Origin of the sequence: Spirilliplanes yamanashiensis, from assembly GCF_016863475.1 — a bacterium.
In the GTDB taxonomy this organism is placed as follows: domain Bacteria; phylum Actinomycetota; class Actinomycetes; order Mycobacteriales; family Micromonosporaceae; genus Spirilliplanes; species Spirilliplanes yamanashiensis.
The window spans coordinates 225,310-282,980 of sequence record NZ_BOOY01000003.1 but is presented as its reverse complement, the minus strand read 5'-3'; the positions used below and the strand labels follow the sequence as shown (position 1 = coordinate 282,980).

The following is a 57,671-nucleotide window of genomic DNA, read 5'->3' as shown; positions in this document are numbered from 1 at the left end:
GCCGTGTCGACCGGGCCGGCCGCGCGCCGCCACTCCTCGCCGACCCGGGCCAGCACCGCCGTGATCAGGTCGCCGACGGGCAGCTCCCGCTCGCCGAGCAGCACGGTGCCGTCGTCGACGCGGCGCTTGGGGTTCGGCTCGAACCGGGCCGGGTCGCGCCGGGCGCTGTGGACCGCGTCGCGGCCGACGACGAGCTGGCCACTCGGCTCCGCGTAGACCGCCGACGGCAGCAGCGGCGAGCCGTCGACCAGCAGCGGGCGGGCGCGCCCGTCGGGCCAGCGGCCCACCGCCACGGTGTGCGAGGTGCCGAAGTCGATGCCCAGGGCGTAGCCGGGGACAGGGTTCGGCATGGCGGGCATGCCGGTGAGTCTAGAACTCGATCACGGCGCGGTCCGCCCTCCCATGGGGTCGGAAGCCCGTCAGCGGCCGGTGAAGTCCGGGCGCCGCTTGGCGAGGAAGGCGGCCATGCCCTCCTTCTGGTCGGCCGTGCCGAACAGGGCGGCGAACAGCTGCGCCTCGTACGCCAGCCCGGCGGGCAGGTCCATGCCGAGGCCGGTGTCGATCGCCTGCTTGGCGGCGCGCAGCGCCAGCGCCGGCCCGCCCACGTACGGGCGCACCAGCTCGACGGCGGTGCGGTACACGTCGGCGGCCGGCACGACCCGGTCGACGAGCCCGATCGCCAGCGCCTCGGCGGCGTCCACCGTGCGGCCGGAGAAGATCAGGTCCTTGGCGCGCGCCGGGCCGACGAGGCGGGCGAGGCGCTGGGTGCCGCCCGCGCCGGGGATGACGCCGATGCGGATCTCCGGCTGACCGAGCTTGGCGTCCTCGGCGGCCACCCGCCAGTCGCACGCCAGGGTCAGCTCGCAGCCGCCGCCGAGCGCGTAGCCGGTGATCGCCGCCACGACCGGCTTGGGGATGCGGGCGACCGCGTCGAAGGCGGCCTGCAGCGCCACCACCCGCTCCGCCATGTCGGCGTAGCCCACCCCGGACATCTCCGCGATGTCGGCGCCCGCGGCGAACGCCCGCTCGCCGCCCCACACCACCACCGCGCCGACCGAGCTGTCGGCCGACGCCAGCCGGGCCACCTCGTGGATCTCGTCCTGGACCTGCGCGTTCAGCGCGTTCACCGGCGGCCGGTCCAGCCGGATGGTGCCGATGCCGTCCTCGATCTGCCAGCGCACGTGTTCGCCCACGGGTGTGAGCCTAGCCAGCGACCGGGTACAACACTCAGATGACCGAGTTCTACCGCGACCCCGAGGTCACCGTCACCACCGAGGCGATCCGGGTGGGCGGGCGCGCGATCCCGCTGGGCCTGCTGGGCCGGGTGTGGCACCGGCGCGGCAGCCGCTCGTGGGGCGCGCTGGCGGGCCGCGGCGCGATCGGCATGACGATGCTGCTGCCGCTGGTGCTGGCCGCGCTCGGCATCGCCGTCGGCGTGTCGATCGACGCGTCGGCGAACACCACCGTGCTGCTGGTCGGCGGCGGCATCCTCCTCGGCCTGGCCACCGGGCCCGTGGCCGACCTGCTGTTCGAGCGGCTGGACCGGTCGTACACCCGGGGCAGCCGGCGCCTGGAGATCTGGGCCGACGTGCGGGGCACCCCGATGTGCCTGGTGGAGACCGACGACCGGCTGCGGTTCGGCCAGATCTACCGGGCGCTGCAGCGGGCCCTGGACGCCGGCGCGCCGGCCGGTCCCCGCGCCGCCGCGCCGGCCCGGTCCAAGGCCAGCCCGCGGGCGCCCCGGTGAGGCGCGACGCGGCGGCGCTGGCCGCGCTGCTCGCCACGACCGGCGTGCTGCACTTCGCGCGGCCCCGGCCGTTCGACGCGATCGTGCCCCGCGGCCTGCCGGGGCGGCCGCGCACCTGGACGCACCTCAGCGGGGCGGCGGAGCTGGCCGTGGCCGCCGCGGTCGCGCACCCGCGCACCAGGCGCGCGGGCGGCCTGGCCGCCGCCGGGCTGTTCGCCGCGGTGTTCCCGGCCAATGTGAAGATGGCGTACGACTGGCGGCGCCGGCCGCCCGTGTGGCGCGCCGTCGCGTACGGCCGGCTGCCCCTGCAGGTGCCCCTGGTGCTGTGGGCGCTGCGGGTGGCGCGAGTTACGTGATGCATTCGCTCAGGGGTGCGGTCCGGTTGCCGAACGGTGCGTCGTGCGGACAACCCGGGTACGGCCCACGGGCGTGGAGCGGACGTTCGGCGATGACGAGATCATCGTGTCGAAGACCGACCTGCGCGGCCTGTTCACCTACGCCAACGACGTCTTCCTGCGCACCTCGGCGCTGACGGAGGACGAGACCGTCGGGCAGCCGCACAACATCATCCGGCATCCCGACATGCCCCGGGCCGTGTTCAAGCTGCTGTGGGACACGCTCAAGCGGCGCGAGGAGCTGTTCGCGTACGTCGTGAACCTGGCCGCGGACGGCGCTCACTACTGGGTGCTGGCGCACGTCACCCCGTCGTTCGACGGCGCGGGCACGGTGGTCGGCTACCACTCCAGCCGCCGCCGGCCGGAGCGCCGGGCCGTCGACGCGGCCGCCGCCCTGTACGCCGAGCTGCGCGCCGCCGAGCAGCGCGGCCCCGGCGGCTCCGGTGGCCAGGCCGGGCTGGACGCGTCCTGGAAGCTGCTGCACGAGCGGCTGGGCGGGCGCAGCTACGACGAGTTCGTCTGGGACCTCACGAACGGGGGCGGCCGATGATCAGGCGTCGTGCCGAGACGCAGCAGCCCACCGAGGACACCGAGCTGCTGCGCACCCTCGCCGGGGTGTGCCGCCGCGCCGCCGCGGGCGACCTGGAGGCCCGGCTGCCCGCCATCGGCGACTCTCCCGCCGCGATCGAGGCCCGCAGCGCCGTGAACGCGCTGCTCGACGTGACCGACGCGTTCGTCCGCGAGTCCGGGGCGGCGCTCAGCGCGGCCGCCGAGGGCCGGTTCCACCGCAGGTTCCTGACCCGCGGCATGCTGGGCTCGTTCCGGCACGCGGCGAGCACGATCGGCGCCGCCAACGACGCCATGCAGGCCTCGGCGGTCCGGGTGGCCGAGTCGGACCGGGCGCGGCTGGCCCTGGCCGACCAGCTGGAGTCCGCGGTGCTGACGGTGTCGGAGCAGGTGGCGACGGCGGCGACGGAGATGGGCGCGTCGGCCAACGGCCTGAGCGACTTCGCCCGCGAGGCGGTGGCCGGCGCCGAGCGGGGCCTGACCACGGTGGGCTCGCTGCGCACGGCGTCCGACCAGATCCGCAACGCCGTCGACCTGATCAATCAGGTGGCGTCGCAGACCCGGCTGCTGGCGCTGAACGCCACCATCGAAGCGGCCCGCGCCGGCGAGGCGGGCCGCGGGTTCAGCGTGGTGGCGGGCGAGGTCAAGGTGCTGGCGAACGAGACCAGCGAGTCCAGCGACGAGATCATCGGGCAGGTGGCGACGGTGCAGTCCGCCGCCGCCGACGCGATCGAGGTGCTGGAGTCGGTGACCGAGAGCATCCGCGAGATGAGCCGGCTGGTCACCGGCATCGCGGCGGCCGTCGACGGCAGCCACGACTCGGGCAACGCCGGGCTTTCCCAGCTGGCGGAGGTGCTGCGCGGCGAGGTGTCCCGCTTCGTGACGACGGTGCGCGCGTCCTAGCCGGCGCCGTACAGCGCGTCGATGTCGGCGCGGGACGGCAGCGCCACCGACGAGCCCAGCCGGCGCACGCACACCGCGCCCGCGGCGCTCGCCCAGCGGACCGCGTCGATCAGCTCGCGGCCCTCGCCCCAGGCGACCGCGAGCGCGCCGACGAACGCGTCGCCGGCGGCGGTGGAGTCGACCGTCTCGACGGCGAACGCGGGCACGTGCACCGGGTCGCGCCCGCGCTCGGCGTACCAGGCGCCGTCGGAGCCGACGGTGAGCACGACGCGCGGCACGACGTCGAGCAGCCGGCCTGGCTCCTCGCGCCCGGCGCCGGCGATGTCCTGCTGCTCGACCTCGTTGACGACGAGCAGGTCGACGGCGGCGAGCAGCTCCGGGGGCAGCGGCATCGACGGCGCGGCGTTGAGCACCACCCGGGTGCCGGCGGCGCGGGCCGCCACGGCGGCGGCGGTGACGGTGGCCAGCGGGATCTCCAGCTGCAGCAGCAGCACGTCGGCGGCGGCGACCGCGGCCAGCTCGTCGGGCTGCAGGGCGGTGAACGAGCTGTTCGCGCCGGGCAGCACCATGATGCTGTTCTCGCCGGGCTCGTCGACCATGACGATGGCGACGCCGGACGCGCCGTAGCTGACCCGCGTCAGCGCGGTGTCCACGCCGGACGACTCCAGCCGCGCCTTGAGGGTGACGCCGAACGCGTCGGAGCCGAGCGCGCCGAGGAACGACACGTCGCCGCCGGCGCGGGCGGCGGCGATGGCCTGGTTGGCGCCCTTGCCGCCGGGAACCATGACGAACTCGTGGCCGAGGACGGTCTCGCCGGGCCGGGGCAGCCGGGCGCCGGTGCCGACGAGGTCCATGTTGGCGCTGCCGACCACGGCGATCCGCGGCCCGCTCATCACGCCGCCCGGGCGGTGTAGCGGTCGCCGTGGCGCTCGACGACCAGCGGCAGGCCGAACGTCTTCGACAGGTTGTCGGCGGTGAGCGTGCGGCCCAGCAGGCCCTGCGCGACGACGCCGCCCTCGCGCAGCAGCAGCGCGTGGGTGAAGCCGGGCGGGATCTCCTCGACGTGGTGGGTGACCAGCACCAGGGCCGGGGCGTCGGGGTCCATCGCCAGCTCGGCGAGCCGGGCCACCAGGTCCTCGCGGCCGCCCAGGTCGAGCCCGGCGGCGGGCTCGTCGAGCAGCATCAGCTCGGGGTCGGTCATCAGCGCCCGGGCGATCTGGGTGCGCTTGCGCTCGCCCTCGCTCAGGGTGCCGAACTCACGGTCGGCGAGCGCCGCCATGCCGAGCTGGCTGAGCAGGGCGTCGGCCCGGCGCACGTCCATCGGGTCGTACGCCTCGCGCCAGCGGCCCACCACGGACCAGGCGGCGGTGACGACGACGTCGCGCACCCGCTCGTGCGGCGGGATGGTGTCGGCGACCGCGGCGGTGCTCAGGCCGATGCGGGTGCGCAGCTCGGCGACGTCGGTGCGGCCGAGCTTCTCGCCGAGGACGTGCGCGGTGCCGCGCGACGGGTGCAGCCGGCCCGCCGCCAGGTTGAGCAGCGTGCTCTTGCCGGCGCCGTTGGGGCCGAGCACGACCCAGCGCTCGTCCAGCTCGACCTGCCAGGTGATGCCCCGGACGAGGTGGTTGCCGGAGCGGGTGACGCTGACCCGGTCGAGATCGATGACGGTGTCGGGGTCCACCCGACCATCCCACCACACGGCGGCGGGCGCGCCGCGTCACCCCACCGTCGAGCCGAACACCTCGTCGCGGACGGCGTCGAGGGCGGTGCGCAGGGCGCCGTGCAGGACGGGTTCCACGTCGATCTGGGTCATCATGACCCGCGGCGAGACCAGGGTGATGGCCGAGACCTCGCGCTCGACGCGCTCGGCCAGCGAGAAGCCGCCCGCCAGGCCGATCTCGCCGGCCAGCACCACCAGCGGCGGGTCGAGCACCAGGCAGGTGCTGGCGACGCCGAGGGCGAGCCGGCGGGCCAGCTCGTCGAGGACGGCGGCGCCCGCCTCGCCGGCCGCGGCGGCGGCGCGCACGACGTCGCCCGCCTCCTCGCCGGTGAAGCCGTGCTCCGCGCCGATGGCCTTGACGGCGTCGGCGCCGGCGAGCTGCTGGAACGCGCCCTTGACGCCCCGCCGCGACGCGTTGCGGGGCACCTCGACGCCCGCCACGGGCAGGTAGCCGATCTCACCGGCGGCGCCGGTGGTGCCGTGGTGCAGCCGTCCGCCGAGGACGGTGGCGAGGCCGACGCCGCGGCCGACCCAGACGAGCACGAAGTCGTCGACGCCCTTGGCGGCGCCGTTGGCGGCCTCGGCGACGGCGGCGAGGTTCACGTCGTTGCCGAAGTGGACCTCGGTGTTGAGGTCCTCGCGCAGCTTGCCGAGCAGGCCGCGGTGCCAGCGGGGCAGGTCGAACGCGAACGCGATGTCGCCGGTGCGCGGGTCGACGAGGCCGGGGGTGCCCAGCACGATGCGGCGCACGGTGGTCATGCTGGCGCCGGCCGAGTCGGCGGCCTCCAGCACGGCCTTGTGGACGACGCCGACCGGGTCGTCGGTGTCGCGCACGGACAGTTCGGAGCGGCCGATCACGGCGCCGGTGATGTCGGCGCACGCGGCGATGACCCGGTCGGGGCCGACGTCGACGCCGATGACGTGCGCGCTGCCGGGCGTGACGGCGTAGAGCTGGGCGTTGGGGCCGCGGCCGCCGGCCTGCTCGCCGACGCGGCGCACCAGGCCGCGCTCCTCGAGCCGCTCGACGAGCTGCGACGCGGTGACCTTGCTGAGCCCGGTGAGTTCGCCGAGCTGGGCACGGGTGAGCGGGCCGCGGGTGAGGAGCAGCTCCAGCGCCGCCCGGTCGTTGAGGGCGCGCAGCAGGCGGGGGGTGCCCGGGAGGCGGGTGGCGGCCATCGTCGTTCCTTCACTACCTATAAGGAAGGTTTCCTATTACATTATCCAGTCGTTCAGACAGCCCGTAGCGTAACCGTGCGCGGCGGGCTGACAACGACCAGTAGCCATTGATTTCTTACGATCATGCACGAGCTGGGCCGACACTAGGGCCAGTGGTGTCGTAAGGGGAAGGACACCATGGCGATCGATCCGGGCCTGCGCCGACTCGCGCTCGGCACCCTGCTCTCCGCGTTTCCGGGGCACACCGCCCCGGAATGGGCATTACGCCTGCTCACGGAGGGTCTGGCCGGCCACACGCTGTTCGGTTTCAACATCGCGGACGCCGCGCAGACCGCCGCCCTGTCGGCCCAGCTGCGGGAGGCGTCGCCGGCCGTCCTGGTCGCGACGGACGAGGAGGGCGGCGACGTCACCCGCCTCGCCCACCTGACCGGCAGCCCCTACCCGGGCAACGCCGCGCTGGGCGCCGTCGACGACCCGGACCTCACCCGCGAGGTGTACGCGTCGATCGGCGCTGATCTGGCCGCCGCGGGCGTCAACCTCGACCTGGCGCCGACCGTCGACGTCAACACGGCCGACGACAACCCGATCATCGGGACGCGCTCGTTCGGCAACGACCCGGCCCGGGTAGCCCGGCACGCGGCCGCGGCCGTGACCGGCCTGCAGGCGGCCGGGGTGGCGGCGTGCGCCAAGCACTTCCCCGGCCACGGCGCCACGGTCACCGACTCGCACCTGGAGCTGCCCACCATCGACGCGCCGCTGGAGGTGCTGCGCGCGCGTGACCTGCCGCCGTTCGCGGCCGTCGTCGAGGCCGGGGCGAAGTCGATCATGACCGCGCACATCCGCGTGCCGGCGCTGACCGACGGCATGCCGGCGACGTTCAGCCGGGCGGTACTCGTCGACCTGCTGCGCCGCGACCTGGGCTTCACCGGCGCGGTCGTCACCGACGCGCTGGAGATGCGCGGCGCCGCGGGGGCGGCGGGCGGCATCGGCAACGCCGCCGTGCTGGCGCTGGCCGGCGGCGCGGACCTGCTCTGCGTCGGCGCCGACGTCGACCTGGAGCTGACCGAGCACGTCGCCGCCGCGATCGTCGCGGGCGTGGGCGACGGCCGGCTGCCGGTGGCCCGGCTGGAGGAGGCGGTCGGGCGCTGCCGCGAGCTGGCCGCCTGGGCGACGCCGGCCGGGCGGGCGGGCGCCGCCGCGAGCGACCTGGGCTACGCCGCCGCGCGCCGCGCCGTCCGAGTCGAGGGCACCGTCGCCGGCCTGGCCGACCCGCTGATCGTGCACCTGGAGTCGGGCCACTCGATCGCCGAGGGCCCGGTGCCGTGGGGGCTGGGGCCGCACGTCAACGGCACCGAGCTGGTCCGCGTGGTGGCCGCCGACGCGTCGGCGGAGGAGCTGGTGGCGCGGGCCGGCGCGCGGCCGATCGTCGTGGTGGGCCGGCACAACCACCGGGCCCCCGCGACCCGGGACCTCATCGAGCGGCTGGCCGCCGCGCACGCCGTCGCCGTCGTCGAGATGGGCTGGCCGTCGGCGTGGCGGCCGGCGGGCGCGCGGGCGTACGTGACGACGTTCGGCGCCAGCCTGGCCAACGGCCGGGCGGCCGCGGAGGCGCTCGGCCTCGCGCTTTGACGACCCCGCCCGAGGGCCCCGGACCGCACGCCGGTCCGGGGCCCTCGGCGTGTGGTCACGCTCTCACTTGAACAAGTTCAACAGTTGCGCCTACGCTGGGGCCGTCATAGTTGAACACGTTCAGGAAGGCGGCCGGAGCCGTGGACTACAAGGTTTCGATGTACCTCGCGTACCTGGTCATCAGCGTCGGGCTGACGATCTGGGTGGCGACCACCCTGTCCCGCAACGGCCTGGTCTTCCTCGAGGAGGTGTTCTCCGACGGCAAGCTCGCCCGGGCCGTCAACCACCTGCTCGTGGTCGGCTTCTACCTGCTGAACCTCGGCTACGTCACCGTCTCGATGCGCTCGGCCGACAACCCCGTCACCGCCGCCGGGGCGCTGGAGACGCTGTCCTTCAAGATCGGCTTCGTGCTGCTGGTGCTCGGCGTGCTGCACGTCTTCAACGTGCTCGCGCTCAACCGCTACCGCAAGAGCCGGCTGCGCCAGCAGGCCACCCGCCCGCCCCTGCCGCCCGCCGGCATGCTGCCGCCGCCCGGCGTGGGACCGTTCCCCGGCCCGCACGGCCGCCCCGGGCCCGTCCCGCCGCCGGCGCAGGCATGACCGCGCCCCTGCCCACCGGCCCGGCCGCGCACCCCGGCGGCCGGATCGGCGGGTTCACCGTCCTCTACGACGCCGGCTGCCCCATCTGCCGGGCGGCGCACCACTGGCTCGCCGGGCGCCCGCAGCTCGTCCCGCTGACGTTCGTCCCCGCGGCGTCGCCCGCGGCCCGGCGGCTGTTCCCCGGCCTCGACCACGCGCGGACCCTGCGCGACATCACCGTCGTGGCCGACACCGGCGAGGTCTACGCCGGCGACGCCGCCTGGCTGGCGTGCCTGTGGGCGCTGGCCGACTACCGCGCCCTCGCCGACCGGCTCGCCCGCCCCGACCTGCTGCCCACGGCGCGGCGGGTGATCGGCCTCGCCGCGGCCGTCCGCGAGCGGACCCGCGCCGGGGGATACGGTGAGGTCTGTGCCGACGACGCCTGCCCCTGAGCCAGCCGAGCCCGCCGAGCCGGCGCCGGCCGCCGAGCCCCGCGTCCCCGGGCGGTCGCGGGCGCGCGGCGAGCAGACACGGCAGCTGATCCTCGACACCGCCCTGCGGCTGTTCCGCGAGCGTGGCTTCGCCGAGACCACGATGCGGGCCATCGCCAAGGAGGCCGGCGTCGCCGTCGGCAACGCGTACTACTACTTCGACTCCAAGGAACACCTGATCCAGGGGTTCTACGACCGCAACCAGGCCGCCCACGCGGCCGCCGCCGCGCCGCTGCTGGCGAGCGAGAAGGACTTCGCCGCCCGGCTGCGCGGCGTGCTGCACGCCGGCATCGACGTCAACGCGCCGTACCACGCGTTCGCGGCGACGTTCTTCAAGTCCGCCGCCGAGCCCACCTCGCCGCTGAGCCCGTTCTCGGCGGAGTCGTCGCCGGCCCGCGAGGCCGCCATCGCGATCTTCCGGGACGTGGTGGAGGGCTCCTCGGTCAAGGTCGACCCGGAGCTGCGCCGCGAGCTGCCCGAGCTGCTGTGGCTCGGCTGGATGGGCGTCGTGCTGTTCTGGGTGTACGACCGCTCCCCCGGCCAGCGCCGCACCCGGCGGCTCATCGACGGCGCCGTGCCGCTCGTCGACCGCCTGGTGCACCTGTCGCGGCTGCGGGTGCTGCGCCCGGCCCTGCGCCAGGTGCTGAGCCTGCTCGAGCTCGTCAAGGCCGACTGACTACCCACCGTTGCACGCGGGTCTTCACGCTGCGTGATCGTCTCGCCGGGTCTCGTCCCCGGCGTGCCGCGGTGTCCGGATCCGACGCACGGATCGCCCGGTCCGAACGGCCAGTTCGGTGTGCGGCGTCTTCCCCGGCCGCGCGGTGCTCACGTAGCGTTACTGCTACGCCCACCAACACGGGCCTGGGGAGCACGACGCGCGAGTTCGGGCTACGGGACCCGCCCGAAACCGCGCGGCACGACCGGTGCCCCGGGCGCCGTCACGAGGTAACGGGAGCACCTCGTGGCGACGCCCGGGGCACGCCCGTGTCCGGGGTCAGCCGCGCGCGAAGCGGCGCAGCCGCAGGCTGTTCGCCACCACGAAGACCGAGCTGAACGCCATCGCCGCGCCCGCGATCATCGGGCTGAGGAACCCGGCCGCGGCGAGCGGCAGGGCGGCCACGTTGTACGCGAACGCCCAGAACAGGTTGCCGCGGATGATCGTGAGTGTGCGCCGGGACAGCCGGATCGCGTCCACGGCGGCGGTCAGGTCGGCGCGCACCAGCGTCAGGTCGGCCGCCTGGATCGCGACGTCGGTGCCGGTGCCCATGGCCAGGCCCAGGTCGGCCTGCACCAGCGCGGCCGCGTCGTTGACGCCGTCGCCGACCATCGCCACGGCGGCGCCCGAGTCCTGCAGCCGCCGCACGGCGTCGACCTTGCCGGCGGGCAGCACCCCGGCGATCACCTCGTCGATGCCGACCTCGGCCGCGACGGCCTTCGCCACCGCCTCGCCGTCGCCGGTGAGCAGCACCGGCCGCAGCCCCAGGCGGCGCAGCGCGGCGACCGCGCCGGCGCTCTCCGGGCGCACCGCGTCGGCCAGGTAGAGGGTGCCGCGCGCGCGGCCGCCCCAGCGCACCTCGACGGCCGTGCGGGCGTCGCGGGCCTCGCCGCGGCCGACCTCGACCTCGACGCCGCCGACGACGCCGCGCACGCCGACGCCCGGCTCGGCGCGGAAGCCGGTCACCGGCGGCAGCCCGCCCAGCCGCTCGGCGGCGGCCCGGGCGATCGCGCGGCCGATCGGGTGCTCCGACGCGGCCTCCACCGCGCCGGCGTACCGGAGCAGCTCGTCGCTGTCGGGTTCCGCGGCGACCAGCTCCATCCGGCCCGTGGTGACGGTGCCGGTCTTGTCGAGGACGACCGTGTCGACGCGGCGCGCCGACTCCAGCGCCTCGACGCCGCGGATCAGCACGCCGAGCTGCGCGCCGCGGCCCGTGCCGACGAGCAGGGCGGTCGGCGTGGCCAGCCCGAGCGCGCACGGGCAGGCGATGATGAGCACCGCCACGGCGGCGGCGAACGCGGCCGCCCACCCCTCGCCCGCGCCGAGCCAGAAGCCCAGGGTGCCGAGCGCCAGGGTGATGACGACCGGCACGAACACGCCGGAGATGCGGTCGGCCAGGCGCTGCACGGCCGCCTTGCCGCCCTGGGCCTGCTCCACCAGCCGGGCCATCTGGGCGAGCTGGGTGTCGGCGCCGACCCGGGTGGCGCGCACGACGAGCCGGCCGCCCGCGTTGACGGTGGCGCCCACGACCGCGTCGCCGGGGCCGACCTCGACGGGCACCGACTCGCCGGTGAGCAGGCTCCGGTCGACGGCGGACAGCCCGTCGACGACGACGCCGTCGGTGGCGACCTTCTCCCCCGGCCGGACCACGAACTCGTCGCCGGCCGCGAGCTGCTCGACGGGGACCAGCACCTCGCGGCCGTCGCGCAGGACGGTCACGTCCTTGGCGCCCAGCTCCAGCAGCGCCCGCAGGGCGGCGCCGGCGCGCTTGCGGGCCCGCGCCTCGAACCAGCGCCCCAGCAGGATGAGCGTGGTGACCCCGGCCGCCGCCTCCAGGTAGATCTGGCCGGCGCCGTCGGTGCGCTCGATGCGCCACGAGAACGGGTGCTCCATGCCGGGCACGCCCGCCGTGCCGAGGAACAGCGCCCACAGCGACCAGCCGAACGCGGCCAGCGTGCCCACCGACACGAGCGTGTCCATCGTCGTGGCGCCGTGCCGCAGGTTGACCCAGGCGGCGCGGTGGAACGGCCAGCCGCCCCAGACGACGACGGGCGCGGCGAGCACCAGCGACAGCCACTGCCAGTACGTGAACTGCAGCGGCGGCACCATGGCCAGCGCCACGACGGGCACGCTCAGCGCGGCCGAGATCAGCACCCGGGTGCGCAGCGGGTCGCCCGGCTCGGCCGCCGGCGCCTCGGCCGCGGGCAGGGCCGCCGTGTAGCCGGTCTTCTCCACCACCGCGATGAGGTCCTCGGCGGTGACGCCCGGCGGCACGGTGGCGCGGGCCTTCTCGGTGGCGTAGTTGACGGTGGCGGTGACGCCGTCGAGCCGGTTCAGCTTCTTCTCGATGCGGTTGGCGCAGGCGGCGCAGGTCATGCCGCCGATCGACAGCTCGATCTGCTGCGCGGCCGCCGCGAGCGGCCGGGTCACGCCTGTCATGGATGCCTCCCGGGTCGTCCTGGACCCGAGCATACCCCCTAGGGGTACGAAAGCGGCGCGGCGTACACCACGACGTTGCGCTCGTAGGCGCCGTCGCGGAAGGCGCCGCCGCAGGTGACCAGCGCGAGCTGCGGCGCGGTGTCGCGCCGGAACAGCGCGTCCGGCAGCCGGCTCTTGGCGTAGCTGCGCCGGGCGACCACCCGGTACCCGACCGTGCGGTCCCCGGCGGCGACGTCGATCCGGGCCCCGACCGGCAGGTCCGCCAGCCGGTACAGGGCGCCCCGGCCGTCGCGGGCGGTGTCGACGTGGCCGGCGATGAGCACCGTCCCGCGCCGGTCGCCGGGCAGCGCCGACCCGATCCACCAGCCCAGGCGGTCCGGGTCGGCGGGCACGCCGAGCTCCCCGCCGCCGGTGACACCCGCCGGGTCGACGGGCGCCGCGACGCGCAGCCGGGCGATGGACACGGTCCGCGGCGTCCACCGCGCGGCCGCGGTCGACGCGGCGGTCGGCGCCGCGCTCCTGGTCGTCGCGGCCGGTGGGGCGGGCGGCGGTGGGAGGGTCCCGGCGTCGGCCGGGGCGCGCGCCGGCAGCAGGCTCAGGACGAGCGCCGCGGCCAGCGCGCCCAGGCCGGCCGCCAGGGCGGTCCAGCCTGCGGCGCGCCGGCCGGGGCGGCTCATCGCGAGGCGGCCGGGGTGCGGCGGCGCAGCAGGAACACCGCGGCGCCGACCAGGAACAGGCCCAGCGCCCCGAACCCGATCACGGCCGGGGTGGTGGACGCGGCGGCGGCCTGCCCGCCGGTGCCCGTGCCGATGCGGCTGGGCACGCCGATCTCGCCGGCCGCCTCCTCCAGCAGGTCGTGGTGCGAGGCGACCACCGGGGCGGCGTCCTGGGCCACCTTCTTCGCCTGGGCGTCGCTGCCCTGGGCGATCTCGGTCTCGCCGAGCCGCATGGCCTTCATGTGGGCGTCCATCTGGGTGGGGATCCACAGCGCGTCGAACTCGGCGCCCGACGCCGCCTCGTAGCGGCGGGCCAGCGCCTGCTGCTCGGCGTTCGGCTCGCCGGGCAGCTCCACGCCGAGCGCCTCGGCGGTGTCGCGCAGGGCGGTGTCGAGCCTGGTGTGGTCCGCGACCCACCGGGCGCCGAGGTCCTTGACCTGCCGGCTCTCGGCCTTCTGCTGGGCCAGTTCGCCGGTGGCGATCTCGGCCAGGTTGGACTGGTGCGCCGCCCGCAGGTATGTGGCGTCCTGCTCGGACGGCGCCGCGGCGGCCGGCGTGGCCGGCAGGAGCAGCACGGTGACCACACCGGCCACGGCTGCCGCAGTTCGGAGAAGCATGACGGTCGATCCCTTCGTCGAGGTGACCGCCCGCCTACCCGGCCGCTGCGCCTCCACCCTGCGAACCGACGCAGCGACCGTGCCGAATCCGGATCGGCGTCACGCCGCCGCCGACGTGCGCACCAGCGTGCGGATCTGGCGCAGCACCACCGACAGCGCCGCCAGGTCCGACCGGGAGTCCTCGAACTCGCCGATGGCGTTGCGGGTGCGGGCGATCGACGCCGCGTTCACCTGCTCCCATTCGTCCACCCGGTCGGCCGCCGACGCCGACGCCGGTGTGGACGCCAGCACCTCCGCCGTCAGCCCGGCCAGCGCCGCGTACAGGTCGTAGCGCAGCGCCATGCGGGCCAGCGTCTGCCAGCGGTCGTTGCGCGGCAGCGACGAGATGCGCGACAGCAGGTCGTCCACGCGGAAGCGCTCCGACAGCACGTAGTACACGTCGGCGACCGCGTTGATGTCCTGGTCGGCCTCCGTCGCCGTCTGCAGGATGTCCAGCACGCCGAAGCTGTAGACGATGCGCATCGCCCGGTCGGCGATGTCGTCCGGCACGCCCCGCTGGCACATGTTGGCGGTCAGCGCCGCCAGCGACTCGCGCTCCGCGCCGCGGAACAGCGACGGCAGCGCCCCGAGCAGCCGCGCGACGCCCGGCCGCAGCCGCTCGATCTCGCCCGCCACGTCCAGCGGCGAGCGGCGGTTCGACACCAGCCAGCGCACCGCCCGGTCGAGCAGCCGGCGCGTCGACAGGTAGACCAGGGTCTGCGCGGCCACCGGCATCCGGTTGTCCTGCGCCTCCACCGCGTCCCACAGCTCGCCGATGCCGAACACGTCGCGGACCACCACGTACGCCCGGATCACGTCCGCCGCCGAGGCGCCCGTCTCCTCCACCGCCCGGTAGACGAACGACGTGCCGCCCCGGTTGACGACCTCGTTGACCAGCGACGTGGAGACGATCTCGCGGCGCAGCCGGTGCCCGGCCATCCGGCCGGCGAAGCGCTCGCGCAGCGGCGTCGGGAAGTACCGGGCCAGCACGCCCGTGGCCCACGGCTCGTCGGCCAGCGACGACGCCAGCACCTCCCGGTCCATCGTGATCTTCACGTACGCGAGCAGCACCGCGAACTCCGGCGGCGTCAGGCCCGTGCCCGCCTCGCCGCGCACCGCCAGCTCCTCGTCCGTCGGCAGCGCCTCCAGCGCGCGGTCCAGCAGGCCCGCCCGCTCCAGGTCGGTGATCATGCGACGGTGCACCGGCAGCAGCGACAGGGCCTGCTCGCGGGCGTTGCCGAGCGCGCGGGCCTGGTCGTAGTTGTCCCGCAGCGACAGCGCCGCCACCTCGTCGGTCATCGACTCCAGCAGCCGGTCGCGCTCGGGCACCGTCAGCTCGCCGTCGGCCACCGCACCGCCCAGCAGGATCTTGATGTTGACCTCGTGGTCGGAGCAGTCCACCCCGGCCGAGTTGTCGATGAAGTCGGTGTAGATCCGGCCCGAGGCCAGCGCGTACTCGATCCGGCCGCGCTGGGTCAGGCCCAGGTTGCCGCCCTCGCCGACCACCTTGACGCGCAGCTCCCGGCCGTCCACCCGGATCGCGTCGTTGGCCTTGTCGCCCACCTCCGCGTGCGTCTCGGTGGCCGCCTTGACGTACGTGCCGATGCCGCCGTTGAACAGCAGGTCGACCGGCGCCGTGAGGATGGCCCGCATCAGCTCCGCCGGGCTCAGCTCGGCCGCCTCGATGCCCAGCGCCGCCGCGACCTGCGGCGTCACCGCGATCTTCTTCAGCGTGCGCGGGTACACCCCGCCGCCCTCGCTGATGAGCGCGGCGTCGTAGTCCGCCCACGACGAGCGCGGCAGTTCGAACAGCCGGCGCCGCTCGGCGAACGACGTGGCCGCGTCCGGGTCCGGGTCGAGGAAGATGTGCCGGTGGTCGAACGCGGCCACCAGCCGGATGTGCTCGCTGAGCAGCATGCCGTTGCCGAACACGTCGCCCGACATGTCGCCGACGCCGACCACGGTGAAGTCCTCGGACTGGGTGTCGAAGCCGAGTTCGCGGAAGTGCCGCTTCACCGACTCCCACGCGCCGCGGGCCGTGATGCCCATCTTCTTGTGGTCGTAGCCGGCCGAGCCGCCCGACGCGAACGCGTCACCCAGCCAGAACTCCTTGCCGACGCTGATCTCGTTCGCGATGTCCGAGAACGTCGCCGTGCCCTTGTCGGCCGCCACCACGAGGTACGGGTCGTCGCCGTCGTGGCGCACCACGTCGTGCGGCGGCACGATCTTGCCGCCCGAGATGTTGTCGGTGACGTCCAGCAGGGCCGAGATGAACAGCTGGTAGCAGGCCACGGCCTCGTCCCGGTCGCCCGGCCGCTGCTTCAGCACGAAGCCGCCCTTGGCGCCCACCGGCACGATCACCGCGTTCTTCACCATCTGCGCCTTGACCAGGCCGAGGATCTCCGTGCGGAAGTCCTCGCGGCGGTCCGACCAGCGCAGCCCGCCGCGCGCCACCGCGCCGTAGCGCAGGTGCACGCCCTCGAACCGCGGCGAGTACACGAAGATCTCGAACTTCGGCCGCGGCGCCGGCAGGTCCGGCACCGCCTGCGGGTCCAGCTTGAACGCGATGTACGACTTCGGCCGCCCGTTGCGGTCGCGCTGGAAGAAGCTGGTGCGCAGCGTCGCCGTGATCAGCCGCAGGAACGAGCGCAGGATGCGGTCCTGGTCCAGGCTGTCCACCGCGTCGAGCCGCTCGGTCACCTGCTCGGCCAGCGCGGCCGCCCGCTTCGCGCGCACGTCCGCGCTCAGCTCCAGCCGCGGCGAGAAGCGCGTCTCGAACAGGTCCACCAGCAGCCGGGCCACGTCCGGGTGGGCGATGAACGTGTTCTCCACGTACCGCTGCGAGTAGATCGTGCCGGCCTGGCGCAGGTACTTCGCGTACGCGCGCAGCACCACCACCTGCCGCCACGTCAGGCCCGCCAGCAGCACCAGCTCGTTGAAGCCGTCCACCTCGGCCTCGCCGCGCCACGACGCCGCGAACGCGTTCTCCACGTGCGGGCGCACCTCGGCCAGCTCCCGGTGCTCCGCCGGCGGGTTCAGCCCGAAGTCGTACAGCCAGACGGCGGTGTCGGCGCGGCGGATCTCGTACGGCCGCTCGTCGACCACCTGCACGCCCAGCGAGTGCAGCACCGGCAGCACCGCCGACAGCATCATCGGCTCGCCCTGCCGGTACACCTTGAACCGCACGTTGCCGTCGTCCGGCTCGCCCTCGGTCACCCCGTGCGGCGCGCGCTTGCGGAACAGGTGCATCTCGATCTGGCCGGGCTCCTCCAGCAGCTCCAGCTTCGCCAGGTCCTGCGCCGCCTCGTACGGCGAGTGCCCGTCCTTGTAGCTGTCCGGCAGCGCGTCCACGTACCGGGAGAACAGGCCCTTGGCCTGCTGCTCGCCGAGCTTGCGCTCCAGCACCAGGCCGAAGTCGTCGTCCCACAGCCGGGTCGCGTCGGCGAGCTGCTCGGCCAGCGCGTCCGGGTCGACGGTGCGCGGCGGCGCCTGCGGGTCGGTGCGCACCACGAAGTGGACCCGGGCCAGCATGCCCTCGGTGACCCGGGTGGTGTGGTCGACGCCGACGCCGTTCAGCTCGCGCAGCAGGATCTCCTGCATGCGCAGCCGGTTCGTGGTCGTGAACCGGTCGCGCGGCAGATAGATCAGGCAGGAGATGAACCGGCCGTACGCGTCGCGGCGCAGGAACACCCGCAGCTGCCGCCGGCCCGCCATCCGCAGCACGCCGACGACCGCGTCGTACAGCTCGTCGGTCTTGATCTGGAACAGCTCGTCGCGCGGGTACGTCTCCAGGATCTGCAGCAGGTCGCGCCCCGAGTGGCTGCGCGGCGACAGGCCCGAGCGGTCCAGCACCTCGGCCACCTTGCGGCGCACCACCGGCAGGTCGCGCACGCTGGTGCGGTACGCCGAGCTGGAGAACAGGCCGAGGAACCGGCGCTCGCCGACCACCTCGCCGCGCTCGTCGAACACCTTCACGCCGATGTAGTCGAGGTAGGCGGAGCGGTGCACGGTGGCCCGCGAGTTCGCCTTGGTGAGGATCAGCAGCCGCTTCTCCAGCGACTGCGCGAACGCCTCCGGCGCCATCGACGACAGCACCCGCGGCGTGGAGTGCTCGCCGCGCAGGATGCCCAGCCCGGTGCCCGCGTCGGCGACCAGCACCTGCTCGCCGCCCTCGCCGGTCGTGAGGTGGTACTCGCGGTAGCCGAGGAACGTGAAGTTGTCGGCCGTCAGCCAGCGCATCAGCTCGATGGTGTCGGTGACGTCCTTGTCCGGCACCGGCGGCGCGTCCGCGGTGCCCCGGGCGGCGCCCAGCTCGTCGGCGACGGCCAGCGCGCGGCGGCGCATCTTCGGCCAGTCCTCGACGGCGGCGCGCACGTCGGTCAGCACCCGCTGCAGCTCGCGCGCCAGGCGGGCGCGGGCGTCCGGGTCGGCCACCGGGTCGATCTCGGCGAGGATCCAGCTCTCGACGATGTCGCCGTCGATGGCGTCGTCGGGCTCCACGTCGGCGGCCACGTCGGCCAGCGCGCCCAGCGGCTCGCGGCGCACCACGATGAGCGGGTGCACCAGCAGGTGCACCTCCAGCTGGTGGGCGGTGAGCAGCGAGACCGTCGAGTCGACGAGGAACGGCATGTCGTCGGTGACGATGCGCACCGTGCTGTGCCCGCCGTTGCCCTTCCCCGGGGCGGTGACCTCCAGCCGCAGCTGGCCGGGCACCCGCTGCCGGGCCAGCTCGCGGTGCGCGGTGGCCGCCGCGTGCAGCTGCTCCGGGGTGTGGTCGACCAGTTCCTCGTCCGGCGCGAACCGCCAGAACCGGCTCACCAGCCCGGCCGTGCCGTGGTCGGCGCCGGCCAGCTCGACCGCCTCGGCGATCAGCTGCGCGGCGTCCGGCAGCGGCTCCTCCAGCTCGCCCGCGTCCGGGTCGGCGCCCAGCCGGCCCGCCAGCGCCGCTCCCGAGCCTTCCGGCCTGTCCTGGTCGGTCTCGGCGTCGATCTCGCCGTGCCGGTCCGTGCCCGCGCTCATCTGCCCGCACTCCCCTTCCCCACCACGCTGTGGGTCCGTTCCGTGTCACCGCCAGCCTAGAGCGTGCCGGGCCGGCCGCAGCACGGCACGGCGCACCGGCTGTGCGGGCAGACCCGGGTGGCGCGCATGCCGGACAATCGGCCCGGCATGACGCATCGCACGCCACCGGGGACATCCCGCGCGGCCGATGCGTACTACCGTTCGGCGGAGATCGTTGGCTCACGGCAAACAGGTGGGTGACCGCATGACCCGTACGGCCCTCCGGCTGCGCGCCGGCGTGACCGTGTGCGCGCTGCTGGCCGGCGCGCTGACCGGCTGCTCGTCCGACGACGGCCCGGCGCCCACCCTGCAGGCGTTCCTCGACGGCTGGCGGTCGAGCAAGCTCGACCAGGTCGGGTTCGTGGGCGCGGACGGCACCCGGGTGCCCGCCGCCCAGGTCGTCACGGAACTGCGCGGGCTGTCCGGTGAGCTCGTCGACACCCCGCCCGAGCTGAAGCCGGCCGGTGAGCCGCAGATCGTCGGCGACGTCGCCACCAGCCCGGTGGACGTCACGTGGAACCTGCCCGGCGGCGGCCGGTGGGCGTACCGCACCGACGTGCGCCTGCAGGAGGCCGGCGACGACGGCTGGCGGGTCGTCTGGGAGCCGGCGGTCGTGCACGCCGACCTGGCCGCGGGCGACCGGCTCGGCGTGCGCCGGGTGACCGCCGACCGGGCCACCGTGCTCGACGCCGCCGGCGCGCCCATCGTCACCGGCCGCCCGGTCGTCGTGGTGGGGGTCGAACCGCAGCGCGTCACCGACCTGCCCCGGCTCACGAAGGACCTGCAGGCGGCGTTCGCGAGCATCCGGGTGAGCGTCGACCTGTCCACCCTCGCCCAGCGGGTGAAGGACGCCCAGCCGACGGCGTTCGTCGACCTGATCAGCCTGCGCCGCCCCGACTTCGAGCGCATCGAGGCCCGCATCCGCCCGCTCAAGGGCACGGTGTTCCGCGACGAGACCCGTCAGCTCGCGCCCACCCGGCCCTTCGCCCGCGCCCTGCTCGGCACCGTCGACCAGGCCACCAAGGAGGACCTGGAGACGTCGAACGGCGCGCTCGTCGCCGGCGACCTGGTCGGCCACGGCGGCCTGCAGCAGCGCTACGACCAGCGCCTGCGCGGCACCGTCGGCGAGAGCGTCGTGATCGTGCAGGAGGCGCCCGACGGCACCACCACCGACACCCCGCTCTACCAGGCCCCGCCGCAGCCCGGCCAGCCGCTGAAGACCACGCTCGACCCGGCCGTGCAGAACGCCGCCGACGCGGCCCTGGCCGGCGAGCGCCGCCGCAGCGCGCTGGTGGCGCTGCGGGTCACCGACGGCGCCGTGCTGGCCGCCGCCAACGGCCCCGACGGCGGCACCGAGAACCTCGCCTTCACCGCCCGGGTGTCGCCCGGCTCCACGTTCAAGGTGGTGTCCACGCTCGGCCTGCTCACCGCCGGCGCCGTCACCCCGGCCACCCCGGTGCCGTGCCCCAAGACGATCACCGTCGACGGGGCCGTCTTCAAGAACTCGGGCGACGCCTCGCTCGGCCGGGTGCCGTTCCGCACCGACTTCGCCGAGTCGTGCAACACGGCGTTCGCCGCGCTCGCCCCGAAGCTCGGCGCCGACGGGCTCGCCCGGGCCGGCGCCGGCCTCGGCATCGGCGGCCAGTGGGAACTCGGCATCGACGCGTTCAGCGGCAACGTCGCCACCGGCGGGTCCGCGGCTGAGCAGGCGGCGGCCGCGTTCGGCCAGGGCCAGACCGTCGTCAGCCCGCTCGCCATGGCCGGCGCGGTGGCCGCCGTCGCGGGCGGCGCCTGGCACCAGCCGAAGGTGCTGCTCGACCCGGCCCCCGCCGCGGCGCCCGCGCCCGGCCCGCTCGACGCCGGCCACCTCGAGTCGCTGCGCGCCATGATGCGCGAGGTCGTCACCACCGGCACCGCGACGGCGCTGGAGGACGTGCCGGGCGAGCCGGTGCACGGCAAGACCGGCACCGCCGAGTTCGAGACCGGCAACACCGAGACGCACGCCTGGTTCGTCGGCTGGCAGGGCGACGTCGCGTTCGCCGTGTTCGTCGAGAAGGGCGGCGCGGGCGCCGACGCGGCCGTGCCGATCACGGAGAAGTTCCTGCGGGGGCTCGCCTAGGAGTCGGTGGCGGTGCGCTGCGCCGGCATCGTCAGCGCGTCGAGCGCCGACGTGCGCCGGTGCGGCCGGGGCTCGGCATCCGGCGGGTCGAGGTCGAAGTGGACCGGCTCGGCCACCGGCAGCGCGAAGCTGCCCGGCTCGTCCGACGGCAGGTCGCCGTGGTGGGCGTGCGGCTGCGTCGGCTCCCACGGCTCGACCTCGGGCTCCGGCTCGGGCTCGGCCTCGACCTCAGCCTGCGGCTCGATCTCCGGCTCGGGCTCGGCGGCCTCCGCCGCCGCCGTCTCCGGCTCGTCGTCGGCCCGGCGGGTGCGGCGGTGGTCGTCCGGGTGCGGGTCGGCCACCGGGGCCAGCCCCGCCACCAGGGTGTCGGCGATCTCCGCCGCGTACGCGCCGTCGGGGTCGTAGTCCGGGTCGAACACGGTGATCTCGACGCCCAGGCAGTGCGGGGTGTCGACCAGCCCGGCCAGCAGCAGCTCCAGCTCGGGGAACGCGATGCCGCCCGGCTCCGGCGCGTCCACCGCCGGCATGACGGCCGGGTCGAGGACGTCCACGTCGACGTGCACCCAGTAGCCGGCGCAGTCGACGAGCTGCTCGCGCGCCCACTGCGCGCTGCGCGCCGCCCCCTCGGCCCGCAGCATCGGCACCGGCCGGGTCACGATGCCCGCCGCCTGCAGGTCGAGGCGGTACTCGTCGTGGTCGCGGATGCCCAGCACCACCACGTCGATGTCGCGGAAGTACGGCCGGCGGCCCTCGATCGCGGCCAGGTCGGCCTGCCCGCGGCCGGTCACCAGCGCCAGGTCCTCCCCCGCCGCCGCCCCGACGTACGACGCGTTGCCCGGGTGCCGGAAGTCGGAGTGGCCGTCCACGAACACCAGCCCGATCCGCCCGCCGACCGCCTCGCCGAGGCGGTGCATGGCCAGGCCGGAGCCCAGCACGACGGAGCAGTCCCCGCCGAGCACGACGGGGAACTCGCCCTCGTCGATGATCGCGGCGATCCGGTCGGCCAGCGTCCGCGAGTACGCGGCGATCTCCGGCGCGTGGCACACCCCGTCGCCGGGCCGCCAGCCGCCCGGGTCGTACCGCGGCGGGGTGACGCAGCCCGCGTCGCGGGCGCCGAGCCGGGCGATCAGCCCCCGGTCCCGCAGCGCGCCGGGCGCCTTCGCGCAGCCCGGCACCGACGTCCCGGTCGGCGGGCGCAGACCGAGATTGGACGGTGCGTCGAGGACGGCGATCCGGCGCACGGCGGGCGCTGCCTAGAACAGGGCGCTGGCGAGCGCGCGTCTCGCGCTCGCCACCGCGGGGTCGTCGGGACCGGCCACCGCGAACAGCGACAGCAGGTGCTTGCGGACCGTCTCGCGGTCGTCGCCGGCCGTGCGCCGCACCAGGCCCACGAGCCGCTTGTACGCGTCGTCCGCCTGCCCCGACAGCACCAGCACGTCCGCGGCCAGGAACTGCGCCGCCAGGTCGTCCGGGTCGGCGTCGGCCTTCGCGAGCGCGCCGGCCGCGTCGACCCCGGTGACCCGGCGGTACAGCGCCACCTGCGCCAGCCCCGACTCGGCCGCCGCGTCGTTCGGCGTGTCCGCGAGGATCTTCCGGTACGCCTCCTCGGCCGCGTCCAGGTCGCCGGTCATGAGCGCGTCGTCGGCGCTGTCGAGCCGCGGGTCCTCGGCCGGGGCGACGGCCACCCCGGCCGCCTTCAGCACCGCGTCGATGTACTGGCGGATCTGCGCCTCGGGCAGCACCCCGGTGAAGCCCTCGACGAGCCGGCCGCCGATGACCGCGACGACCATCGGGATGCTCTGCGCGCGCAGCGCCTGGGCGAGCCCCGGGTTGGCGTCCACGTCGACCTTGCCGAGGATCCAGGAGCCGCCGCCCTCGTCGGCGAGCCGCTCCAGCACCGGCGACAGCTGCTTGCACGGCTCGCACCACTCGGCCCACAGGTCGAGCAGCACCGGCGTGGTCAGGGACCGCTCCAGCACCTCGGTCTGGAACGTGGCCTCGTTGACGTCGATCACCGCGATGGTCGAGGCGCGCGGGGCGCCACCCGGCGCGCCGGGGCCGGCACCGGGGCCGGGGCCGGGGCCGCCCGGCCCGCCCGGTCCGCCTGCGGGACCGGCCGGCCGCGCGGGCGGCGCGCTGCGCAGCGCGCCGAGGTCGACCGCGCCGCGGGTGAAGATCGACGGAGTGGTCCGTGGGTCGCTCATGACTGCCAGTCTCGCACGCGCGATCCGCGATCCGCGGCGGCGACGTCCGCCTGATATTCGACGTCACACCCGCTCACCGGCCCGGGCCCCCGCCCCCGTCAGCGCAGGCCCAGCCGGGCCAGAAGCTCCGCGACGTCCGCGGCCACCTCCACCCACCGCGGCCGGTCACCTCTGACGTAGAGCACCCGCGGGTTCTCCGGCGACCGCCGGTAGTCGAGCACGACCGGCATGTCCGGCCCGAGCCCGGCGATGATCACCGACCGGACGGGGTCGACCCCGAGGTTCCCGCCGGGGCCCGGCGCGCACGCGAAGTCGTCCCGGGACACGTCCGCCCACCCGTCGTTCTCCCGCCGCATCGCCCGCTCGTCGTAGAACTCCGGCGCGACGGCCTCCTCCCCGAACACCCGCACGTAGACCTCCGGGCCGGCCGGCGCCCGCCAGACTCCGTCCCCGATCGCCTCGACCAGCACGGCCGGCAGCGGCAGGCCGTTCACCACCAGCGTCACCGCGTCCCCCCTCCGCCGGCCAGCCGCTCCACCGCGCCGGCCACCTCCGCCGACCCGCCCCACACGTCGACCGTGGGCGGCACCCCCAAGCCCAGGTCCCACCAGGTGCTCCGCAGGAACACCGCCGCGCCCGGCCCGACGAACCAGTGGGCGCCGCGCCCGCACGCCGCCACCCGCCGCCGCAGCCCGAACAGACCGCCCGCGTCCAGCTCGCCGACGACGCGGCGCAGCACCGCAGGCTCGACGTGCCACCGCCGGCCCACCGGCAGCCGCGCCACCTCGTCGAACGTCGCCTCACACTCGATCAACGCCTCGAACGACGGAAACTCCACGACCCCGGCGCCGTCGAGCCCCACCTCCACGCCGCCGTCGGGATGCACGGAGGCGCCCAGCGGGCTCGCCGTCCGCACCGCGTAGAGGATCTCCAACGGATCGTCCGGATCCTCCGGCTCGCACACCGGCGTGACCTCCACCGGCGTGGCGAAGTACCCGCTGGGATACCGCAGCCCGCCGTAGGCGGCCTGAAGGCGGTCGAGCAGCCGGACGATCCGCTCGTCCGGCTCGCCGTGGACGCGCGCGATCCGCTCGCGGAGCCGGTCCCCCGTCAGGCCGCGGTCGAACTCGGCCCGCACGGCCCGGCGGTCGAGGAACGCGCGGGCGCGGTCGGACAGCGCGGCAGGGGCGCCGGCCCGGTGCATCACGGAGTCATCCCCAGGAGTACCCATCGAGCCACTCCCACTCGCCCGGCAGGCCTCGGAGCCGATCCCGGCAGTACTCCAGCGCCTCCTGGAAGGTGCGGAAGTCCGCATGGAGCGCTCGGAGATCACCGAGGCCCGGACCGGACAGCACCAGCGTCCACGGTCGCTGCCCCGATCCGAACCGCTCGTGATCGACCTTCAGCAGCATGGTCACGCCGTGCCGGCCGAGCTCCTCCATGAACTCCGGCAGGCCGCGACCGGCGTCCGCCGACGTCCCGGAAACAGGGCGCGGCGGCGTCACGGGCCGACCCACCAGTCGGGGCCGTAGTCGCGGCGCTCGATCGTCTCCAGCTCGGCCAGCTCGTCCGCCGACAGCGGCGGGACCTCGCCCCGGGCGGCCTGCCGCAGGAACGCGGCCGGCAGCTCGACGTTGTGGGCCTCCACGTAGTGGGCGAGGTCGCGCCGCCACAGCCAGGTGCCGTCGGTCAGCAGCGACGAGCAGCCGGAACCCTCCTCGAAGGAGCGCCCGTCGATGACGTCGGTCATCCCCTCCATGACGGCGGACATGACGTGACCGGCGCGCAGGTAGGCGACCACCTGGCCGGCCGACTCGGCGGGGTGCGGGCGGACGTGGTCCCGGATCGACGGCAGCTCCGGGTGGTCCGCGAAGAACTCGCGGAAGAAACCGATTCTCGTGAGCACTGCCCACCCTCGCGTTCTGCCGTCACGGACACCGCCCGGCGCGCGGCGGCCGGGCCTGCCACGAGGCAGGCCCGGCCGCCGCTGATCAACGGATCCCGAGCTTGTCGAAGAGGTCCTCGATGTCCGAGGCGACCTCCACCCAGTGCGGATGATTCCCCGCCAGGTACAGCACCCGCGGCGACTCGAGCGACTGACGGTAGTCGAGTACGACAGGCATGTCCGGTCCCAGCCCGGCGATGATCACCGACCGGTCCAGGTCGACGCCGAGATTGCCCGGCTCCTGCGGCACGCAGGCGTAGTCGTCCACCGAGACGCTGTCCCAGCCGTCGTTCTCGCGACGCATCATGCGCTCGTCGTAGAACTCCGGGACGTCCGCCGGCTCGCCGAAGACCTCGACGTAGATCTCGGCACGCTCCGGTGCCCGCCACGTTCCGGACCGGATGGCCTCGACCAGGATGTCGGGGAGCCGCATACCGTTGATGGTCAGCGTCATCTCAGCCCCACACCTCCCTGCCGGTCGCCCGCCGGACCGCGTCCATGATAGGGCCGCGATGGATCTCGGGAGCGGCTCGCGTCCCGAGGTTGCGGACGTTGACGCTGATGGAGTTCCAGCGCATCTCGAGACCGCCCTGCCGCACGATGGCCACGAATCCGATCGTCATCCGGCTGCCGCCGAACCTGCTGTTGTTGATCGTGCCGTGCCCGCCCCGCTGCGAGACGAGGGCGTCCGGTCCGCTGCTCAGTTGCATCTCGAAGGCGCCGCTGCGGGTGTCGTAGACGCCGGTGAAGCCGTAGCCCTCCGGCTGCGCGTCGATCTCCGCCTGATTCTGTGCCTGCGTCTTCTCGCTCGAGACCACGCCGTTGCAGTTGTGCACGAGGACCGGGGTGTCGCCCGCGACGACGTAGTACGTGTGCGTGTCCTCGACGGTGAGGTTGTGCACCCGGGCCTCGGCGATCGGCCGGGGATCCACCGCCTCGACCTGGACGTAGGTGCCCGCCGCCGTCCGCAGCAACGCTCCCACGCGCAGTTCGCCGGCATCGACCCACGCCTTCTCGTCGGCGACCCAGAACGGGTGATTGTCCGTGGCGACGATGACCGACTGCCCGTCACCGGTGTCCACAACGACGTCCACGAGCTGCTTGGCGCCTTCGCCCGTGATGGTCGCCTCGACCGCCTTGGCCTCCGTGACGCCCGTCTCGGGGTCGGTGGCGCGCACCTCGTCCTGGCCGGCGACGAGCTCCTCGATGGGCTTGGTGGAGCCATCCGCGAGGACGACCAGAGTGCCCGGGACGAAGCTGTTGTCGGTCTTGCACGAGCCGCCGCCGTCGGACTTGCCCTTGCCGTCGGACTTGCCGGCGTCCGGCTTGCCCTCGGGCTTGCCCGGGGAGGTGTCCTTGGCGCCCTTCGGCGGGTCCTTCGGCTTGGCCGGTGGGGCCGGCTTCGGGGCCGGGTTGGGTTTCGGGGTGGCCGGCGGGGTGACGTTGTCGGCCGCCTTGCCGGCGTCCGACGCCTTGTCGGTGGTCTTCGCGACGTCGCTGACCGTGTCGGCCGCCTCGACGGCCTCGTCGACGTACTTGGCGCCCTTCGCCGCCGTGGCCGCGTAGCCCGCGAGCGGGATGGCGGAGGCGAACGACAGGCCCGCGTTGACGTAGTCCTTCTCGGCCAGGTACCAGACGCCGTTGACGACGTCCGCCGCCTCGCCGACCACCGGGATCAGGCCGACGATGTCGAGGGCCGCGTGGCCCACGTTGCTCCAGCCCCACCACAGGCCCGACGGGTCGGGGAACGCGAACGGGTTGTTGCGGCCGTACGTGTACGCGTTGAGCTGTTGCGGGTCGGTGAAGTCGATGATCGGGTCGACCGAGATGAACCGGCCCGTCGACGGGTCGTACTGGCGGGCGCCGAGGTGGGTCAGGCCGCTGACGGCGTCGATGGCGCCGCCGACGAAGCCCTTCTCGCCCGGCCAGGTGCCCGCGGTGCCGCGCACGCCGCCGAACGGCAGGGTGCGCCGCTGGACGATCGCCGACGTCGAGGCGTTGATCGCGATCTCGGCCGTGCCGTTCTGGCCGCCGGCCAGCCAGGTCACGCCCGCGGCGGTGCGCATGGCGACCGCCTGGCCGCCGAACGAGTAGTACCGGGTGGCGGTGACCTTCTGCTTCGTGACGTCGGCGACGGAGGTGTCGAGCTTGATCTCCGTGTCGCCCAGGTACAGGGTCACCGACTTGCCGGCCAGGTCGCGCCGGATGAGGCGCTGGCCGGCGGCGTCGTACAGGAACGTCGCCGTGGTCGTGCCGGCCTTCTTGACCTCCGCCAGGCGGCCCTCGGCGTCCCAGCCGTAGGTCTCCTCCGGGTTGGCGCCCAGCTTGCGCCGGGTCATGTTGCCGGCGCCGTCGTAGGCGTACGTGTCGGCGGTGGTGACGGTCTTGCCGCCGGCCACCGTGGCGACGTCGGTCCGCTCGACGGCGTGCGCCGGCTTCCGGTTCACGCCGTACGGGTGGTAGGTCTTGCGGACCTCGGTCGCCGTGGCGTTGACGGCGTGGTTCACCTCGGTCTCGCGGTCGCCCGACACGGTGTAGCCGAAGGTCTGCCAGTACGGGGCGGGCCCGCCCAGCGCCGACTGGGCCGGGGCGGCGGCGCAGCCGTCCTTGCCCTGCGCCCACGCCTCCTTGAGCCGGCGCAGGTAGTCGTACTGGAAACACTGCACGTCGACCTTGGACCCGGCCGTGGTCGGGGTGTCGGCGATCCGCCGGGTGTTGCCGGCGGCGTCGTACTCGTACGTCACGTTGGCGTCGTTGCCGGTGACGGCCTCCCGGTCGACCATGACGTTGTGCAGGCGGCGGGTGCCGCGCTCGTACGCGTAGGTCAGCCACGTGTACTTGCTGGCGCTGCTCGTGCCGAGCGTCAGCTGCTCGACCTCGCCGAGCCGGGTGTAGGTGGTGTTGCGCACGTAGCTGGTGCCGCTGCCCAGGAACGACGGCAGGCCGTAGGAGTTGTAGCCGGTCCGGACGGTCTCCTCGGGCAGGTCGCCGGCCTTCGGCAGCGTCGTGGAGTCGGGCGAGCCGTCGATGCGGTACGTGGCCGAGGCGGTGTAGGTGCCGGCGAGCTTGTTCTCGACGGCGGGGATGGTGACCGTGTTCGTCTTGGCGCGCCCGGCGACGTCGTACTCGGTCACCGCCGTGGTGTAGGCGTTGGCGCCCACCCACCGGGTCGACGTGGCCGGCCGGCCCTCGCCCAGCTTGGCGGTGTCGTACGTCCAGCTCGCCAGCTTCGTCAGGCTCCTGGTGCCGTCGGGCTTGGTGGTCTGCTCCTCGAGCAGCGTCGGGCGGCTGATGTCGTCGTAGGTGTAGCGCAGGGTGCGGCCGCGGCCGTCGGTGCTGGTCTCGACCTCGTCGAGCGACGTGAAGGTCTGCGACAGGCTGCCCGCGTCGGGGTCCTGCGCGCTGGTCTGGCGGCCGAGCAGGTCGTAGCCGTAGCTCCAGACGTTGCCGGCGGCGTCCTTCACCTTCTCCAGCCGGTCGGCCTTGTCGTAGGAGTAGACGGTGGTGTCGGCCTCCCCGGTGGGCTCCGTGCCCTTGTACTCCAGCAGCTTCGTGGTGAGGCCCTGGGCGTTGGTGTGGACCGTGACCGGGGTGTCGCCCGTGGGCGGGTCGACACTCGTGCGGTCGCCGAAGTACGTGGTGCGGGTGCGCCACTTCTCCTCGCCCGCCACGACGAAGATCTCGTCGGTGGCGCGGCCCGCGCCGTCGTACACGGTCTCGGTGCGGGTGGGGACGCCCTCGGTGGAGGCGCCGGTGTCGACCAGGTCGGTGCCGGGGTCGGCGGCGTTGTGGAACGGGCCCACCCGGGTGATCGCCAGGCCCCGCGAGTCGTACTCGGTGCTGGTGATCAGGCGGCCCGTCTTCGGGCTGGCCTCCTGGTTCTGGCGCGGGCGCAGCAGGCCGTCGTAGAGGGCCTGCTTGACCCGGATGCCGTCGTTCGGCGTCAGCGTCCTCGTGGTGACGGCCACGGGGCCGTCGGTGCGGATCGTGTAGTCGTGCGCGATGTCCGGCACGTCGTTCTTCGGGTCGCGTCCCGCGAGCCACACCTTGCGCAGCCGGCCGAGCCCGTCGTACTGCAGGTTCGTGGTCTGGTCGTTGGTCTCCGTGGTCGCGGTGACCAGGCCCCACGCCGGGTCCACCGTGGACGTGACCGTGTGGCCGAGCGGGTTGACGACGGTCATGCCGATGACGGGGCCACCGGACGCGGGGACGTACGCCGTCTCGGTGCGGTTGTCCTCGGCGTCCCACGAGTAGCGCAGCCGGCCGTACCGGTCGTACTGCGACGTCGAGACCTTCTCGTAGCCGGCCTTGCCACCGGAGAACGACGTCAGCTGCTCGCTGCGGGTGACGTCGCCCTTGGTGGGCGCCTCGCCGACGTCCTTGCCGTCGTACGCGGTGCGCACGTCGGAGATGTGGTCGGCCGGGAAGGACGGGGTCCGGTCGCAGGGCACCGCCACGGTCTGCACGCGGCTGACCAGGGTCAGCAGGTTGATGCCCGGGTTGCGGGCGTACCAGGTGCGGGTGCAGGACTCGTCGCCGGCGACGTCGGTGTCGCCGGCGTCGCTGGACCAGTCGAGCATGCCGTGGTCGTCGTCGTAGTGGTGCGTGATGCTCGTGGTGCGCGGCTTGGCGGCCCCGGTGACCGCGGTGCGCGCGACGGTCTTGGCGATGCCGGTGAGCCGCGCCTTGTCGCCGCCCTCGGTGGCGGTCGGCGCGGACAACCACGGCGTGTTGACCAGACCGCTGACCTCCGGGCCGCCGACGCCCCGGAGGGTGCGCTGCTCCAGCAGGAAGCCCTGGAGCCGGTTGTCGTCGGCGACGCGGGTGCCGTCGGTGGCGGTCTCGGCGACGTCCTTGTAGCCGTCCTCGGTCGAGTCGCCCTTGCGGTCGCCGTCCATGCCCCGCAGGTAAGTCGACTCGGTCTCGAGCTGCACCGACCCGGCGGCGCCGGTGATGGTGCGGACCTTGCGGTACCCGCGGTTCTGGCTCCAGGTCTTCTTCTTCGCCTTGGTCAGCTCGTTGTCGTCGTAGTGCCAGGCGACGCCGTCCTTGTCGTACAGGTAGCTGGTCACCTTGTCGACGCCGTCGTCGGTCCGGTCGTCCTCGACGACCGAGTCCACGACGTAGGTGTGGAACCAGTCCTCCTTCTCCCCCGCGGTGCCCTGGCTGGACCAGAACGACGGGTAGCAGCGCTTGGTGTTGGTGGCCGGGTCGCGCTTCTCGGAGGCGGTGCACTCCGCCGGGCGGTAGTTCACGGAGACGATGCCGCCGGACTCCGACTGGATCGCCCGGATGCGGTACTTGGTGTACGGCAGCCGGTCGTCACCGTCGCGGTCGACGCGGTTGTCCAGGCCGATGCGCTGGAACGTGGTCTTGGGCAGCGTGATGTCGCCGCCCTTGCCCTTGCCGGTGTGGGTGATGGCGTCGAGCCACAGCCCGGCGGTCGAGGCATCGGCCGGGTCGGGGTACGACTGCTCCAGGCCCCACACGTCGACGTCGCGGTAGTCGGCGCCGTCGAGCACCTGCGTGGTGACCCGGTCGAGCCGCTTGCGGGTGAAGAACGTCGGGGACCACTGGTCCTCGCAGCTGTCCTCGTCGGTGCAGATCTGGTCCTCGGGGACGTCCGGCCACCGCTTGGCCGAGTCCTCGTCGAGGTCCTTGTCCTCGCAGTCCGCCGCCTCGCCCTTGCACCGTTCGGCGACGGTGAACACGACCTGGGCGGGGGCGCGGGTGTCGTTCTCCTCGCCCTTGCGCTCGCCGTACTCGATGCGCTTGAGGTGGCCGCCGCGGTCGTAGGCGACGGAGACGTCGTCGCGGTTGGCGCCGTAGCGGTTGGTCTCGGTGCCGTAGTAGTAGGTCGACGTGTTGCCGTGGGTGTCGACGACGTAGTCGAGGTTCCACCGCCACGTCTGCTTGCAGCGGCTCTCCTTGAACGAGTCGCCGTGGCAGGGCTCGTTGTCGTCGTCGCCGTAGACGGGCACCTCCCACGACGAGTTGGTGTTCGTCGTGTCCTCGGCGGTGCGCTTGCCCTTGCCGAAGTGGAACTGGGTGCCGTCGGTGGTGGTGACGACGAAGTACTCGTCGTTGTTGTCGTCGTTGAAGCCGCCCGTCTTCCGCACGATCCTCGTGCCGTCGTCGGTCTTCAGCCGCCACTCGTTGTCGGCCTTCTTGACCAGCTCACCGTTGCGGCTGCCGAACGACATGGTCAGCTTGTCGCCCGCCCAGCAGAGGTCGTACTTCTCCTCGCCGCGCTCGTCGTGGCCGTCGTCCTTGCAGGACCGGTAGGACCGCTCGATGAACCCGACGTTCATGTCGAAGCCCTCGCCGATCCACGACGGCTGGGCGTTGGTGGAGCCGGTGCGCCCGTCGACGCTCGCCGACGAGTAGGTGAACGCCAGCTGCGGCGACGGCCCGGCCAGCGCCGGCGGCACGCGCAGCGGGTACTGCCAGCTGAACCCGCCGGAGTTGCCGGCGTGCTGCCAGGACCCGGACGGCGCCAGGCTGGTGGCGGCGAACGTGCCGGTGCTGCCGGATGCGCCCGCCGAGACGGACAGCAGGCCCGCGCGGCCGGCGGCGAGCGCCCGCGCGCCGGTCGCGGGCGCCGGGGCGGGGGCGGCCACGTCGGCGACGAGGCGCCGCTTCTCCAGGTTGTTGCGGGTGGGCAGCGGGGTGGCCACCCGGCACTCGGGCCGGTCGGGCGTGGTCAGCGCGCAGCCGGGCAGCGACTTGACGACCAGCCGGTCGGCCCAGTTGCCGCCGACCGCGTGCCCGAAGCGGGTGTAGTCCACCTCCAGGCCGACCTCGCCGGTGGTGGTGCGGCCGTCGGCACGCGCCACCGACAGCAGCAGGCCGTCGTCGACGCCGGCCCGCTCGGCGGTCGCCCGGTCGAGCACCTCGACGCGGACCTTGCCGGGCACGTCGGCGCCGGCGCCGGGGCGCCCGTCCGAGGGCGGGACCCCCGGCGGCGCCGGCTCCGCCGGGCTGCCGATGCGGATGGGCAGGTCGCCGGCCTGCGTGCCGGGGCCCTCCGCCGCGAGGGCCCGCAGGCCCTTGAGCGGCGCCGGCAGGGTGACGGTCGCCGCCCCGGCCGCCGGCCAGGTGACCGGACCGGGCTCGGGCGCGGGCTCCACGGCCAGCGGCGGGTCCAGGGGTACGCCGACGACGGGCGTCGACTCCATCTCGACGGTCTTCGGGCGGCGCGCCTCGCGCGCCGCCTCGTCGACCGGGTCCTCGGCCCGGGCGGGCCCGGTGATGCCCAGCGTCGCCGTCACCAGCGCCGCGAGGGTCAGCGTGAGCGCTCTGCGTCCTGTTCTCACGATCGTGTCCTCTCCGCTGCTCACGCGACCGGCCGGCTGGAACGCCAGAGCTGGTCGATGTCGACGGCGTCCAGGCCGCCCGGGTACACGCGCAGGTCGTCGACGTCGCCCGCGAAGGGCTCGACCCACTTGTCGTTGGCCTTGGCGCGGCCGAGCTGCAGCCCGCCGCCGGCGTTCCAGACCGTGCCGGTGTAGGTGGCGACGCCGGCCTCCTGGCCGTCGACGTAGAGGGTCAGCAGGTTCTTGCCCGGGTCGAAGTAGCCGACGAGGTACGTCCACTGGTTGACCGCGGGCGGCTCCATCGTGTTGGCGGCCACCTCGACCAGGTCGGTGGCGGCGGGGTTGACGGCGTCGTGCCGGTACCGGCCGAACACCCAGCGCTGCCGGTCGGCCGCGTAGCCGAGGGTGAAGCCGCTGTTGTGCGCGCCGGCCTGGCTGACGACCGTCATGTCCCTGCCGAGCGCGGTCGGCCGCACCCAGGCGGCGACCGTGAAGCCCTGCCGGGTGTCCACGACGGAGGCGCCCGAGGCGGAGTCGGCGACGCCGTCGAAGCGCACCGCGCGGTCGGTCCGGTCGGTGGCGGTGGCCTGCTGGCCGTCGACCCGGTCGACGCCCGCGAGGGTCAGCGGCCGGTTCTTGCCGGAGGTGTCGGCGGCCGTGGTGCCCGTGGTCTCGTCGAACAGGTAGTCCGCCGCGGAGCACGCCACCGCGGCCGGGTCGTCGCACGGGCGGACGGCGCGGAAGACGTAGCGGGCGACGTCGCCGCGGTTGCCCGCCCGGTCGACGCTGCGCACGTACAGCACGTTCGGGCCGAAGGTGGACGCGGTGACGGTGGCCTCGGCGGTGCCGCCGGTCGCGGCCGGGACGGCCTTGTTCTGCGGGTTGTCGTCGCCGATCGCCCACTCGTAGTAGGCGACGTCGTTGCCGTACGCGGAGTCCTTGACGCCGTTCGCGGCGAAGACCACCTTGCCGGGCTCGCCGGGCTTCTTGTTGGCCGCGTCGGTCGGGAAGTCGGTGGAGGTCACGGCCGGGACGGCGTTCGGCTTCTCCCGGTCGACCGAGTACTCGCAGAAGTCGGACCAGGACAGGCTCTCCAGCTTGTCGTCCTTGGCGATGGCGCGCCACCTGTACGTGTGCCCGTGCACCAGGTCGGGCGAGACCTGCGCCTTGTAGTCGACGTTCTTGCCACTGGCCTTGAACGCCTTCGGGCCGTCGGTGGTGGTCTGCACGTCCTTGCCGGTGGTCACGTCGGTGAGCACGAAGCGGACGGAGATGTTCTGGCTGTCCGGGTCGGTGGCCTGGGCCACCAGCACCGGCTTGTCGTTCGGCAGGAAGGGCCGCCCGGCGCCGGTGACGCAGGGCTTGTCCGGGGCGGTCATCCGCTCGCCGAACGGCTTCGACGGCCGGCTGCGGTAGGTGACCGACAGCGTCGCGTTGTCGCCCTCGAAGCGCTTCCAGCTGTTCGGGTCCTTCTCGTCCTTCGCGGCCAGCGAGAACGCGACGGCGCGGCCGGCGGCGAGCCGGGGCCGGACGGTCTTCGTCAGGTTCTCGTCGGTCTCGTCGGCGTTGTCGGCGAACTCGACCCAGGACGGGTCGGAGTCGGGGTCGCAGGACGAGCCGCGGCCGTAGGCCACCTTGCGGTCGACCATGAGGTCGCCGTCGGACGGCTTGTTGTTCCACGTGAGGTTCGCGTTGACCTTGGTCTCGTCGACGAGGTGCAGGTCGATCCAGCTCGGGCTGCAGGTGAACGAGAACGTCTCGTACGCGCGGAAGACGACCTTGTCGACGACGCGCTCGGTCCAGTGCGACTTCGTCGGCGTGAACTTGAAGTACATGCGGTTGACGTAGCCGGAGGTGGAGCAGACGGCGCTGCCCTGCCGGTAGCAGAAGCCGACGCCCTCGTCGTCGTCGAACTTGTGGTACTTCGTGCCGGGGCGGTCCTCGGAGACGTAGTTCCAGTCGCTCTTGGTGATGCTGGCGGCCGGGTCGATGTAGACCGGGTAGGTGGTGTCGGTGCCGCGCAGCAGCGCCGGGTCGGGCACCACGGCGACCTGGCCGTCGGTCACGGTCATCGGCAGGTCGGCGGTGCGGTCGCCGGGCGTCGGCGCCGCGGCCTGGTCGATCGGGCCGGCGCCGTCGTTCACGACGACCGGCGCGGTGCCGTGGTCGTCCGGCAGCCCGTTCGGCACGTCGGGGGTCTTCGGCGGCTTGCGCTCGCCGGACGAGTCCCACATGGCCGGCGCGGCGCCGGAGAACACGGGCTCGCCCGCGCCGTCGACGGCCTCGAGCCCGCCGCCCGCGGCCTCGCGCACGGTCAGGCCCTCGCCGCGCACGTTCAGCGTGATGTCGGCCAGGTGCGCGTTCTTGGCGGCCTGGGCCGACTTCACCACCAGCACGTACGAGAAGCCGGCCGAGGCGGCCTGGACCCGCAGGTCGACGCCGGACAGCACCTCCGGGTACGTGGCGACCGTGCCGTCGACACGGGGCGCGGGCAGCGGGCGCGGCCAGTCCAGCACCATCGCCCGGTCGCCGTCGGCGAGCCGGATCAGCGTGGTGTCGCCGCCGTCGGAGAGCTTGAGGTCGGCGGCGCCGACGCGCGGCACGATGAAGCCGCCCCGGGGCTCCAGGCGCGGGTCGACGGCCTGCCAGGAGCCGTCGGCGAGCTGGGCGCGCTGCGGGCCGGCGGTGGCCTCGCTGGTGAACGAGCCGTCGGGGTTCGCCACGACGATCTCGTCCTCGGTGCGCAGCGCCAGCACCTCGACCGGCGCGCCGGTGCGCTGCGCCTCGGCGCTCGCGGCCTGTTCGGCGGTGAGGTCGTCGGCCGCCGCGGGCGCGGCCGGCTGCGCGGGCGGCTGCGGCGGTTCGGCGTGCGCCGGTCCGCCGGCGGCGAGGCCGGCCAGCAGGGTGCCCACGAGGAGCGAAGAGGCGATCGCCCGCCGTTTTTGGGCAGGCGGGATCCACGGATTCGGCAGCACGACATCCCCCGTCTTGGTGCGCTCAGCACAAATCGAGGGCTCAACGTAGCGATTCGCCGGGCTGCCCGCTGTCCCGAAACGGGCCGGTGACCGACATCACGGAGATCGACGCCGGCCACCGTCCATCGTGGACCGGAGGGTGGGTCAGAAGCGGGCCGGCTCCCGGTGCACGCCCCACTCGCCGCGCAGGGCGTCGCAGATCTCGCCGAGGGTGGCCTCGGCGCGGGCGGCGTCGAGCATCGCCGGGATCATGTTGGCGTCGGTGCGGGCGGCGGCGACCATGCGGTCCAGGGCGGCCGTCACCGCGGCGGTGTCGCGGGCGGCGCGGCGTTCGGCCAGGACGCGGTTCTGCTCGCGTTCCACCTCGTGCGAGATGCGCAGGATCTCCAGGGGCTTGGCGACGGTCGAGGTGTGCACGTTCACGCCGACGATCCTCTTCTCGCCCTTCTCCAGCGCCTGCTGGTAGGCGAACGCGCTCTCGGCGATGTGGGCGGTGAACCAGCCGTCCTCGATGCCCTGCAGGATGCCCGCGGTCATCGTGCCGTCGTGGCCGAGGTCCTGGATGCGGGTGAAGATCTCCTCCGCCTCGGCCTCGATGCGGTCGGTGAGCGCCTCGACGTACCAGGAGCCGCCGAGCGGGTCGGCGACGTTGGTGACGCCGATCTCCTCCATCAGCACCTGCTGGGTGCGCAGGGCGATCTCGGCGGATTCGTCCGTCGGCAGCGCGAGGGTCTCGTCGAGGGCGTTGGTGTGCAGGGAGTTGGTGCCGCCGAGCACGGCGGCGAGCGCCTCGACGGCGGTGCGCACGACGTTGTTGACGGGCTGCTGCGCGGTGAGGCTGACGCCGGCGGTCTGGGTGTGGAACTTCAGCCACAGCGCCTTCTCGCTGGTGGCGCCGTACACGTCGCGCAGCCGGCGGGCCCAGATGCGGCGGGCGGCGCGGAACTTGGCGATCTCCTCGAAGAAGTCGAGGTGGGCGTCGAAGAAGAAGCTCAGGCCCGGCGCGAACGTGTTGACGTCGAGGCCGCGGGACAGGCCCAGCTCGACGTAGCCGAAGCCGTCGGCGAGGGTGTACGCGAGCTCCTGCGCGGCGGTCGAGCCGGCCTCGCGGATGTGGTAGCCGGAGACGCTGAGCGGCTTGTACCTCGGGATCTCGGCGGCGCAGTACTCCATCAGGTCGCCGATGAGGCGCAGGTGCGGCTCGGGGGCGAACAGCCACTCCTTCTGGGCGATGTACTCCTTGAAGATGTCGGTCTGCAGGGTGCCGTCGAGCTTGCCGAGGTCGGCGCCCTGGCGTTCGGCGGCGACCAGGTACATGCAGAAGATCGGCACGGCGGGGCCGGAGATGGTCATGCTGGTGGTGACGTCGCCGAGCGGGATGCCGTCGAACAGCACGTCCATGTCGGCGGCGGAGTCGATGGCGACGCCGCAGTGCCCGACCTCGCCGAGCGACTGGGCGTCGTCGGAGTCGCGGCCCATGAGGGTGGGCATGTCGAACGCGACGCTGAGCCCGCCGCCGCCCGCGGCCAGGATCATCTTGTAGCGCTCGTTGGTCTGCCGGGCGTTGCCGAAGCCGGCGAACTGCCGGATCGTCCAGGTCCGCCCGCGGTAGCCGGTGGGATACAGACCCCGGGTGTACGGGAACTCGCCCGGCCACCCGATGCGCTCGAAGCCGGGGAGCCCGGCGCCCTCCGGCGGCCCGTACACCGGGTCGACCTCGTTGCCGGACAGGGTGGTGAAGTCGGCGTCCCGGGTGCGGGCGGCGTCGTAGCGCCGCTGCCAGCGCTCGCGACCGGCGGCGATGTCGGCTGCGTCCATGCCGACACTCTAGGCGGGAAACTTAACGATCGCTAAGGGTGTCAGGCGGCGTACTCCACCAGCGTGCCCTTCCCCCGCGCCTTCGCGGCGTACATCGCCAGATCCGCCTCGTGCAGCACGGCGTCGGCGGACTGGCCGGGGCGGGCGTGGGCCACGCCGATGCTGGCCCCGGTGTCGCCGACGGCGAACGGCTCGGCCAGCGCCGCGGCCACCCGGGCCGGCACCGCGCCGGCGCCGTCGCCCGCCACGATCACCGCGAACTCGTCGCCGCCGAGCCGGGCCACGGTGTCGCCGGCCCGCACGGCCGCGGTGAGCCGGCGGGCCACCTCGACGAGCAGCCGGTCGCCGGCCGCGTGGCCGTACCGGTCGTTCACCGGCTTGAAGTCGTCCAGGTCGATGAGCAGGACGGCGGGGGCGGCCGGCAGCGCGGCGGCCAGCCGCTCCAGGAACAGCGCCCGGTTGGCCAGGCCCGTCAGGCTGTCGTGGAACGCCTGGTGGCGCAGCTGCGCGGCGAGGGCGTCCCGCTCGGCCAGCAGCTCCGCGATGTGCCGGAACGCCGCCACCTGCCGCACCACCACCAGGGCGGTGCTGACGATGGCGCCGCCCACCACGATCCAGGCCTCGCCCGTCAGCCCGGTGTCGGCGAGCGTCCACACCAGCAGCGCGTAGGTGACGCCGATCGCGGCGTACGGCAGCACCGAGTACGCCCGCCCCCGGCTGCCCGCCGCGGCGGCCGGGCCGGCGGCCGTGCACCGCCACTGGACCCGGGCGGCGGCCGCCAGCGCCAGGTTCGCGGCGACGTGCCCCGCCTGCACCCAGGCGGCGTGCGGCCCGAGGTACCAGCTGTCCGGCAGGATCTGCAGCACCGTCTCCAGCGCGGCCGCGGTGCCAGCCAGCCGCCCGGCGAGCGGGGCGAACGGCGGGGCGGGGCTGAACGTGAGCTTGACCGTGGCGTAGACGGCGAGCAGCAGCGTGCCCGTGCCGAGCACGACGGAGTCGACGAGCGACACCGTCCAGGCCACCGCGCCCGCCGCGTCGGGCAGGGCGGTGCCGTGCACGCTGACGGTGGCCGTCGCGACCATGATCGTGGCGATGTCGAGCCGGAACCGGCCGCGCCCGCGGCCCCGGCCGAGCCCGAGCGGCGTGCTGAGCATGACGACGACCAGCACCAGCGTCCCGGCCGAGCTGAGGTAGAGAACGGGGTCGGCGCCCCAGACCGCCGCCTCGGATCGGGGCTCGGCGGCGATGACGGTGACCTGGTACAGGTCCCCGGCGAGGAACGTCGCGGCGGTGAACGCGACCGCGCCCCACAGCCGGCGCACCGCCCGGGGCGCGGAGCGGGTGCGGGCGACCCGCAGGGCGGGCGCCACGGCGAGGGCGTGCGCGACCGTCATCGCCGCCCACGGCGCGGCCACCCGGGCGGTCCCGTCGACGCCCGCCGCCGCCAGGGCGAGGTAGAGCAGGCCGGTCACCGCCAGCACGGCCAGCACCCCGTCGGGGCGGGTGGCGCGCGGGCGGGTCATGCCGGGGCCCATCGGCCGGGCCCGCGCCGACCTGAACGCACCCGGGTGTGACCCGGCCCGCTACGCCACCCGGTGGTCGAGCAGCCAGGCGGTGGCCTGCGGGCGGCGGGCGACGGCGCGCAGCACCACGGGCATCAGCACGTCGTTGACCCGGCGCCCGACCGGACCGGCGGCCTTGCCGGTGCCGTTGCGGCGGCCGTGGGCCACGACCCGGCGCACCCGCGGGCGGCGGATCCGCTCGTACGCGGCCAGCGCCTCCGGCACGCCGGCGGCGTCGCGCACGCAGGCGCCCAGCACGACGGCGTCCTCGATCGCCATGGACGCGCCCTGCCCGGACGACGGCGACATGGCGTGCGCGGCGTCGCCGGCCAGCACCGCGTGCCCCCGGCGCCACACCGCCACGTCCGGCAGGTCGAACGTCGGCCACGGGCCGAGCAGGTCGTCGGTGGCGGCGATGATCGCGCGGGCGGGGACGGCGTCGCCGGCGAACAGGTCCGTGAGGTGCGCCCGCCAGTCGCCGCCGGGGTACGAGTGCCCCGGCGGGTTGGCGAACCACCACACCGACCCGTCGGGCGCGGCGGACCAGCCGAAGAAGCAGCGCCGCCCGAACGCCATCCGCACCGTGCCGGGCGAAACGCCCGCGGCGACCGGGCGGTCGGTGAAGCCGCCGGTGTTGAGCAGGCCGAGGTTGCGCGGCGGCGCGGCGTGCGGGTCGAGCAGGGTGCGGGTGCGCGAGTGCAGGCCGTCGGCGCCGACGAGCAGCGCGCCGCGCGCCTCGGCGCCGTCGGCGAACTCCGCGGTGACGCCCGCGCCGTCGTGCCGCAGGCCGGTGAGCCGCCGCCCGTACGTGACCGGGATGCCGCGCCGCACGGCCTCGTCGCGCAGCGCGGCGTACAGGTCGGCGCGGCGGATGGTGCGGGTGACCAGGCCGTCGGGGGTGGGCCCGCCGAGCGGCAGGTCCGCCCAGTGCCGGCCGGCGCCGTTGCCCATCGCGACGGTCGGCGTCGGGTAGCCGGCGGCGAGCACCTCGGCGGGGTCGAGGCCGAGGGCGCGCAGGGCGCGCTGGCCGTTGACGGCGAGGGTGAGGAACGCGCCGCGCTCGTCGGCGGAGCGCGGGTGGGCCTCATGGACCGCCGGGGCGAACCCGGCGCGCTGCAGGGCGATGGCCGCGACCGTACCGGCGATCCCGCCCCCGATGACGACCACTTGTTTAGTCATGCCAGGACTATACATAAAATGTCTAGGCGCGGGAACCACTAGGCTGACGGGCGTGACACCGCGTCGTTCCCCCCTGGCCGTGCTGGTGCTGGCGCTGCTGGCGGAGGCCCCGATGCACCCGTACCGGATGCAGCAGGTGATCAAGGAACGCGCGCAGGACACCCTGGTCAACGTCGCGCAGCGCAACAGCGTCTACCAGACCCTCGACCGCCTCGTCCGCGACGGCCTCGCCACCCCGGCGCTCACCGCCCGCGACACCGGCCGCCCGGAACGCACCGTCTACGAGATCACCGAGACGGGCCACGCCACCCTGCACGGCTGGCTCACCACCATGCTCAGCACCCCGCCGCGCGAGTTCCCCGAGTTCCCCGTCGCGCTCGCCCTCATCGCCCTGCTCGAACCGCCCCAGGTCGCCGACCTGCTGGCCGCCCGCATCGAGGCGCTGGAGGCGGCGCAGGCCGCGAAGCCCCCGGCGCCCGACCTGCCCCGGCTGTTCCTGATCGAGGAGGAGTACAAGGACGCGCTGACGGCGACCGAGCTGGCCTGGCTGCGCCGGGTGGTCGCCGAGCTGCGCGACGGCACCCTCACCTGGAACCGCGCCGACCTCGCCCCGGCCTGAGCGGCTGCCCGCCCGGTCCGGTGATCAGACGTTTGTTGAAGCGCCTTCGCACCTCGTGAACCGGTGCTGATTGCCATCGTCGGGGTCGCCGATGGAGAAATAGAGGTGGCGCTCACTGCCTTCTCGGCTCACCGAAAGGCCGAAGCTCTCCTCGAAGGCGCGAGTTCCCAGCCTGTCGAAGCCGAGGTCGACGACGAGGAAGGTCGGTGCGTCGAACAGTGCCCACCTTCCGGCACCGATGGTAGGACGGACGCCGCCGAACTCCGCCTGAAGACGGTTGTCACCGACGTATCCGTCATCGTCGAACAGCGCCTTCGTAAACGCCTCACTGAGGCCTTCCACTACAAAGGTGCTGTCCGGGCTGAGCATCACCGTCTCGCCAGGCTCACCGCACCAGACTCCGGCCAGGTCAGCCTTACTCGGCGGCCCGAGAGTCATCGAGCCGGCGGACGGCGTCACCGCCGGAGCGGGCGGAGGGCCGGCCGCCGGTTTCGGCGTGCAACCCGCCAGCGCGACGACTGCCGCCAGGACGGCCAGCGGAGTCGTCCGGCGGACGAATCGGTCGGTCGGCATGGAACTCGAGTCACCTCTATCAGTCGAATGCCTGCCGGCCGTCCGCCGAGAATCCGGCGGACGACCGTTCATGCCGATCCGCAGGACCTGAAAACGTGCCGGTCACCGCTGTCGGCGTCACCGACGTAGAAGAACAGCAACCGATCACCGCCTTCGTGGTCCACCTTCAAGCTCAAACCGTCGTCGACGGCACGCCGAGCCAACTGCTCGAACTCCAGACGGACCACCGCGTACGACGGCGCATCGTAAAGCCTCCATGTGCCGGCACCGGTGGTGGGGCGCACGCCGCCGAACTCGGTTTTCACCCGATACCCGTCGACGTAGCCCGACCTGGCCAGCAACTCGTCGGTGACCTCTTCGCTGAGCCCTTCGACGAGGAACGTCCCGTCCGAACGGAGGGATACCCGCTCACCGGGTTCACCGGGATCCCCGCACCACCCGCCCGCCATGTCGGCGGCGGTCGGCGGAGGGGGCGCGGGATCAGGTGCCGTCGTGGGCCCGCACCCGGCGAGCCCGAGCGCGGCGGCCAGCAGGACCGGTCCAGTGAGCCACAGGCCGCCACGCCCGGCGAGACGTGCATTTCTACTCGGCACTGAAGGGGATCACCTCCACCCAACTGAACGTCTGCGTGACATCGGACAGCCTCCCCGACGCGGGCTCCGGCGGATTCCACGATGCCTTGTCGATCCACGGCGGACGGGTCATTGACTTCACATCCCAGGTGTTGGTCGCAGTGAACGCGACCACAGCTCGTCCCTTGACGGGATCGACAGCGGCCACCTGGTAGTTCAGCCGGTAGGAACCCACAGCCGCCTCGGCCGCCGAAATTCGCTCGCCCTTGTCGGACGAGGTCCCGTACAGGCTCATCGTCAGCAGGTCGCGCTTGGCCCGGGCCGATCCGGCCTCGCCCTTCGGGAGATCGTAGTTGATGTTGCGGTCCGGGTCGTAGCCACCTTGGCCGATCATGAACGTGAGCAGCTGACGCACCCAGTCCATGTGATCTGAGGACCGGATACCCAGCGTCATCTCATCGACCTGGTAGTACTCCTGGTGCCGCGGCTCCCGGCCCGACGCGAAGTGTGTCAGCGCCTGTTTCACCGTGGCGGTATTGATGATCTTGGCGCGGGCGTCAATCTGTTCCTGCGTCATCCCCAGCATCGGGTTCCAGATGTACTTGCGGCCGTTCGACGTCGTGTTCGCCACCGGATAGGTCTTCTTTGGAGCTGTCTTCTTGGGGGCCGGCGGGGTGTACGACTCGGCGCACAGCTGCGTTGCGCAGTGCGACGGATACAAGCCGGTCGGGTCCGACATCGTGCCCGGGTTGTTGTTGGCGTAGCTGTAGCCGTTCAGCTGCTGCGGATTCTGCGGATCGATAACAGGGTCCACAGAGATGAACCGACCCAGCAGCGGGTCGTAGAGCCGAGCGCCGAGGTGCGTCAGGCCCGTCCGATCCGCAGTTCCTCCCACGAATCCCTTGTCCATGGTCGCCGGCCAGCCGGCGGGGGCACCGCCGCGGATCTCGCCGAACGGCAGGGTCCGGCGCTTCGTGACGGCGAGCGTGAGAGCGTTGACCGCCATCTCCACGGTACCGTGATGGTCTCCGACCAGCCAGAACAGGCCCGCATCCGACCGGGTCGCGACAACGGTTTCCTTGTGGCTGTAATAGCGGGTGGCCTTGGCCGCCGTGGCCCCCGTTGCCAGGGTGAGTTCGGTGCCGCCCGGTAGGAACACGGTTGAACCGGCCGCATCCTTGCGCATCAGGCGATTGCCGTCGGCGTCGTAGACGAAGCTGGTCGTACCGCCCGATTCCGACACGGACTCGAGCCGGCCCTCGGCGTCCCAGGTGAGCATCTGCTGCGCACCCGCGCCGGACGAACGGGTGCGCATGTTGCCCGCATCGTCGTAGGTGAACTCGCGGCTGACGGCAGGCTTACCGGGTGCCTGCGTCAGGACGGAGGTGACGGCGTGCGGGCGCACCGCTGCCGCACCAGCTGTCGGATAGGTGTAGGTCAGCGTCGTGTCCCCGGCGCTGCTGTGACGCACCTCCTGGGTTCTGTTTCCAGTCCGGTCGTACGTCCACGAGTGCCAGTACGGTGCCGGGCCGTCGAGTGCGGTGTCGTCGTCAGGCGCCGCCTTGCAGTCGTTACTCCTCGGCGTCCAGGCGTCGGTGAGCCGGCGCAGGTAGTCGTAGGAGTAGCACTGAGTGTCGACCTTCTGTCCCTGCGGCGCGTCAGAGACCATCGTGACGTTGCCGGCGGCGTCGTAGTCGTAGCTGTAGTTGGCCGCCTCGGCCTTCCTCTCGGGGACCACGTTCGTGGCGGCGAGCCGCCGAGTCGCGCCGTCGAAGGTCGATGTGATCGAGACGCGGTTACCCACGTTGCCGAGTTCACGCTGTGTCAGCTGTCCGAGCTTGTCGTACACCACCGAGCCGACGTAGATCTGGGTCGGCGAGATCAGCGACGTCTGCTCCCCCACGTCGTTGTAGCCGTAGGTGAGCTTCTCGGCGGGCAGCTGGGCCGCCTTGGGCAGGGTAGTGGTGGCCGGCGAGCCGTTCTGCTTGTAGGTCAGGTCCGTCGAGTACACACAGGGTGCCGCCGCCTCGGCGGCGCACAGTCCGCCGGCACCCGCCGGGAGGACGACGGACGTCTTCGTGGGACGGCCCGCCGTGTCGTACGCGTCGACCCGGGACTCATAAGCGACGCCACCGACGTACCGGACGGACCTGCTCAGCTTGCCGGCGCCGTTCTCGAGGTCGTCGTAGAACCACTCCGCCCGCTTCGGTCCGGTGACGGACCCGTCCCGGACGGTCCACTTACGGTTGCCCTTGTCGTAGGTGTAGGCGATCACCTTGCCGCCGGCGTCCTCGACCGTCTCGACATTGCCGGCCGCATCGTAGGACGTCTTGACGAGGCCCTTGTCCGGGTCGTCGGCGGTCCGCTGGCGCCCACGCAGATCGTATGTGTAGGACCAGACGTTCGATGCCGCGTCGACGATCTTCTCCAGGTTCCCCCGCAGGTCGTAGTCGTACTGGATGGTGTCGAAGAGGGTGGGGTCGTCCTTGCCGGCGTCTTTCACGTTCCGGTACTGGCGCAACTCGGTGGTGCGTTCATGGGCGTCGACAATGGCGGTCGTCGCGGTGCCTCCCAACGGCGGGATGACCGTCTGCCGGTCGCCGTCGTGAATCGTCGTGGTGCGCCACTTTTCCGCGCCGAGCGCCTTGAACACTTTGTCGGTCTCGCGTCCGGCACCGTCGTAGTGCACCTCAGTGAGACCGGGGATCTGTCCCTGCGGCCGGCCGAGGTCTGTACCGGGCTCCGCGTTGGTGGTGTCGTGATAGGGCTGCGACTCCCAGGCGAGCTTGCCGTGGGCGTTGTGGAACGTGTCGGCCAGGTGGCGGCCGCCGCCGGGTGCGCTTGTCTGAACCTGCCGCTTGCGCAGGAACCCGTCGTACAGCGTCACGGTGGCCTTGTAGTTCGATCCGCTCGTGAGCAGGTGCTCGGAGACGATCGCGGTCGGTCCTCCCGACTTGCGGACCAGGTACGAGAATTTCATGGTGGGACGGTCCGGAGTGCTCCGCCCGGGCAACCAGACCGCTGTCGTACGGCCGAGTCCGTCGTAACGGAACGTCGTCACCGCGCGGTTGGCGTCCGTGACGCTGGTCGGCAGGTCCCACGCGGGTTCCTTGGCGGTCGTGACCGTGTGGCCCAGCGCGTCGGTGACCTCCGTCGCCGTGAGGAGCCCGCCGTGGGCGGTGACGTACTTCGTCCGGCTGGTGTTCCCGCGCGCGTCGGTCGTCTCCTCCGCGCGTCCGTTGCTGTCGTACCTGCTCGACTGCGTGCGGACGTACACCGGCGTGGCGCCCTTGAAGGCATCCAGCTCCTCCACGCGCACGACATTGCCCCTTACCGGCGGATTGCCGAATGACGAGGCGTCCTTGTACGCGTCATAGAAGGTTCGGGTGCGCGACAGCACAGTGCTCGGGACCGCTGTCGCCGGTGCGCCGGCGCAAACACGGCTGAGCAGCTCGGTCTGAATCACCTTGTCGACCATGAACACGCCGTCGTCGTCGCTCGCGGGATTACGGCCGTACGTCGTGCGGGTACAGGTCTCGTCGCCGGTCACGGCCTCGTCGCCCAGGTCTGTGACCGTGACGGGCAGGCCGTCGTCGTTGTGCTCGGTCACGGTGCCGGTGATTCGCCACTTCCCGTTCGGCATTGCGGTACGGGTTCGCGACGAACCGGTCTGGACCACGTACGTGTTGGTGGTGACACCGCTGCGGGTACGAGTGGCGGTGGGTCCGCGCTTCCAGGGCACGTGGACCGTGGAGAAGAGTTCACGGCCCACGCTGGTCGCCGTGGCCCCGTCGAAGGTGATCTCCTGCCGGAGGAACCCGTTCAGGGCCTCGTGGTCGACGACTGTGCCGCCCCAGTCGGTGACTTCGACCGTCCCCTCACGGCCCTTGTCGCCGTTCATGCCCCGCAGGTACCGGTACTCGGTGGCGGTCTGCCGCCCCTCGGCCGTGCCCTGCCGGACTCGGACCTTGCCGTACCCGCGCCAGTCGCCCCAGGTCTTGTGCTTGTCCTTGGTGATCTCGTCGTCCTGGTAGTGCCACGCTGGGTCGTCGAGGTAGTCGTAGAACGTCGTCTGGGTGGGCTGGTCCGTGACGGTGTCGTTGTGGTCGACCCGCGTGACGACGTACTTGTGGAACCAGTCGATGGTCGGCTCTCCCGTTCCCGGCCAGGCGTAGTACGCCGGCATGCAACGGGTCTTGTTGTTCTTCGGATCCGGCAGCTTGTCGCGGTCGCAGGCGCCGCCGGCGTAGGTCACAAGGATGTCACCGCCGGACTCGGTGCCGATCCGCTTGATGCGCCAGCGCTTCAGGCCGGTCCGGGAGTCGTTGACGGCGTCCACCCGGTTGTCGAGGGACTCGGCGCCGTGGTCGAACGCGATCTCGGGATCCTTGGTGGTGTCGCCGATGTGACCGGCGCGGGTGACCCCCGCGAGCCACAGTGGTGTGCTCTCACCGGAGCCGGGGCTGTCGAACGTGTGCCGCAGCGTCCACGACTCGACGTCGGCGTACGAGGTCGGACCCGATCGCTTCTGCGTGGTGATGGTGGTCAGGCGCCGCGCCGACCAGTACGTCGGCGAGCCCTGCTCCCGGCACTTCGTGTCCTCTTTGCAGAACTGGTCCCACGGGGTGTCCGGCCACTGCCCTCGCTTGGGGTCGGACTCCCATGCCTTGCCCGCCCAGCAGTCAGCGAGGCAGCGCTCCTCGGTCGTGAACACTGCCCGCAGCGGTGCCGCCTGGCCATACTCAGCACCGCTTCGCATGCCGTACTCGGCCCGCTTGAGGTAACCGCCACGGTGATAGGTCGTCCGCTTGTCGGGGTCGCCGTTGCGGGCGTAGGCGCCGCCTTCCCGGCCGTAGTAATAGGCGAGCGTGTTGCCGTTCGGGTCGACGACGTAGTCGAGGTTCCAGCGCCACGCCTGCCGGCAGTGCGCCTCGGCGAAGGTGTCGTCGTAGCACTCGTCCGTCTTGTCGTCGCCGAAGACCGGCACGGTCCACGTTGAGTCCGTGGTCGCGTCGTCGGTCTTCCAACCGGGCAGTTTGTGGTAGCCGAAGTAGTACTCCGTACCGTCCGGCGTGCTCACCTTCCAGTACTCGTTGTCATTGTCGCCGTTGTCGCGCGACCCCGACCGGAGCCGCTCGACGCGGGTGCCGTCATCGTTCTTCATTCGCCACACGTCGCCGTCGCGCACGAGGTCGCCGGCGCGACCGCTGAGCGACAGGGTGGCGTTGTCGTTGAACCAGCACTGGTCGCCGGTCTTGCGCTTGTCACTGGTGGGCTTGTCGTCGGAGCAGGGAATGTACTTGCGCTCGATGAAGCCGGGCCAGTACTCCCAGCCATCGCCGACCCAGCCGCCCTGGTTGTTGGTGCCGGTGGTCCGGCCGTCGACGCTGCTCGACGAGTAGGCCAAGGAGATCTGAGGGGCAGGACCGCCTTGGGATGGCGGCATGCGCAACGGCAGCGACCAGGTGAAGTCACCGGTCTGCTTGGAGACCTCCCACGACCCCGCCGACGACAGATCCGTGGCTCGGTAGTCACCGTCGTCCCCGGACGGTCCGCCCTCCACCGAGAGCACGGACGCACCGGCGGCCCGCAGCAAGGCGGTCGCTGTGACGGTGCCCGACTTCTCGTCGTTGACCGTGTCCAGCACCCTCCCCGTGATGCACGCCGTGTCGGCAGGCCGCGTCAGCGCACAGGCAGGGAGCTGCACCAGGCGCAGACGCGAGGACCAACCGCCGCCGTAGGCGTGGGCGAAACCCGAGTAGTCCACACTCACCGAGACGGCCCCGTCGCTGCCTGCCGTGCCATCGGTACGGGTGAGGTCCAGCAGCAGGCCGGTGGTACCGACCCGGGCGGCGGTCTCCCTGTCGTGCACGGTGACACGCATGCGGCCCCGAGCCGGCGCGGCGGACGTCGCTGCTCGCCCCTGCGCCGGCGCGGTCGCCACACGGCCGATCCGGACGGGCAGCTGTCCCGCTGCGATACCGCCCGGGGCACCTGCCGAGCGAAGGCCGGCGGGAGAGGAGAGATCGACCTCCGCGCTCCCGGGCGCCGGCCACTTGACGGCGCGCGGTGCACCCGGCGCCGTCGGCGCGGCGGCGGGCGCCTTCGGCTTGACGTTGACGACCTTGACGCCCGGCACCTCGGCGGGCTTCGGCGGCGACCATTCGGCCGGCGCCGCCTGCACCACCTGGGGACCGCCCAACGTGGCTGCCAGCACCGCGGCGAGCGACGCCCCCAGCCATCTACTACGCCGGCCGAACGATCTCATCGACGCCGAGCGCCTCGGCGCCGCCGCATACAGCTTCATCACGCACTCCCCCGTGCATTCGATCTATTTTCGGAACGTCCGGCCGGTGCCCGGTTTGGTCACTGAATGGCCTGCTGGCAGATCTCGAAGGCGGACAGCACTCGCTGATGCGCATAGACCTGGTCGATGGACCCGCGCCAGTGATGGGCGGCCGCGCCACCGGCCTTGCCACGTCCGATCACGAACGAGCCGCCCTCCCAGGCCGGCCCGGCCGGCGCGGACACCATCTCGCCGTCGCAACTCTCCTGGTTGCCCATGACGTGGATCTGCACCCGATTGGCGGCAGCGTCGTACACCCCGCCGAGGTGCACCCACGCGTTGGCGGCCGGACGTGCCGAGCTTCCCTCCTCGCCTGTCGCGCACGCCATCGTGGGGCCGGTGCCGCCGGTATCGGTGTCGCGCAGGACGAAGCACCACCCGCCGGCGCCGCCGTTCGCGTCCTTGCGGTACATCAGGGCGAACCGGCTGGTCTGCTCGCCGTCCTGGCTGAGCACCGCCTGCTCCGGGCCGGCCGCCAGGTCCGCGGGACGCACCCACGCCATCACGGTGAAACTTTTCCGGCTGTTCAGGACGGGGCCACCGAGCTGGATCTGTCCAAGGCCGGTGAAGGACGCTGCGTTGCCCAGGTAGCCGGGACCGAAGGACACCGCACCCGACAGGGTGCCGGGCTGGGCCTGCACGGTGGCGCCGGTCAGCGGGCCGCACACCGGGTCGGCGGCGTCGGTGTTCCCGAGGTCGGCGGCCGTCGTTCCGGACGACTCGTCCAGCCGCCAGTTCCAGCACCGGTTCGGCAGCGGCGAGACCCAGAACTGGTGGACGACCTCCGGAGCCTTGTTGCCCGCCACGTCGGTGGCGACCACCCGCATCGTGCGGACCATGTCCTTCGTCGGTGTGTACACCGCGGACGCCTGGGCGGTCTGCGTGGCGGCACCCTGGTCGACTGACCAGGTGTAATCCGCGGCTCCCGTCGCTCCGGTGAAGGCGAACGTACCTTTCGTGTCGACCGAGGCGCCCCAGGCCTTGTACGGGTACTCGTCGGACGTGACGACGAGGCCGGTCGGCGGGGTCGTGTCCACCACCAGGGTCTGCCACGCCGACCAGTCACCCGTGAGGTTGTTCTCGTCCTTGCTCTGTGCCCGCCAGTAGTAGGTCGAACCGTTCGCCAGTGACGCGGCGACCGTCCATTCCGCGGACGTGCCGGAGGCGTCGGTCACGGTTCCGCTGGAGACAAGGGTGGCCGTGGCCGAGGCCGCGGTCCGGACCTCGAAGGTGGTCCGCAAGTTGCCCTTGTACGGGTCGGACACCCCCGCCTTCAGCGTGGGCTTCACCGAGCGGACGACGGCCGGCGAGGTGCACGCCTTGTAGCAGTCGGTCGTCTTGGAGAGCGCCTCGGGCGTCGGCCGGTTCGGCGCCTTGTCATAGGTGGCGACAAGGTATGCCGTGTTCGGGAAGAACTTCTTCCACCGGTCCTCGGCCGACTCGTAGTCGCCCTCGGGATTGCAGGCGCACAGCCCGACCGTGTATGTCTGCCACCCCGCACTGGCGTTGACGGCGCGGTGCAGGTCGTTCTTCACCGCTGCGGCGTCGAACACCGCGTCAGCGTCAGGCTGGATCTTGCCGCAGCCGCCCGCTTCGTTGGCGTGCCCGGCCCAGGAGTCGAGCTGCGTGCCGGGCAGTGGCCGGGTGCCCCAGTTCATCCGCTTGCCGGAGTCGACAGTGATCTTGTCGGTGCGGTACAGCCAGGCCCAGGAGTCATCGCACGAGAACGAGTGGTCGAGTTTGATCGCCATGTGGGCGTCCAGGACCGTGGCTCCGCGCATGCTGGACACGTCGAAGTCGAAGAACGACCGGTAGAGCACACCGTCGAACGGGTTGCGGCCGACCCAGGCTCGGTCCTCGACGTCCCAGTCCTTGTTCGCCTTGTTGGCCCATGCCCACTTCGAACGCTTGCCGTTGAACGGCGGGTCGATGAAGACCGGGTACACGGTGTCCGGCGAAGCCAGCATGTCCATGTCCGGCTCGACCGTCATGACGTCACCGGAGACTCGCACGTCGACCGGATTGACCTTCGCCGCGGCCCCCGCGCGCCGGCCGTCCGACCGCAGATCCTCGTCGAGGACGCCGGGCACCGCTCGCCGCAGGACCGCGACTCCTCCGGCCGCACTCGTCGAGTCCCACATGGACGCGCCTGCCGTCGTTGCGAAGACGTCGCCCGACCCATCCACCAGCTCGACGGCGCCCGCCTCCGTCACCCGGCGGACGGCGTTGCCCCCCACCTTGTACTGGATGGTTCGTAAGTCGGTCTTGCCGGCCGCGTCGGCCGACCGCACCTCAAGCGCGTGCCGGAAACCGTCGGCAAGTGCCGTGACGTGCAGGGCCACCCCGGGGCGCACCTCGTCGTAGATCGCCGTGGCACCGTCGAGCCGCGGCGGGCGCAGCTCCCCTTCCCAGGAGAGGGTGAACGTCGTGCCTCCGGACCGCCAGGTCACGAACGGGCCCGTTCCGCCGTTGGAGAAGGTGACGTCCGCCGCCGCGGCTTCAGGAGCGACGACGCCGTCGAGGCGTCGCAAGACCGTGGAAACCTTCGCCCAGGAACCGTCGGCCTTCCGGACCCGCTGAGGCGTGACCGCGGCCTCCAGTGTTCGCAGCCCGGACGGCTCGACGAAGACCTGCGTCAGCTCGCTGCGCGCATCGGCGACTTCGACGCGGGTCGCACAACGGGCGGCCATCTGCTCCGCGGCCGCCTCGGTGGGCGCCTCGGCCCGGCAATCGACTGCCGCCGCTCGAGCCGCAGCAAGTGCGGGTGGGCCACCGAGGACCGCCAGAGCCGGCACGGCGGCCAGGCACGCGGATGCGGCCGCCGTCCTAAGTCTCGTCCTACGCTTCGCCGTACCGACCCATGCCGCAATAAGCGCGTCTCGTCGCATTGCCTCATCCCCCGATGATCAAGAAGCGAGGCAACCATAGGTATCACTGAAGAAGAGTGTCAATCCCGGTCGGACGAGCCCCTCCGGCTAACCGGTCTGCCTTCGGTCGAGGGAGTCGACCAGGCGGCGGGCCGCCGCGTACGGGTCGAGCCGCCCGCCCGCCACCTCGGCGGCCAGGTCCGGCAGGGACGTGCCCTCGCGCAGCGAGCCCAGCCGGGCCCGCAGTTCGCCCAGCGCGATCGCCTCCACCTCGGCGGCGGCCCGGGCCTCGCGGCGGTGGCGCAGGGTGCCGGACTCGACGAGCCAGGCGCGGTGCTTGTCGACGGCGCCGAGCACGTCGTCGATGCCCTCGCCCTTGGCGGCGACCGCGCGCACGACCTGCGGACGCCAGTCGCCGGCCGCGCGTTCGCCGAGGCCCAGCATGCCCTGGATGTCGCGGTAGGTGGCGTCGGCGCCGGGGCGGTCGGCCTTGTTGACGACGAACACGTCGGCGATCTCCAGGATGCCCGCCTTGACGGCCTGGATGGCGTCGCCCATGCCGGGGGCCAGCAGCACCAGCGTGGTGTCGGCGAGCGAGGCGATCTCGACCTCGGCCTGGCCGACGCCGACGGTCTCGACGAGCACCACGTCGCAGCCGGCGCCCTCCAGCACGCGGACGGCCTGCGGGGTGGCCGCGGCGAGGCCGCCGAGGTGGCCGCGGCTGGACATGGAGCGGATGTAGACGCCGTCGTCGGTGGCGTGGTCCTGCATCCGGACGCGGTCGCCGAGGATGGCGCCGCCGGTGAACGGGCTGGACGGGTCGACGGCGAGCACGCCGACCCGGCGGCCGTCGGCGCGCAGGGCGCGGACCAGTTCGTTGGTGGTGGTGGACTTGCCGACGCCGGGCGAGCCGGTCAGCCCGAGCACCTGGGCGCGGCCGGTGTACGGGGCCAGCGCGGCCGCCACCTCGGGCAGCCGCGGGTCGCCGTCCTCGACGAGCGAGATGAGCCGGGCGACGGCCCGGTGGTCCCCCTCGCGGGCCCGGCCGACCAGCTCGGGGACGCCGGCCCGCCTCACGGCACCCGGATGATCAGCGCGTCGCCCTGGCCGCCGCCGCCGCACAGGCCGGCCGCCCCGGTGCCGCCGCCGCGCCGGCGCAGCTCGTGGGCGAGCGTGAGCACCAGCCGGGCGCCGGACATGCCGATGGGGTGGCCGAGCGCGATGGCGCCGCCGTTGACGTTGACGATCTCGTCGGTGACGCCGAGGTCGCGCATCGACTCCAGGACGACCTGGGCGAACGCCTCGTTGATCTCGATCAGGTCGAGGTCGGCCACGTCGAGCTTCGCCTTGCCGAGGGCGTGCCGGATGGCGGCGGCGGGCTGCAGGTGCAGGCTGTTGTCGGGGCCGGCCACGTTGCCGTGCGCGACGATCTCGGCCAGCCAGGTGAGGCCGAGCCGCTCGGCGCGTTCGCGGCTCATGACGACGACGGCGGCGGCGCCGTCGGTGATCGGCGAGGCGTTGCCGGCGGTGATGGTGCCCTGCGGGTCGAACGCGGGCCGCAGCGCGCCCAGGGTCTCGACGGTGGCGTCGGGGCGGATGCCCTCGTCCTCGGTGACGGTCGGGTCGCTCGCGCGCTGGCCGGCGGGGACGGCGACGATCTCCTCGGCGAAGAAGCCGTTCTTCTGGGCGGCGGCGGCGCGCTGGTGGCTGGCGGCGGCGAAGGCGTCCTGCTCGGCGCGGCCGATGCCGAGCCGCCCGCCGCCGTTCTCGGTGAGCGCGCCCATCGAGCAGGCGTCCCAGGCGTCGACGAGGCCGTCGTGGGCCATGTGGTCGACGACCCGGCCGTCGCCGAACTTGGTGCCGCGCCGGAAGCCGGGCAGCAGGTGCGGGGCGTTGGTCATCGACTCCATGCCGCCGGCGACGACGACCTCGAACTCGCCGGCGCGGATGAGCTGGTCGGCGAGCGCGATGGCGTCGAGGCCGGACAGGCACACCTTGTTGACGGTCACGGCGGGCACGGTCATCGGCACCCCGGCGGCGACGGCGGCCTGGCGGGCGGTGATCTGCCCGGCGCCGGCCTGCAGGACGTGGCCCATGATCACGTACTCGACGTCGGCGGGGGCGACGCCGGCGCGCTCCAGCGCCCCGGCGATGGCGGCCCCGCCCAGCGTGGTGGCCGGGACGTTCTTGAGGTTGCCCAGCAACCGGCCCATCGGGGTGCGCGCCCCGCTGACGATGACCGAGCTACCCACGCTGACCAGCCTCCCCGGCGACAACCTTAACGATGGTTAGGTACACACTATCCGCATGGCCGATTCCACCCTGCCCGACGTCGGCGTGCTGCGCATCGACCACGTCGGGATCGCCGTGCCGGACCTCGACGCGGCGGTCGCGTTCCATTCCACCGCGTTCGGGCTGCGCGAGGTGCACCGGGAGGTCAACGCCGAGCAGGGCGTGGCCGAGGCGATGCTGGCGGCGGACTCCGGCGGCGCCCGCGTGCAGCTGCTGGCGCCGCTGACCCCCGACTCCCCCATCGCCCGGTTCATCGGGCGCTCGGGGCCGGGGCTGCAGCAGCTCGCCTACACCGTGGCCGACGTGGAGGCGGCCGCGGCGGCGCTGCGGGCCCGCGGGCTGCGCCTGCTGTACGACGAGCCGCGGCGCGGGACGGCCGGGTCGCGGATCAACTTCGTGCACCCCAAGGACGTGGGTGGCGTGCTGGTCGAACTGGTCGAACCGGCTGTCTGATTCGTACCCCTTGGGGGTGAAAGATCCTGACTGAACACCCCAGACCTGGCAGGATCCTCTCAACCGGACAGAACGTCCGCCCCCTCCGCGCATCAGGCCGCCTGCCTGCCCGTCTCGAAGCCGGCCACCCGGCCGAACGGGCCATCACCCCGTCCACCTGCCACGTTGGACGGCACGAACAGTCGAGGTCTGCCCTTGCGTGCCTGGGGGGGTCGTCTGCGAGGATGGCGCGATGCCCCAGCAGCACGATGCCAACCTCGCGTTTTTCGACAGCGCGAACTCCCAGACCGACTTCACCGTCGTTCTGCGCGGATACGACCGCGGCCAGGTCGATCAGTTCCTGGGCCGGCTCACCGCCAAGATCAACCAGGCGGACCAGACCAAGGCCGAGTACGAGCAGCGGATGAACGACGCCCAGCGTCGCCTCCGCCAGTCCGAGCAGCGGATGGCCGCGCTCGAGCAGAAGCTCGCCGAGAGCACCAAGCTGCTCGAGGAGAACAACCGGCCGACGCTGTCGGGGCTGGGCACCCGCGTGGAGCAGATCCTGCGGCTGGCCGAGGAGCAGGCCAACGACCACCGGGGCGAGGCCAAGCGGGAGTCCGAGGGCATCCTCTCCGCGGCGCGCCTCGAGGCCCGCGAGATCACCGACAAGGCGCGCGCCGAGGCCGCCGCCATGAAGGCGACCGCGGAGCGCGAGGCCGGCCAGGTCCGCACGCACGCCGAGCGCGAGGCGGCCGAGGTGCGGGTCCAGGCCCGCCGCGAGGCCGACACGCTGCGCTCGGACGCCGACCGCGAGACCAAGCAGCTGCGCACGGTCACCGCGCACGAGGTCGCTGAGCTGAAGTCCACCGTCGAGCGCGAGGTCGCGTCGCTGCGCGCCACCGCCGAGCGGGAGATCACCCAGCTGCGCGCCAAGGCCGCCCGCGAGGCCGAGGAGAAGCGCGCCGAGGCCACCAAGATGCTCACCGACGCCCGCGACAAGCGCGACAAGGACCTGCAGGCCCTGCAGCTCGAGGTCGCCGAGCGCCGCGAGAAGGCGGAGCGCGAGGAGGCCGAGCGGCACGCCGCCCAGGTCAGCGCCACGCAGAAGATGGTCGCCGAGGCCGAGGAGCGCGCCCGCGCCGCCGAGGACCGCGCCAAGGAGATCGAGCAGCGCGCCGAGAGCCGCCGCGTCGAGAGCGAGCGCACCGCCAACGAGACGGTCGAGCGCGCCCGCGCCCTGGCCGAGAAGACGGTCGCCGAGGCCCGCAGCGAGGCCCAGCGCCTGCTCAGCGAGTCCCGCACCGAGGCGGAGCTGACCACGCAGGCGGCCCGCCGCGAGGTCGAGGACCTGACCCGCCAGAAGGACGCGGTCACGTCGCAGCTCGGCCAGATGCTCTCCGGCCTGGCCGGCATCGTGCCGACCGTCGGCCCGGGCGCGAAGGGCGACGCGAAGGGCGAGGGCGCGGCCCCCGCGCAGCGCGCCGCCGCCGCCGTCGAGGCCGTCGCGGCGGCCGTCGCGGAGGCACAGAAGGACCCGGCCGAGGTGGCCGGCAAGCAGGACGGCGGGGGCAAGGCGGAGGCCAAGACCACCTCCTAGGCCCCGCTGTCGGGGAAAGTTCGCACGTGCGGGCCGTACTGGGGGTTTCTCCGGTACGGCCCGATCGTTTTCCACGCGGCGGACTGAAATGCGACATATCGGATGCGGTCTGGCAGGCCGGTGTGTATCCCCGCGTCGCGGGAAAACGGGTATGTGAGGATGGAAAGCATGTCGCACGGCGGAGAACTGTTCGATCTCGGCGCGGACACGGCTTCCGAGCCCACCTTCGAGACCCAGTTGCGGGGGTACGACAAGAAGCAGGTGGACCTCTGGGTGGCCGACGTCCACCGCGCGGTCGACACCCTGCAGGTCGAGGTGCAACGGGAGTACGCGCGGGCCAACGGGCTCGCGGAGCAGGTGGAACAGCTCCAGCAGGACCTCGTCCAGGCCCGGCGTGAGCGCAGTGCCGACAGCGGCGTGTCGTACCGCCACCTCGGCCCCCGCGTCGAGCACATCCTCACCCTCGCCGAGGAGCAGGCCGAGGAGATCAAGGCGAACGCCACCGCGGCCCTCGCGGCCGAGCGCGCCGAGGTCGCCAAGATCCGCGCCGACGCCGAGGAGGCGGCCGCCACCGCCATGCGCGACTTCGAGGTCGCGCTCGCCGCCCGCCGCGCGCAGGAGGAGAAGGCCGACAACGAGCGGCGCCAGGCCGCCGAGGCCCAGCTGGCCGCTCAGCGCCAGGCCGCCGAGAAGATGCGCGCCGAGGCCGAGGCCGTGCTCACCCGCGCCCGCGCGGAGGCCAAGCAGCTCACCGACCAGACCGCCGCCCAGGTCCAGCGCACCCGCGCCGAGACCGAGGGATACGTCAACTCCACCCGCACGCAGACGCAGCAGGAGATCCGCACCTGGCGCGAGGCCGCCGAGAAGGAGATCACCGAGCAGCGCGCGAACCACGAGCGCGAGGTCGGCGAGCGGCGCGCCGCGGTGGAGCACGAGCTCAACCAGCGCCGGCAGGGCGTCGTGCAGGAGCTGGCCCAGCTGCGCACCGGCGTCGAGGAGCAGTGCGCGGCGCTGCGCGCCGAGGCCGACGCGTACACCGAGCAGAAGCTGAAGGCCGCCGAAGAGGCTGCCGAGGCCGCCGACAAGGAGCTGGCCGCCAAGCGCGAGCAGATCACCGCCGCGCAGCAGGAGGTCGAGGCCGCCAAGGCCGCCGTCGCCGAGGCGAAGACCGCCGCCACGGCCGGCGAGCGCGAGACCGAGCGGGTGCGCCAGCGCCTCGCCGAGGTCAAGAAGGAACTCGAGGGCGAGCTGTCCCGGCTGGCCGAGGCCAAGCGCGGCGTCGAGGCCGCCGAGCGCAAGGCCGTCGAGGTGCGCCGGGCCATGCAGAAGGAGGTCAAGCGGGTCCGCGACATGTTCGCCGCCGCGACCTCCGGCCCGGACGAGGACGACGCCGACGACTCCGGCGAGTCCGGCGACGACGACAAGCCCGCACCAGCCGCCGCCGCCGCCCCGGTGACGCCGGCGGCGCCCGCAGCGTCCGCAGCGCCCGCCGCCCCGGCCGCCCCCGCGGCCACCGCTGGGGCCAAGGCGGCGCCCGCGCCGAAGCCGGCCGGGCCGCCCGTGCCCGGCACCGGTGGCACCCCGACGAAGGTCACCGCGTCCGTCAAGGTCACCCACCGCCCCGACGGCACCATCGCCGCGCGCCCGCCGGCCGAGCGGGTCAGCGCCGACGCCGACTGAGGCACGCACCGGATCGGTGTGACACGCCGTCACCCGGGGTACGGGTGGCGGCGGGTCCGGCCGACCGATAACGTCCGGGCGGAGACATGATCACGGTGGCCGCACGGGCACCGTCCGCTGTGGAGGTGCCCGGGTGTCCGAGGACGAGCCGACCAAGCGCGAGGAACCGGCCCCGGCCGACCCCGCGGACCAGGGCGACCAGGCCGTCGTGGCGGCCGGCCCCTCGGCCACCCAGCCCCCGCCGCCCACCCCGTCCGGCGGCCACCCGCACGACCCGCACGCCGGGCGCTTCGGCGAGCCGGGCCGGCCGTTCCACCGCAACCCGTTCAACGTCGGCTTCCTCGGCGGGCTCGGCCTGCTGCTGGCGTACGGCGTCTTCACCGGCCTGCGCAACGCGGCGTCGATCCTCGTCCTGATCTTCGTGGCGCTGTTCCTCGCGGTCGGCCTCAACCCGGCCGTGACCCGGCTGCGCCAGTGGGGCATGCCGCGCGGGTTCGCCGTGCTGACCGTGACGATCGGCATCCTGCTGCTGTTCTGCGGCGGCCTGTTCGCGCTCATCCCGCCGCTCATCACCCAGACCGGCGAGCTGATCAACAACGCGCCCGACTTCATCCGCAGCCTGCAGCGCAACCAGGCCATCAACGACCTGGTCGAGCGGTACGACGTCGTCCAGCGGGTGCAGGGCGCCCTGAACGCCGGCACGGTCACCAACGCGCTCGGCGGCGTGGTCGGCGGCGCCCGGCTGCTGTTCGGCACGATCTTCAACGTCCTGACCGTGCTCG

40 protein-coding genes and 1 pseudogene (2 of these 41 only partly in view) are annotated in these 57,671 nt (G+C 73.3%); 14 read left to right on the top strand and 27 right to left on the bottom strand.

The window, feature by feature from the left end:
- Together Sya03_RS03465 and Sya03_RS03460 are read right to left on the bottom strand one after the other, a co-directional pair.
- On the bottom strand, positions 1-359 hold the 5' portion of the coding sequence (locus tag Sya03_RS03465) for an Hsp70 family protein (RefSeq protein ID WP_239107085.1). 1,402 nt of this gene lie to the left of the window's left edge; 359 of the gene's 1,761 nt are visible here — the first part of the coding sequence; it begins with the start codon at positions 357-359; its stop codon lies beyond the left edge, outside the window.
- 60 nt (positions 360-419) lie between these two features.
- A complete protein-coding gene (locus Sya03_RS03460; protein ID WP_203936660.1) occupies positions 420-1,193 on the bottom strand; it encodes an enoyl-CoA hydratase/isomerase family protein in 774 nt (257 codons plus the stop codon).
- 38 nt (positions 1,194-1,231) lie between these two features.
- On the opposite strand from Sya03_RS03460, the gene Sya03_RS03455 reads away from it, so the two are divergent.
- The 4 genes from Sya03_RS03455 (at position 1,232) to Sya03_RS03440 (ending at position 3,612) form a co-directional block, all read left to right on the top strand.
- The gene (locus Sya03_RS03455; protein ID WP_203936659.1) at positions 1,232-1,747 is read left to right on the top strand and encodes a DUF6232 family protein; all 516 of its coding nucleotides are present in this window, start codon (positions 1,232-1,234) and stop codon (positions 1,745-1,747) included.
- Positions 1,744-2,103: a DoxX family protein gene (locus Sya03_RS03450; protein ID WP_203936658.1), complete on the top strand. Its 360-nt coding sequence runs from the start codon at positions 1,744-1,746 to the stop codon at positions 2,101-2,103. The genes Sya03_RS03455 and Sya03_RS03450 overlap by 4 nt, the downstream gene beginning before the upstream one ends.
- A 73-nt stretch (positions 2,104-2,176) precedes the next feature.
- The gene (locus Sya03_RS03445) at positions 2,177-2,692 is read left to right on the top strand and encodes a PAS domain-containing protein (protein ID WP_239107084.1); all 516 of its coding nucleotides are present in this window, start codon (positions 2,177-2,179) and stop codon (positions 2,690-2,692) included.
- Complete coding sequence (locus tag Sya03_RS03440) at positions 2,689-3,612, top strand: methyl-accepting chemotaxis protein (protein ID WP_203936656.1); 924 nt, start codon at positions 2,689-2,691, stop codon at positions 3,610-3,612. The genes Sya03_RS03445 and Sya03_RS03440 overlap by 4 nt, the downstream gene beginning before the upstream one ends.
- Here the strand turns inward: Sya03_RS03440 and Sya03_RS03435 are convergent.
- Genes Sya03_RS03435 through Sya03_RS03425 form a run of 3 tightly spaced genes read right to left on the bottom strand, consistent with a single transcriptional unit; the run spans position 3,609 to position 6,508 of the window.
- The gene (locus tag Sya03_RS03435; protein ID WP_203936655.1) at positions 3,609-4,505 is read right to left on the bottom strand and encodes a ribokinase; all 897 of its coding nucleotides are present in this window, start codon (positions 4,503-4,505) and stop codon (positions 3,609-3,611) included. The two genes, Sya03_RS03440 and Sya03_RS03435, sit on opposite strands and share 4 nt — an antisense overlap.
- Positions 4,505-5,293 (bottom strand): ABC transporter ATP-binding protein, encoded by a 789-nt coding sequence (locus Sya03_RS03430; protein WP_239107083.1) that lies wholly within the window; start codon positions 5,291-5,293, stop codon positions 4,505-4,507. The genes Sya03_RS03435 and Sya03_RS03430 overlap by 1 nt, the downstream gene beginning before the upstream one ends.
- Positions 5,294-5,329: 36 nt before the next feature.
- A complete protein-coding gene (locus Sya03_RS03425; protein ID WP_203936653.1) occupies positions 5,330-6,508 on the bottom strand; it encodes an ROK family transcriptional regulator in 1,179 nt (392 codons plus the stop codon).
- A 177-nt stretch (positions 6,509-6,685) separates the two neighbouring features.
- Between Sya03_RS03425 and Sya03_RS03420 the strand changes: the two genes are divergently transcribed.
- From Sya03_RS03420 to Sya03_RS03405, 4 genes are all read left to right on the top strand, one after another.
- Positions 6,686-8,137 (top strand): glycoside hydrolase family 3 protein, encoded by a 1,452-nt coding sequence (locus Sya03_RS03420; RefSeq protein ID WP_203936652.1) that lies wholly within the window; start codon positions 6,686-6,688, stop codon positions 8,135-8,137.
- Between the two features lie 140 nt (positions 8,138-8,277).
- Positions 8,278-8,736 carry a hypothetical protein gene (locus Sya03_RS03415; RefSeq protein WP_203936651.1) on the top strand — a complete coding sequence of 153 codons (459 nt, stop codon included), beginning with the start codon at positions 8,278-8,280 and terminating at the stop codon, positions 8,734-8,736.
- Positions 8,733-9,167, top strand: a complete 435-nt coding sequence (locus Sya03_RS03410) for a thiol-disulfide oxidoreductase DCC family protein (protein ID WP_203936650.1) — start codon at positions 8,733-8,735, stop codon at positions 9,165-9,167. Before Sya03_RS03415 ends, Sya03_RS03410 begins: the two co-directional genes overlap by 4 nt.
- Positions 9,145-9,882, top strand: a complete 738-nt coding sequence (locus Sya03_RS03405; RefSeq protein ID WP_203936649.1) for a TetR family transcriptional regulator — start codon at positions 9,145-9,147, stop codon at positions 9,880-9,882. Before Sya03_RS03410 ends, Sya03_RS03405 begins: the two co-directional genes overlap by 23 nt.
- 318 nt (positions 9,883-10,200) lie before the next feature.
- Here Sya03_RS03405 and Sya03_RS03400 read toward each other — a convergent pair whose 3' ends face one another.
- From Sya03_RS03400 to Sya03_RS03385, 4 genes are all read right to left on the bottom strand, one after another.
- Positions 10,201-12,360 (bottom strand): heavy metal translocating P-type ATPase, encoded by a 2,160-nt coding sequence (locus Sya03_RS03400; RefSeq protein WP_203936648.1) that lies wholly within the window; start codon positions 12,358-12,360, stop codon positions 10,201-10,203.
- A gap of 38 nt (positions 12,361-12,398) precedes the next feature.
- Complete coding sequence (locus Sya03_RS03395) at positions 12,399-13,037, bottom strand: class F sortase (RefSeq protein WP_203936647.1); 639 nt, start codon at positions 13,035-13,037, stop codon at positions 12,399-12,401.
- Complete coding sequence (locus tag Sya03_RS03390) at positions 13,034-13,693, bottom strand: DUF4142 domain-containing protein (RefSeq protein WP_203936646.1); 660 nt, start codon at positions 13,691-13,693, stop codon at positions 13,034-13,036. The genes Sya03_RS03395 and Sya03_RS03390 overlap by 4 nt, the downstream gene beginning before the upstream one ends.
- A 99-nt stretch (positions 13,694-13,792) precedes the next feature.
- Positions 13,793-18,751 (bottom strand): NAD-glutamate dehydrogenase, encoded by a 4,959-nt coding sequence (locus tag Sya03_RS03385; RefSeq protein ID WP_203936645.1) that lies wholly within the window; start codon positions 18,749-18,751, stop codon positions 13,793-13,795.
- A gap of 244 nt (positions 18,752-18,995) precedes the next feature.
- On the opposite strand from Sya03_RS03385, the gene Sya03_RS03380 reads away from it, so the two are divergent.
- A complete protein-coding gene (locus Sya03_RS03380) occupies positions 18,996-20,909 on the top strand; it encodes a penicillin-binding transpeptidase domain-containing protein (RefSeq protein WP_203936644.1) in 1,914 nt (637 codons plus the stop codon).
- A gap of 328 nt (positions 20,910-21,237) precedes the next feature.
- Here the strand turns inward: Sya03_RS03380 and Sya03_RS03375 are convergent.
- The 12 genes and pseudogenes from Sya03_RS03375 to Sya03_RS03320 all read right to left on the bottom strand — a co-directional run.
- Positions 21,238-22,150 (bottom strand): annotated as a pseudogene (locus tag Sya03_RS03375) (arginase family protein); the annotation flags it as partial.
- A gap of 12 nt (positions 22,151-22,162) precedes the next feature.
- Positions 22,163-23,113 (bottom strand): tetratricopeptide repeat protein, encoded by a 951-nt coding sequence (locus tag Sya03_RS03370; RefSeq protein WP_203936643.1) that lies wholly within the window; start codon positions 23,111-23,113, stop codon positions 22,163-22,165.
- A 98-nt stretch (positions 23,114-23,211) separates the two neighbouring features.
- On the bottom strand, positions 23,212-23,619 hold the full coding sequence (locus Sya03_RS03365; protein ID WP_203936642.1) for a hypothetical protein: 408 nt from the start codon (positions 23,617-23,619) through the stop codon (positions 23,212-23,214).
- Positions 23,616-24,320: a hypothetical protein gene (locus Sya03_RS03360; protein ID WP_203936641.1), complete on the bottom strand. Its 705-nt coding sequence runs from the start codon at positions 24,318-24,320 to the stop codon at positions 23,616-23,618. Before Sya03_RS03360 ends, Sya03_RS03365 begins: the two co-directional genes overlap by 4 nt.
- 4 nt (positions 24,321-24,324) lie before the next feature.
- Positions 24,325-24,618 (bottom strand): hypothetical protein, encoded by a 294-nt coding sequence (locus tag Sya03_RS03355; RefSeq protein ID WP_203936640.1) that lies wholly within the window; start codon positions 24,616-24,618, stop codon positions 24,325-24,327.
- Entirely contained in the window at positions 24,615-25,019 is a 405-nt protein-coding gene (locus Sya03_RS03350; RefSeq protein WP_203936639.1) for a hypothetical protein, read from the bottom strand. Before Sya03_RS03350 ends, Sya03_RS03355 begins: the two co-directional genes overlap by 4 nt.
- Positions 25,020-25,104: 85 nt before the next feature.
- Positions 25,105-25,512 (bottom strand): hypothetical protein, encoded by a 408-nt coding sequence (locus Sya03_RS03345; protein WP_203936638.1) that lies wholly within the window; start codon positions 25,510-25,512, stop codon positions 25,105-25,107.
- A gap of 1 nt (position 25,513) precedes the next feature.
- A complete protein-coding gene (locus Sya03_RS03340; RefSeq protein ID WP_203936637.1) occupies positions 25,514-32,374 on the bottom strand; it encodes an RHS repeat-associated core domain-containing protein in 6,861 nt (2,286 codons plus the stop codon).
- Positions 32,375-32,394: 20 nt separating this feature from the next.
- Entirely contained in the window at positions 32,395-35,286 is a 2,892-nt protein-coding gene (locus Sya03_RS03335) for a LamG-like jellyroll fold domain-containing protein (RefSeq protein WP_203936636.1), read from the bottom strand.
- 207 nt (positions 35,287-35,493) lie between these two features.
- The gene (icmA, locus tag Sya03_RS03330; protein ID WP_203936635.1) at positions 35,494-37,167 is read right to left on the bottom strand and encodes a coenzyme B12-dependent isobutyryl-CoA mutase large subunit; all 1,674 of its coding nucleotides are present in this window, start codon (positions 37,165-37,167) and stop codon (positions 35,494-35,496) included.
- A gap of 41 nt (positions 37,168-37,208) precedes the next feature.
- Positions 37,209-38,690 (bottom strand): GGDEF domain-containing protein, encoded by a 1,482-nt coding sequence (locus tag Sya03_RS03325; RefSeq protein ID WP_203936634.1) that lies wholly within the window; start codon positions 38,688-38,690, stop codon positions 37,209-37,211.
- A gap of 60 nt (positions 38,691-38,750) precedes the next feature.
- Positions 38,751-39,908: an FAD-dependent oxidoreductase gene (locus tag Sya03_RS03320; protein ID WP_203936633.1), complete on the bottom strand. Its 1,158-nt coding sequence runs from the start codon at positions 39,906-39,908 to the stop codon at positions 38,751-38,753.
- Between the two features lie 52 nt (positions 39,909-39,960).
- Between Sya03_RS03320 and Sya03_RS03315 the strand changes: the two genes are divergently transcribed.
- Positions 39,961-40,527 carry a PadR family transcriptional regulator gene (locus Sya03_RS03315; protein ID WP_239107082.1) on the top strand — a complete coding sequence of 189 codons (567 nt, stop codon included), beginning with the start codon at positions 39,961-39,963 and terminating at the stop codon, positions 40,525-40,527.
- Between the two features lie 24 nt (positions 40,528-40,551).
- On the opposite strand, the gene Sya03_RS03310 is transcribed toward Sya03_RS03315, so the two are convergent.
- The 6 genes from Sya03_RS03310 to Sya03_RS03285 all read right to left on the bottom strand — a co-directional run bounded on the left by Sya03_RS03310 (position 40,552) and on the right by Sya03_RS03285 (position 53,137).
- The gene (locus tag Sya03_RS03310) at positions 40,552-41,100 is read right to left on the bottom strand and encodes a hypothetical protein (protein WP_203936631.1); all 549 of its coding nucleotides are present in this window, start codon (positions 41,098-41,100) and stop codon (positions 40,552-40,554) included.
- Between the two features lie 68 nt (positions 41,101-41,168).
- Positions 41,169-41,549, bottom strand: a complete 381-nt coding sequence (locus tag Sya03_RS03305; protein ID WP_203936630.1) for a hypothetical protein — start codon at positions 41,547-41,549, stop codon at positions 41,169-41,171.
- Between the two features lie 133 nt (positions 41,550-41,682).
- Positions 41,683-47,979, bottom strand: a complete 6,297-nt coding sequence (locus tag Sya03_RS03300; protein WP_203936629.1) for an RHS repeat-associated core domain-containing protein — start codon at positions 47,977-47,979, stop codon at positions 41,683-41,685.
- A 59-nt stretch (positions 47,980-48,038) separates the two neighbouring features.
- Positions 48,039-50,813, bottom strand: a complete 2,775-nt coding sequence (locus Sya03_RS03295; protein ID WP_203936628.1) for a LamG-like jellyroll fold domain-containing protein — start codon at positions 50,811-50,813, stop codon at positions 48,039-48,041.
- A gap of 180 nt (positions 50,814-50,993) precedes the next feature.
- The gene (gene meaB, locus Sya03_RS03290) at positions 50,994-51,962 is read right to left on the bottom strand and encodes a methylmalonyl Co-A mutase-associated GTPase MeaB (RefSeq protein WP_203936627.1); all 969 of its coding nucleotides are present in this window, start codon (positions 51,960-51,962) and stop codon (positions 50,994-50,996) included.
- Complete coding sequence (locus Sya03_RS03285) at positions 51,959-53,137, bottom strand: acetyl-CoA C-acetyltransferase (RefSeq protein WP_203936626.1); 1,179 nt, start codon at positions 53,135-53,137, stop codon at positions 51,959-51,961. Before Sya03_RS03285 ends, meaB begins: the two co-directional genes overlap by 4 nt.
- A 55-nt stretch (positions 53,138-53,192) precedes the next feature.
- Here Sya03_RS03285 and mce point away from each other — a divergent pair, with 55 nt between their 5' ends.
- The 4 genes from mce to Sya03_RS03265 form a co-directional block, all read left to right on the top strand.
- Positions 53,193-53,630 (top strand): methylmalonyl-CoA epimerase, encoded by a 438-nt coding sequence (gene mce, locus Sya03_RS03280; protein WP_203936625.1) that lies wholly within the window; start codon positions 53,193-53,195, stop codon positions 53,628-53,630.
- A 232-nt stretch (positions 53,631-53,862) separates the two neighbouring features.
- Positions 53,863-55,209, top strand: coding sequence for a DivIVA domain-containing protein (locus Sya03_RS03275; protein WP_203936624.1), 1,347 nt, complete (start codon positions 53,863-53,865; stop codon positions 55,207-55,209).
- 168 nt (positions 55,210-55,377) lie between these two features.
- Positions 55,378-56,889 (top strand): coiled-coil domain-containing protein, encoded by a 1,512-nt coding sequence (locus Sya03_RS03270; RefSeq protein WP_239107081.1) that lies wholly within the window; start codon positions 55,378-55,380, stop codon positions 56,887-56,889.
- Between the two features lie 133 nt (positions 56,890-57,022).
- Positions 57,023-57,671: the 5' portion of an AI-2E family transporter gene (locus tag Sya03_RS03265; protein WP_203936622.1), read on the top strand. 548 nt of this gene lie beyond the right edge of the window; 649 of the gene's 1,197 nt are visible here — the first part of the coding sequence; it begins with the start codon at positions 57,023-57,025; its stop codon lies beyond the right edge, outside the window.

What these genes read in the sequence shown, in the direction of transcription:
- Sya03_RS03455 (WP_203936659.1), top strand. Translation starts at nt 1,232, where the DNA reads ATGACCGAGTTCTACCGCGACCCCGAGGTCACCGTCACCACCGAGGCG.
- Sya03_RS03440 (WP_203936656.1), top strand. Translation starts at nt 2,689, where the DNA reads ATGATCAGGCGTCGTGCCGAGACGCAGCAGCCCACCGAGGACACCGAG.
- Sya03_RS03435 (WP_203936655.1), bottom strand. Translation starts at nt 4,505, where the DNA reads ATGAGCGGGCCGCGGATCGCCGTGGTCGGCAGCGCCAACATGGACCTC.
- Sya03_RS03425 (WP_203936653.1), bottom strand. Translation starts at nt 6,508, where the DNA reads ATGGCCGCCACCCGCCTCCCGGGCACCCCCCGCCTGCTGCGCGCCCTC.
- Sya03_RS03420 (WP_203936652.1), top strand. Translation starts at nt 6,686, where the DNA reads ATGGCGATCGATCCGGGCCTGCGCCGACTCGCGCTCGGCACCCTGCTC.
- Sya03_RS03410 (WP_203936650.1), top strand. Translation starts at nt 8,733, where the DNA reads ATGACCGCGCCCCTGCCCACCGGCCCGGCCGCGCACCCCGGCGGCCGG.
- Sya03_RS03400 (WP_203936648.1), bottom strand. Translation starts at nt 12,360, where the DNA reads ATGACAGGCGTGACCCGGCCGCTCGCGGCGGCCGCGCAGCAGATCGAG.
- Sya03_RS03395 (WP_203936647.1), bottom strand. Translation starts at nt 13,037, where the DNA reads ATGAGCCGCCCCGGCCGGCGCGCCGCAGGCTGGACCGCCCTGGCGGCC.
- Sya03_RS03390 (WP_203936646.1), bottom strand. Translation starts at nt 13,693, where the DNA reads ATGCTTCTCCGAACTGCGGCAGCCGTGGCCGGTGTGGTCACCGTGCTG.
- Sya03_RS03385 (WP_203936645.1), bottom strand. Translation starts at nt 18,751, where the DNA reads ATGAGCGCGGGCACGGACCGGCACGGCGAGATCGACGCCGAGACCGAC.
- Sya03_RS03380 (WP_203936644.1), top strand. Translation starts at nt 18,996, where the DNA reads ATGACCCGTACGGCCCTCCGGCTGCGCGCCGGCGTGACCGTGTGCGCG.
- Sya03_RS03370 (WP_203936643.1), bottom strand. Translation starts at nt 23,113, where the DNA reads ATGAGCGACCCACGGACCACTCCGTCGATCTTCACCCGCGGCGCGGTC.
- Sya03_RS03345 (WP_203936638.1), bottom strand. Translation starts at nt 25,512, where the DNA reads ATGACGCTGACCATCAACGGTATGCGGCTCCCCGACATCCTGGTCGAG.
- icmA (WP_203936635.1), bottom strand. Translation starts at nt 37,167, where the DNA reads ATGGACGCAGCCGACATCGCCGCCGGTCGCGAGCGCTGGCAGCGGCGC.
- Sya03_RS03325 (WP_203936634.1), bottom strand. Translation starts at nt 38,690, where the DNA reads ATGACCCGCCCGCGCGCCACCCGCCCCGACGGGGTGCTGGCCGTGCTG.
- Sya03_RS03320 (WP_203936633.1), bottom strand. Translation starts at nt 39,908, where the DNA reads ATGACTAAACAAGTGGTCGTCATCGGGGGCGGGATCGCCGGTACGGTC.
- Sya03_RS03310 (WP_203936631.1), bottom strand. Translation starts at nt 41,100, where the DNA reads ATGCCGACCGACCGATTCGTCCGCCGGACGACTCCGCTGGCCGTCCTG.
- Sya03_RS03305 (WP_203936630.1), bottom strand. Translation starts at nt 41,549, where the DNA reads ATGGCGGGCGGGTGGTGCGGGGATCCCGGTGAACCCGGTGAGCGGGTA.
- Sya03_RS03300 (WP_203936629.1), bottom strand. Translation starts at nt 47,979, where the DNA reads ATGAAGCTGTATGCGGCGGCGCCGAGGCGCTCGGCGTCGATGAGATCG.
- mce (WP_203936625.1), top strand. Translation starts at nt 53,193, where the DNA reads ATGGCCGATTCCACCCTGCCCGACGTCGGCGTGCTGCGCATCGACCAC.
- Sya03_RS03275 (WP_203936624.1), top strand. Translation starts at nt 53,863, where the DNA reads ATGCCCCAGCAGCACGATGCCAACCTCGCGTTTTTCGACAGCGCGAAC.
- Sya03_RS03270 (WP_239107081.1), top strand. Translation starts at nt 55,378, where the DNA reads ATGTCGCACGGCGGAGAACTGTTCGATCTCGGCGCGGACACGGCTTCC.